This window comes from Longispora urticae, from assembly GCF_053902585.1.
This window is the reverse complement of record NZ_JAQZSH010000047.1, coordinates 1-56,124: the sequence shown is the minus strand read 5'-3', so window position 1 is coordinate 56,124 and position 56,124 is coordinate 1. Positions and strand designations below refer to the sequence as shown.

Genomic DNA, 56,124 nt, shown 5'->3' with positions numbered 1-56,124 from the left:
GCGGGGCGACCACTCGTCGTGGGGTGCCGTGGAACGTTCACCGTCACGGCACCCGACCGGGCAGGCCTGCACCTCCCGACCAGCCTGCCCGGTGTGGACAGCACAAACACAGGGACCTGGAACGGCCAGTCGGCGTTGCGGCCGCCTCCAGCAGCGGAATCGGCCGGCAGCCCGCGTCGGTCAACCCGCCGAACGTGTGCCGGGTCCCCGTACCCGTCGGCGCGCGCCCGGCCCGGTACCCCGCCAGGTTGAACGTGTAGGCCGCCTTTTCAGCCGGCACCCGGGCGGTGACATCCGCCCGGCCGTGCCAGGCCACCTGCCCGTCGGTGAGGATCACGACCCGATCGGGCCAAGGCGTTCACGCCAGGCGGGCCCAGGCGCCCACCAGGGTCGGCGGCACGAACACGGCCCCCACCTCGGCAAGCTCCGCCTCCACCCGCTCCCGCACCGTCTCCACATCCACCTCCTCCGCGCTGGCCACCCCGGTGGCCTCCAACAACGGCAGCAACGACCGCAGCACCCCGGACAGCACCAGCGGCCCGTTGACATCCCCCGCCGGGTGGTACCCCTGCACCCCCACCATCGTCGGCGCCCCCAACCCGGCCGCCGAGAACACCGACCCCAGCCGGGCCCCGATCCCCGGATCCATCCCGGCGCGTTCGATGGCCCCGCAGATCCACTCCCGGGCCCGGGCGACGAGCGCCGTCGCCGGCACCGACCGTGCGCCCGTCATGTCGAACTCGGCGGCCACCACGACTCCGCCGGGTCGCAGGGCGGCGGCGTGGTGCCGGAGCACGTCGGCCGGGGCGGGGGTGTGCACGAGCACCAGGCGGCCGACGATCGCGTCGAAGCCGTCCGGGTCGCGCCAGGTGGCGATGTCACCCTCCACGAAGGACACGTTGGTGCGGCCGGCGCTCAGCGACTCGGCCGTCCGCAGCGCGTCGGCGGACCGGTCCACGCCCACGACGGCACCGGAAAGGCCTACCAGGTCCGCCGCGAGTCGGGCGACGTCGCCGGTGCCGGTGCCCAGGTCGAGCACGCGCATGCCGGGACCGATGCCGGCCTGGCGGAGGATCAGGCTGGTCGCGGGGGCCAGCATCGCCGCCTGGTGTTCGAGTCTGGCCAGTTCGGCGTCGGCGTGGCCAAGGGCATAGGTGCCGGTCATCGGGTACCCACCTCACGTGATCGTTTCAGTTCGGAGAAGCCGGGGGTGCCGGCCAGGAGGAGTGCGCCGTCCCACAGCCTGCCGGCCGCCTCCCCGGTGGGGGCGGGCGCGATCACCGGGCCGAAGAAGGCGGGCGCGCCGGCGACGTGCAGCACCGGGGTGCCGAGGTCCGTACCGACCAGGGCGGTGACCTCCTCGTGGCTGGCGCGCAGGGTCGCGTCGAGGGTGTCGTCTGCGGCGTGGGTGGCCCAGTCTCCGGGGAGGCCCGCGGTGGCGAGGGCGGCGCGGAGCATGGGTTCGCCGAGGCCGGCGCGCTGTTCGTGGATGCGGTCGGCCATGGCCAGGTACAGCGGGCGGAGCGCGTCCTCGGCCTCGGCGACCGCGCACACCCGGGCGGGGCCCCAGCCGCGGTTGAGCAGCAGCCGGTACCTCGTGTCGAGGTCCTTCTTGCCCTGGTTGAGCATGGACAGGCTCATGGCCCGGAACCGGACGGTCACGTCCCGGACCCGTTCGACCTCCAGCAGCCAGCGGGCCGCCTGCCAGGCCCAGGGGCAGATGGGGTCGACCCAGAGGTCCACGGTGGGCGGCGCGGGGTCAGCCACGGACCGGCTCCGTTCCGGCGGGGGGCGCGACGGCCGCGCATCCGGTCGACGGCCGGTCGACCTCCGCGTGGAAGCGGCACGCGTCGCCCCCCGTGCGGGCGCAGGCCACGACCTTGTCGCGCACGGTGAGGCCCAGTGCCTCCCACCAGCCGGCGCGCATCTCCAGGCACGGGCACTCGTACCCGTCGAGGGATCTCGCGGCCCGCAGCATCTTCAGCACGAAGCTGTTGGTGAGCACCGACTCCCAGGCGTTCTCCCCGACCGGGATCTCCTCGACGGTGATCGAGCCGTCGGCCCACATCGTCTGCGGGATCCGGGCGAACTCCTCGAGGAACTGGGCCATCGACTGGTCGGTCAGCGCGATGCCGTACCGGCGCGCGCACCAGGCGGCGACCCGGCGGGACACGAAGCGCAGCGCCTCCGCGTTGATCTCGTTGGCGGCCTGCTGGCCGAAGCGCCGGGCGACGCCCTGGTACCACCGGGCGTCGTGCAGCCACCAGAACTGCTGGTAGGGGATGTCGTCAGTCCGCACTGCGCACCTTCCGGGTCCCGGGCCGGCCGAGGACCACGCTCACGTTGTGTCCGCCGAACGCGAACGAGTTGGACAGGGCGTACCCGACCGCCGCCGTGCGGGCCGCGCCCCGGACGTGGTCGAGGGCGCACCCCGGGTCGGGGTCGTCGAGGTTCGCGGTCGGCGGCAGGGTGCCGGTGCCGAGGGCCAGGGCGGTGGCGGCGGCCTCGACCGCGCCGGCCGCGCCGAGCAGGTGGCCGGTGACGCCCTTGGTGGAGCTGACCGCGGGGCCGGGGCCGGGGAACACGTCGCGGACGGCGCGGGCCTCGGCGAGGTCCCCGAGGCGGGTGCCGGTCGCGTGCGCGTTGAGGTAGCCGACCGCCCCGGCGGGCACGCCCGCGTCGGCCAGGGCCCGGCGCATGCACGCCGCCGCGCCCGCGCCGTCGGGGCGGGGCATGGTCGGGTGGTGCGCGTCGGTGGTGGCGCCCCAGCCGAGGACGTCGGCGTAGCCGGCCGCCCAGCGGGAGTCGGCGTGCGCGGCGCGTTCGAGGACGAGCATGCCCGCGCCCTCGCTGAGCACCAGCCCGTTGCGGCGCGCGTCGAACGGGCGGCTCGCCTCGGCCGGGTCGGCCCAGCCGTGCGCGAGGGTGCCCGCGTTGGCGAACCCGGCGACCGTGGTCGACGCGAACGGAGCCTCGGTGCCGCCGCAGACCACCACGTCGGCCTCGTCGGCGCGCAGCAGCCGGAGCGCCTCGCCCACCGCCTGGCCGCCGCCCGCGCAGGCCGACGAGATGGCCGTGCTGAGGCCCCGGATGCCGAACCGGATCGCGATCCGCGCGGCGGCCTGGTTCATCATCATGCCCGGCAGCAGGTACGGGCTGACCGCCACCCGGCCGCGCGCGTCGAAGCCGAGGGCCTGTTCCTCGTACGTGGCCATGCCGCCGCCCGCGCTGGACACGATCACGGCCACCCGTTCGGGGTCCACGTCGCGGCCGACGACGATGCCCGCGTCGGCGAGCGCGGATTCGGCGGCGGCCACGGCCAGCAGTACGAACCGGTCGACGGAGACCGCGCCCTTGGGCGGGAGGAGGTCGAGGGGTGCGATGGGCGGGGCGAGGCCGGCGACCTCCAGCAGGGGGCCGCCGCGGCCGTCGGGAGCGCTGAGGGCGGGCCGGCCGTCACACAGGGACTTCCAGAAACCTTCGACGGTGGTACCGAGCGGGGTGACCAGTCCGATCCCGGTGATCGTGGCGTGCAGGCTCACGACGACACCCCGAGACCCGGTGCGCCGGCTGCGGCCGAGGTACGCGCAATCCCGGAGTCGGGCCTCGCCCGGGTGGCTCCGGTGTCCGGCCGGCCGGAGGGCGTCGTGTGCTCCGCCGGGCGGAGGGCGACCTTGCGGACCTTGCCGGTGGCCCCGAGCGGGATCTGGCCGGCGGACACGACGACGACCCGGCGCACGGCCCCGGCCAGCCCCGGCTCCAGCGTGGCCCGGACCCGCGCCAGCAGGTCGCCCCCGGCCCCCTCGTCGGCGACCTGGGCGAGGATCTGGATGCCGCCGTCGGGGGTGGCGACCACCGTGCAGTCGGTCACCTCCGGGCAGCCGGCGAGGATCCGCTCCTCCGTCAGGACCGTGTAGACCCGGGTGCCGTCGGGGAGGGTGATGGCGTCGGGGACCCGGTCGAGGTGGTAGTACCAGCCGGACTCGTCGCGGTACACGACGTCGCCGGTCAGGAGCCAGCCGCCGACCCGGGACCGGTAGGTGGCCACCGAGTCGTTCCAGTAGCCGGGCGACATCGACGGGGTGCGCACGGCGAGCATGCCGGGTTCCCCGTCGGGCACGGGCGCGCCGGTCGCGTCGAGGACCGCGGCCTCCGCGTAGGGGTCGGGGCGGCCCACGCACCGGCCGTACCGGGACGTGTCCTGCCGGTGGGTGATGGAGAAGACGGAGTGACCGAGTTCGGAGGAGCCGAGGTTGTCCACGAACACGGAGCCGGCCTTCCAGACCACCCCGTCGACGCTGGGTACCTGGTGCCGGCCGGTCGCGATCAGCCGCCGGATGTGCGCCTCGTGCGCGCAGTCCCCGGTGTTCCACCACACCGCCACGGAGCCGAGGTCGCGGCCGGCCAGGTCGGCGGTGGCGAGTTCGGACCAGGTGCCGGCGAAGCCCAGGACGGTGCCGGGCGCGAACTCCTCGATCGCGTCGAGGGTCGCCGCCCCGGACTGGGTGGACAGCGCGAGGAGTTCCGTGCGGTTGCACAGCGCCAGGTTCAGGATCGTCAGGGTCGAGTTGTGCGCGGCGGGCAGGACGCTCAGCCAGCGGTCGAGGCCCTGGGCGCGCGGCGCGGTCAGCCGGTGCCGGATCGCGGCGAACAGGCTGTCGTGGGTGCCGGTGACGGCCTTGGGCACGCCCGTCGTACCCGAGGAGTGGGTGATGGCCACCGGGTCGGTGCCGTGGTGCCGGTAGGGCCCGGGGGCCTGGTCGGGTCTGCCGGCGACCGCGACCTCGCCGAGCCACGCGATGCCCAGCTCCGCGAGGGTGGGTTCCGTGGTCTCCTGCCCGGTGCGCTGGCGGGGTACCGTTCCGCCGACGTCCAGCGTTCCGTCCATCAGGAAGCGTGGACCCAGCACGGCGCGCGGGTTCAGGCGGCGGATGTAGCCGGTGGCGATCGCCGGGGCGAGGCGCGCGTTGACCAGCGCCGCGATGGCCCCGAGCCGGGCCAGCGCCAGGAACGCCAAGACGTTGTCGGCGGCCGTCGGGGCGACCACGGCCACCGGGTCGCGGGGACCGATCCCGGCCTCGTGCAGCCACTGGGCCCGGGCGGCGACCGCGCGGTCCAGTTCGCCGAGGGTGAGCAGGTGTCCGGCCGGGTACCCGTCGACCGGGGTGTCGAAGGCGAGGGCCGGTTCGTCGAGGTCCACCCCGTACCCGATGAGGGTCTCGATGGCGTTCCCGGCGCCCAGGCGGGGGTCGGCGGCGAGGCGGGCGCGGATGCTGGTCATGGGTGGCCTCCAGGCTTCACGAGCAGGGCGACGGCCCGGTCCGGGGTCCCGGGCGTGGTGGACTGCTCCACCAACACGACCAGGGCGCGGTCGGCGTCCCCGGCGGCGAACATCAGGTCCACGAGGTCCAGCGCGTCGGCCGTGGGGTCGCCGGCGGGGCTGACGCAGACCACCGGCCCGGTCAGGCCCCAGCGGGTCGCGACGTGGCCGAGGACCGCGTTGGGCACGGACTGGAAGAACAACAGGGGTGACACGTTGCCGCCGCTGTCGACGAGGTCGGCGACCTCCCGGCCGCTGACGATGTCGCCGGCCGTGGAGACCAGGACGACGGCTGTTCGCGCGCCCTCGCCGGCGGGCACGGGGGGCGGGCCGTAGTGCGCGGTGAGGCACAGCCGGGCGGCCTCGGCGACCAGCGGGCTGAACGAGGACACCACGAACCGGGCCAGGGCCGGGGGTTCGCCGGTGCCGGGCCACTCGGCGCGGGTCAGCACGGTCACGGTCACGCGGTCACCACCAGGGCGGTGTTGGCGCCGCCGAACGCGGCGTTGAGGCTGAGGGCGTGCCGGGCGTCGGTGGCGCGCGGGGTCAGGACGAGGTCGAGGTCGCAGTCGGGGCCGAGGTGTCCGGCGTTCACCGGCAGCCGGCCGGCGCGCAGGGCGGAGACGGTGACCGCGAGTTCGAGCAGGCCCGAGGCCTCCAGGACGTGGCCGTGCAGGGCCTTGGTGGAACTGACCGGGATCCGTGCGGCGTGCGGGCCGAGGGCCCGGTGCAGCGCCGCCGCTTCGGCCGCGTCGTTGTGGGGGGTACCGGTGCCGTGCGCGTTGACGTAGCCCACCGCTGCGGGGGTGAGCCCGGCCCGGTCGAGGGCGTCGGTGATCGCGCGGGCCATGCCGGTGCCGTCGGGGTGCGGCTGGCAGACGTGGTAGGCGTCGCCGGCCCGGCCCCAGCCCGAGAGCGTCGCGAGTGGACGGTCGGGGTCGGCCTCCAGCACGGCGGCCGCGATGCCGTCGCCGAGCAGCAGTCCCTTGCGTCCGGCGCTGAACGGGCGGACCACCCCGTCGGCGGCGAGCGCCCGGCCGGCGTCGAACATCGCGAAGTCGTCCTCGGTGACCAGCGAACCGGCGGCCACCACGACCCGGTCGGCCCGGCCGGTACGGATCATCGAGGCCGCGTCGATCAGCGCGGTACTCGCCGACACGCACGCCGTCGTGTACGCCCTCGGGGCCCCGGCCAGCCCGCACTTCTCGGCGAGCGCCACGGCCAGCCCGGCGCTGCTGTCCGCCGGGTTCCGACCCCAGCGGGGCAGCCGGGCCAGGCCCGGTTCGCGGTGCACGCCGAGCAGCATGGTGGTGGTGCCCCGGTCGCGCAGGCCCGCCTCCTCGCACGCCTGGTCCACGACCGCGATCAGCTCGTCCAGCAGCGAACCGGCGCCGGGCAGCTCGGCGGCCACCCCGATCCGGTACTTCCCCGCCGCGAACCTGGTGACCGGGGCGAACGCGGGCACCCCGGCGGCGAGACCGGAGGCGAGCGCGGGCAGGCCCCGGCCGAACGCGGAGGCGACGGCCAGGCCGGTGATGCCGACGGACCGGGGCCGGAGCGGGTGGCCGGACCGGATGCCGGCGGAACCGGTCCCGGTGCCGGCCGGCTCGTCAGGCATGGTTCGCCGCCCCCAGCGCGGCCGTCCCGCCGACCACCGGCCCCAGGACCGCCACCGCGTCGTCCACGGTCACGATCCGGGCCAGGTCGGCGTCGCCGAGCCGGACGGGGACGGCGAACCGGCGCTCGATCTCGTACAGCAGCCACGCCAGGTCGAGGGAGTCGATCCGCTCGTCCACGGCGTCGACGGGGCGTTCGCCGTAGCTGGCGAGCATGGCCAGGACGCAGTCGCGGTCCAGACTCACGCGACCACCTCGCTGCGCTCGCCGGCCGCATGAGGCACCCGCGCACTGGGCCTCTGCTCCGCTCGCTGACGCTCGCTCATGCCGCCTGACCGCCCGCGCGGACCAGCTCGACCCGGACGGCGACGTCGGCCAGGAACTCGCCGAAGGTCAGGTACGCCATCTTCTCCAGCTCCTCGTCGGCGAGCAGGACGCCGTACTGGTCCTGGAGGCGCAGGCCCAGCTCCGCGATGCCCAGGGACTCCAGGTCGATGCCGGCCGGGCCGAGCGGGGTGTCGTCGGCGACATCGCTGACGTCGTAGTTCATCGCCGTCATCGCGCTGAGCGAGAAGGTCCGCAGCTCGTCGATCATGGGTGACTCCTTCTGTTCGGCCCGGCCGGTCGGCCGGGTCATCGCTGTGCGGCGGCACGGAGCGCCGCCAGGTCGCGGCTCCGTTTGCCGCTGGAGGTCCGGGGCAGCGCCGGCACGACGTGCACCCGGCGGGGCCGTTTGAACCCGGCCAGCCGGACGGCCAGTTCCCGTTCGACGTCGGCGGCCGGCACCCCGGCGGCCAGGGCCACGAACGCCTCGATCCCCCGGTCGTGCACGACGACCGCCTCGGTGACCCCGGGCAGCGCGGCCACCGTGTGCTCCACCTCGGACAGGTCGACCTTGAGCCCGCCGACGGAGACCTGCGAGTCGAGCCGGCCGAGGATGGCGACCCGGCCGTTCTCGTACGTCGCGGCGTCGCGGGTGCGCAGCCAGCCGTCGGCCCACCGGTCGCCGGCCGGCCCCAGGTACGGGCTCGCGGGCGAGCGGACCAGCAGTTCGCCGTCGACCACCCGGACCTCCACGCCGGGGGCGGGCGGGCCGACCGGGGAACCGCCGGCGGTGTCCATCGCGATCACGCCCAGCTCGGTCATGCCGTAGCACCCGCCGAGCGGCACGCCGTACGCCGCCGTGAACGCCCCGGCCAGCCCGGGGCGGAGCAGCTCACCGCCCGTGACGGCGCGGACCAGGGGCAGCGGGGGCGGGGAGGCGACCCGGGCGAGGAGTTCCAGGTGGAACGGCACCGCGAACAGGGTGGTCGGCTCCGGCCCCGCGGCCAGGGTGTCGAGGATGCCGTCCACGGTCATCCGTTCCGGCACGGCGACCCGAGCGCCGACGTGCAGCCCGTGCAGCAGCGCGCCGAGCAGCCCGAACGTGTGCACGAGCGAGTTGAGGACCACGATCCGGTCGCCGCGCGCGGGCATGCCGGGGATCCGGGCGTACCGCTCCAGTTCGGTGACCAGGCTCTGCGCGGTCCGGCCGATCACCTTCGACGGCCCGGTCGAACCGGAGGACAGCTGCACGAGCGCGTGCCCGGTCTCCGCCGGCCGGCCGGGTCGGGCGGCGATCACCGGGGTGACGTCGTGGAACCCGCGCAGCGCGCCGTCGGGCTCGGCGTCGGGCGTGACGAGCAGCTGCGGCTCCAGCCGGGCGAGCGCGGCGTCGACCTCGTGCGGGGTGAGCCGGTGGTCGAGGAGCAGCACCTGCGCGCCGACCTGCCAGGCGGCGAGCAGGCACGTCACGTAGGCCACCGACGGCGGCAGCCGCAGGGCCACGGTGCCGCCCGGCCGGAGCCCGGCGACCACGAGCGCGGCGTGCCGGTCGGCCACCGCGGCGCGCAGCTCGGACCGGCGGACGGGGCCCGCGAACCACAGGCAGACCTCGTCGTCGGGGCCGTCGAGGAGGACACGGTCGACCCAGTCGGGAGTCATGGATTCTCGCCTCCAGAATAGGGAGCGCCCTGAAAGCTAATGGCCCGCCATTGGGGTCCACAAGAGAATAGAGACAGGCCGACACGTGATCCGCATCACACGAAATACATCGACGAACCTACCCATTACGGAGTGCTGTTTTACCAGCTCAGAAGCCCTATAGAACGAAGGGGAAAATATAGAGCCGCTATATGGGGGCCAGTTTTCCTTTGAGTGCACCGTACTCTCGTGACCATTCACGAATACCATTCCTGGGCCATGCGCATTTCGTCGTCGCCGTCGCCCGTACCCGCCCCAGGAGGCCCCATGCGCACCCTGCTGGTCGACAACCACGACTCGTTCACCTACAACCTCTTCCACTACCTGGCGGAGGTGAACGGCCGCGAGCCCGAGGTCGTCCGCAACGACGATCCACACTGGAGGCCGGAGCGGCTCCGCGAGTTCGACAACGTGGTCGTCTCCCCCGGCCCGGGCACCCCCCGGCGCGCCACCGACCTCGGCCTGTCCCGCGCGCTCGTCGAGCACTGCGACATCCCGCTGCTCGGCGTGTGCCTCGGCCACCAGGCCATCGCGCACCTCGCCGGCGGCTGCGTCGACCGCGCGCCCGAGCCCCGGCACGGCAGGGTGTCGGAGGTGCTGCACGACGGCACCGGCCTGTTCGCCGACCTGCCCAACCCCTTCGAGGCCGTGCGCTACCACTCCCTCGCCGTCACCGACCTCCCGGCGACACTCGCGGCGACAGCGCACACCCACGACGGGGTACTGATGGGCCTGCGGCACCGGGTCCGTCCCCAGTGGGGCGTGCAGTTCCACCCCGAGTCCATCTGCACGGAGCACGGCCACCGGCTGCTGCGGAACTTCGCGCGCCTCACCCGCGACTGGCAGCGCCGCCACGACGTCACGCCGGGCCGGGCCGCCCGGCGTGACCAGACCCGCGCCCCGCACCCCGGGAAAACCAGGACTCTGCGGGTACTCGCCGAGAGGCTCCCCACCCGCTGGAACGACGAGGTCGTGTACGACCAGCTGTTCCGGGCCGCCCCGCACTCCTACTGGCTCGACGCCAGCCGCCCCGGCGACGGCACCGGACGGTTCTCCGTCATGGGGGACGCCACCGGGCCGCTCGCCCGGGTGGTGACCGCCGACGTGTGGGACACGACGGTGACGGTGACGGGCTCTGCTGGTACCCATCAGAAGGTGGTCGGGGGTTTCTGGGACTGGATCGGGCGGGACCTCGCCGGGCTGGCCGTCGAGGTGCCGGAGCTGCCGTTCGACTTCGCGCTCGGCTGGGTCGGGTATCTCGGCTACGAGCTGAAGGCGCAGAGCGGCGGGGAGCGCGCGCACCGGTCGACCGAGCCCGACGCGGCGATGGTGTTCGCGGACCGGGCGGTGGTGTTCGACCACGTCGAGCAGGTGACGTATCTGCTGGCCCTCGCCGAAGGGGACGAGGCGTCGGCGCGGGAGTGGCTGCGGGAGACCGCGGAACGGCTGGCCGGGCTCGCCGGCTGGCACCCGGTCGACCCCGAACCGCCCACCCCGCAACTGGTGTACCCCCGGCACGACCGGGGCGAGTACCTCGACCTGATCGCCAGCTGCCAGGAGGACATCGCCGCCGGCGAGACCTACGAGGTGTGCCTCACCACCATGGTCGAGGCCCGGGTCCCCGTCGACGGGTGGCTCGGCTACCGGCTGATGCGCCGGTTCAGCCCGGCCCCGTTCGGCGCGCTCCTCGAGTTCGGCGACCTGTCCGTGCTCAGCACGTCCCCCGAACGGTTCCTCCGGATCGGCGCCGACGGCCTCCTGGAGTCCCGGCCCATCAAGGGCACCCGGCCGCGCGGCGAGTCCCCCGAGGAGGACGAGCTGCTCCGCAAGGACCTCGCCACCAGCGAGAAGGACCGCTCCGAGAACCTGATGATCGTCGACCTGGTGCGCAACGACCTCGGCTGGTGCGCCGTCGTCGGCTCGGTGCGGGTGCCGAAACTGTTCGACGTGGAGAGCTACGCCACCGTGCACCAGCTGGTCAGCACCATCGTCGCCCAGCGCCGGCCGGACGCGTCCGCGGTGGACTGTGTCCGGGCCGCGTTCCCGGGCGGGTCGATGACCGGGGCGCCGAAGGAGCGCACGATGCGGATCATCGACGCCCTCGAAGGCGGACCACGCGGGGTGTACGCGGGCGCGATCGGCTACCTGTCGCTGACCGGCGCGGCCGACCTGAGCATCGCGATCCGCACGGCCGTGGTGACCGGCGACCGGACCCGGTACGGGGTCGGCGGGGCCATCGTGGCGCTGTCGGATCCGGAGGAGGAGTTCGAGGAGACGGCCGTGAAGGCGGCGCCCCTGCTCCGACTGGTCGGCACGGAGTTCCCGGGCCGGCGCTGACCCACACCCTCCACACTGGAGCAGTACCCGAACGGTGACCGTGCGTCAACACTTTGGGGGAGGCGCACCCCCGCCCCGCCCTCCTACGGTGGAGTCGGATTCCCCGACTCCCCTGGAGGTGCCGTGACCGGCTTTGCCGTGGTCGACGTCGAGACCACCGGACTGTCCCCCGCCCGGCACGACCGGATCGCCGAGATCGCCATCGTGCACGTCGACCCGGGCGGCCGGATCGTCGACGAGTGGGACACGCTGGTCAACCCTGAACGCGACCTCGGCGCGAGTGAGATACACGGGATCCGCGCGTCCGACGTGCGGTACGCGCCCAGGTTCCGCGAACTGGCGCCCCGGATCGCCGAACTGCTCGCCGGGCGGGTGTTCGTCGCGCACAACGTGGCGTTCGACCGGGGGTTCCTGCGCGCGGAGTTCGACCGGATCGGGATCCGGATGCCGTTCGACCAGACCCCGGGACTGTGCACGATGGCGTTGGGCGGCCGGTTCCTCGCGACGTCCTCACGGTCCCTGACCAGCTGCTGCGCGGCGGCCGGCGTGCCCCTGACCGACCAGCACCGCGCGCTCGACGACGCCCGGGCCGCCGCCGGCCTGCTCCGGCACTACCTGCACGGCCGGACCCCGGTGGACTGGAACGGCCACCTCGACACCGCCCTCGCCGCCCGCTGGCCCCTGCTGCCGCACCGGTCGGCGGCGCGACCCGTCCGGCGCGGCGCGCACCGGCACGCCCCGCACTTCCTGGAGCGGATCGCCGAACGCCTGCCCCGGGTACCCGACCCGGCGGAGGCCGACGCCTACCTGGCCGTCCTCGACACCGCCCTGTACGACCGGCACGTCTCCGCGACCGAGGCCGACGCGCTGGTGTCGGTCGCCGCCGAACTCGGCCTGGACCGGGCCACCACGCTCGAACTGCACGCCCTCTACCTCCGGCAGCTCGCCCGGCAGGCGTGGGCCGACGGCGTGGTCAGCGACACCGAACGCGAGGACCTCGACCAGGTCGCGGAGGTACTCGGACTGCCGGAGTCGGCGGTCGCGGCGGCGGTGTCCGGCGCCTGACCCGGGCGCGACACCGTCGCCCGGGAGTCAGAACAGGGCCGGGGCCTGGGGCGGCGACTCGGGTGCGGCGGCCGGGCGGCGGAGGCGGACCTCCGGGGAGTGCGGATCGATCCCCGCCGCGCGCAACGCCTCCTCCAGCCCCTGGTTGGCCAGCCGGTCCGCCCGCTCGTTCTCCGGGTGCCCGGCGTGCCCCTTCACCCAGTGCCACTCGACCCGGTGCACGGTCACGGCGGTGTCAAGGAGCTGCCACAGGTCGACGTTCTTCACCGGCTGCCGGGCGCTGGTCTGCCAGCCGTTGCGCTTCCACTTGGCGACCCAGTCGGTGATGCCGTTGCGGACGTAGGTGCTGTCCGTGTACAGCCGGACCGTCATCGGCCGCTTCAGGCTGCCCAGCGCGCTGATCGGGGCCAGCAGCTCCATCCGGTTGTTGGTGGTCACCGTCGCGTCGCCGCCGCACAGCTCCTTCTCGTGCCCGCCGTACCGGAGCAGCGCGCCCCAGCCGCCCGGTCCCGGATTGGGGACGCACGCGCCGTCGGTGTAGATGTCGACCACCTGTTCCGTCACCGCCGCAGGATACCGGCCACGGAGCGACACCCCAGCTCACGGGTACCGGCCGGCGCGCGCCCCGCCGCTCGGGGGCCCTGGCGTCCCGGACCTGGGGCCGCCCTGGCGCCCGATGGTCAGGGCGTCATCGCGTCGCGGACCAGCGCCGTGTCCACGAACTGTTCGAACCGCACGATCAGCCCGCCCCGGACCACGAAATGGTGCGCCACCCGGGCCGCCAGTTCCTTGCCGGTGGCCCGGTTCCGCGCCGTGTACCGGGCGAGCACGACCACGTTCTCCCCCTCGGCCACGTACGTGTCGTCGTGCGCCGTCCAGTCGTCCCAGTCCGCGCCGAGCGCCGCCATGACGTGCGTGGTGACCCCGTCCGGGGTGCGGTAGGTGCCGGCGAGCGGGAAGCCGGCCATCTCCGTCCACTCGACGTCGGGCGCGAGGGTGGCCCGCAGCGCGTCGAGGTCCCCTGCGGCGGACGCCAGGTACTGCCGCCGCACCACGTCGGCCGGGGAGTCGGTCAGCCCCATGTCATCTCCCCGGTGGCGACCTTGGCCCCGATCTGGGCGGCGATCAGCATGCCCGCGTCGGGGTAGAGCCTCACCAGAGCGGCGGTGAGTTCCGCGCCCGACCCGGCGCGCGCCAGTTCACGATCGAACGCCTCCAGGTACCCCTTGGTGTACGCGAGGGCGGACGCGTCGGTCGGCGTACCCGGCAGGCGGTGTCCCGGGACGACCAGCTCGGGGTCGAGGGCCGCCATCTCGTCCAGGACCGCGATCCACGCCGCGCGCTGTTCGGGCTCCGCGGTGTCGGCGACCCAGACGTGCTCCTCTTGGAACACCAGCACCCCGCCGACGATCGCGCGGTGCTCGGCCTGCCACAGGTAGTGCCGGTCCGGCAGGGTCGGGTGCCCGCCACGCAACGCGAAGGTGTACCCCTCGAACTCCAGGTCCCCGGTCAGCGGGGCCAGGACGGCCAGCCGGGTCGGGCGGTTGACGCCGACCGGTTCCCAGGCGGCGAGCTTGGCCTCGTAGCTGGCGGTGATGTGCTCGATGACGGGCGGGGTGGCCACGAGCCGGGCGTCGGGGAAGGCGTCGGCGACGACCTCCAGGCCCCAGTAGTAGTCGGGGTCGCCGTGGCTGACGAACACCGTGGTCAGGGTCTTGCCGGAGTCGAGGATCGCGGCGACGAGCCGGTGGCCGTCGGCGCGGGTGAAGCCGGTGTCGATCAGCATCGCCTCGTGCTCGCCGGTGACGAGGGTGGCGGTCTTGTTCGGGCTGCCGACCGGGAAGTCCAGGTCGAACACTGTGAAGTCGAGCGGTGCCATGTCGGGTCCTTGTCTGTGGAAGGTGCGCGGCGCGGGGCGGGCGCGGAGCCGGCGGTGGTCCGGGCGCCCGGCACTTCGTCAGCGCAGGTGGCGGTCGATGGTGTCGGCGTCGGCGTGGCCGACCGCGAGGACGGTGGCCCGGTCCCCGTCGACGGCGAGCAGGGTCGGGAAGCCCTCGACGCCCAGTTCGCGGGAGCGGCGGAAGTCGGCGGCGGCGGCCGTGCGGGCGGCGGGGGCCTCGAAGGCGGCGACCAGCGCGTCGGGGTCGAGGTCGAGCCGGGCGGCGAGCACGCGGTAGGTCTGCGGGTCCGACAGGCTCAGCCCGTCGACGTAGAAGGCCCGCTGGAGGGCCTCGGCGGCGTCGACGGCCCGGTCCGGGGCGAGCGCGCGGAGTGCGGCCATGCCCCGGGCGGCGGCCTCGGAGTCCATCACGAAGGAACCGTCCTCGATGAGGCTTTCATACCCCTTTCCGAAGGGTACGCCGGTCACGTCGGCGATCTTCGCGTTCGCGCCCCCGACGTAGCCGAACTGGCGGATCGGCACCCTGCGCGCGCCGGTGAACAGGCCGCCGGAGACGACCTCGACCGGGACGCCCGGGTGCCGCCGGGTGACCTCGGCGAGGGTGGGGGTGAACCCGTACGACCAGCCGCAGTAGGCGTCGAAGACGTACACGAGCTTCATGGGGCGTGCCTTTCGGTGCTGGGCCCGCGCCGGACGACGCGGTCTACCTGACACAACAGTATCTGACGCGTCAGGCATTCCGGATCGGCGCACCGAAGATGGTGTGTGCTGGGCCACGGCCCCGGGGGCGTCCTCGCGCGCGGCGCGCCACGCGGACCGGGCCTCCGACCTGGGCGCGCGGGTCTCAGCGTAGGCGCGGGAGCGCGTCGCGCGCGGCGTAACTGAGGATCTTCAGGTCCGCCGTGAACTGGTCGCGGTGGTCGGCCGGCAACGGGTCGAGGAAGTACCGCCGGATGTTGTTTACGTGCAGCCGCGCCGCCCGGACCGTGGTCTCCTCGCCGAGCGGGGTGAGCCGCACCAGCTGCACCCGGCGGTCCCCCGGGTCGGCCGCCCGGACCACCAGCCCGGCCGCCGCCATCCGGTCCACCAGCCGGGTCGCGCCGCCCGTCGTGAGCACCTGTTCCTGGGCGACGGCCCGCATCGTGAGTCCCGGCGCGCCGGCCCGGCCGAGGATCAGCAGCACCTCGAACATCAGGTGGCTGATCCCGCACTCCTCCTCGATGGCCCGGCCGAGGATGTACTCGAGCCGGTTGGCCGCGCCCAGCAGCCGGCCGAAGCCCAGTACCCGGGCGTCGTTGGCCGCCTGCTCCGCCGTCGAGATCTCCACGTCGTCCGTCACCGCCCCATCATCCCTGCCGCCGCGCCGGCCGCGCGCACGGCCGGCCCGACGAACCGGCACCGCCCACGGGTCCCGGGGCCGACGGGTGGCCGGACCGGGGTCGGCGCGGCCGGGCCCGGAGCCGGGTGCCCGGATCCGGGCGGAAGTGTCGGACCCCGGGGATACCGTGGGGGTTCGCCGGAGGTTGGAGGTCGTCATGTCCTACGTCGTCGATCCCCGGGTGGACGCGTACATCGACGCGCTGCCCGGGTGGCAGCAGGAGCTCTGCCGGCAGGTCCGCGAGCTGGTGCACTCCGCCGACCCCGAGGTGACCGAGACCGTCAAGCGCACCGTCCAGCCCTACTTCGTGCTGGACGGCAACATCTGCGCCCTGCTCGCGGCGAAGACCCACGTCAACGTGTTCCTCTACGACGGCGGCATCGTCCCCGACCCCGAGGGCATCATCACCGCCGGCCACGACAACAAGACCGCCCGGACGGTCGCCTACCGCGAGGGCGAGCCGGTCAACGCCCCCGCGCTGCTCGCCATGTTCCGGCAGATCATCGCCGACAACCGGGCCGGCGGCTGGCGCAAACTCAAACGCGGAACCTGAACCCCGACCCTCGACGGGTGCGGGGTGCGGGGCCGGCGGGGCGCAGGAGGCGGGGGTGCGCGCGTGCCGCCGACCCCGGCCCGCGCGCCACCGGAGCCTCAGCCACGCCGCCGGGCCCCCGCACGTGGGCTTGGTACCCGGCGCGAACCTCCGCGTCGTGCGTCCCCGGGCGTCGTCACGGTTCGAGCCGGGGGAAGACCGGGTCCAGGGCGGGGAGGGTCCCGTCGACCGGGGTGCACCGTTCGCGGACCCGTGCGGCCGTGCCCGGGACGAACGGGGCCAGTTCGGTGCCGAGCACCTGGCACGCCTCGACCAGCACAGTGAGGATGCCGCCCACCGGGTGCCCGTCGCGGGCCAGTTCCCACGGCCGGGTCTGTTCCAGATACCGGTTGGCCTCCTCCACGATGGCCCACACCGCCCCGGCGGCCTGCCGGAAGTCGGCCCGCGCCAGGGCGGTATCCACCAGCCCCGGCGCGTCCCGGCACGCCCTCAGCAGCTCCGACGGATCCCCCACCTGGCCGGGCACGTCGCCCCGGACGGCCACTCCCGCTCGACGGCCGGTGTCAGCGCCGTATGCGGGAGAACGCCCGTCCCCGGGTGGCCCGGCCGGGTCCGGGGTGGCGGGGGTGAAGCCGTGCCGGCGGGCCAGGGTGGTCACCCGGTGGACGAGGTTGCCCACGCCGCCGGCCAGGTCGGCGTTGGCCCGGGCGAGGAGGCGGGCCTCGGTGAAGTCCGCGTCGCCCACCCGGGGCACCTCGCGCAGCAGCCACCACCGCAGGGCGTCCGTGCCGTGGCGGTGGGCGAGGGCGACGGGGTCCACGCCGGTACCCGTCGACTTGCTGATCTTCTGCCCGTCGACCGTCAGGTAGTCGTGCACGAGGATCTCCGTCGGCAGCGGCAGCCCGGCCGACAGCAGCAGGGCGGGCCAGTAGACGGCGTGGAAGCGCAGCACGCCCTTGCCCACGAGGTGCACCCGCCGGTCCGCGCCCGCCCACCACCGCCGGTACGCCGGGCCGCCGGTGCCGTAGTCCAGGCTCGACACGTAGTTGCCGAGCGCGTCCCACCAGACGTAGACGACCTGGCCGGGGTCGCCGGGCACCGGGATCCCCCAGCCCCGGGCCCGGTCGGTGGACCGGGACACGGACGGGTCGCGCAGTCCACTGTCGAGGAAGGCGAGCACCTCGTTGCGGCGCGCGGCCGGTTCGATCCGCAGCCGCCCGGAGACGATGGCGTCGCGGATCGGCCCGGCGTACCGGGACAGCCGGAAGAACCAGTTCTCCTCCGCGATCGGCTGGGGCGGGGCGGGATGCTCGGGGCAGGGCTCGGTGACGTAGTGCTCGCAGCCGACGCAGTACAGGCCCTCGTAGCGGGCGCGGTAGAGGTCGTGGGCGCAGGCGTGCCACAGGCGCTCCACACCCGCCCGGTGCCGGGGGTCGCGGCTCGTCCTGATGAAGTCGTCGAAGGACAGGTCCAGCGGGGTACGCAGCGCCTCGAACGCGGCGGCGTTGCGGTCGACGAACTCGCCGACCGGTACGCCCTGACGCTCCGCCGCGAGCACGTTCTTCAGGGAGTTGTCGTCGGTGCCGGTGAGGAGCCGGACGTCGTCGCCCCGGCGGCGGTGGTGCCGGGCGAGGACGTCGGCCTGCACCGCCTCCAGCGCGAAGCCGAGGTGCGGTTCGGCGTTGACGTACGGGATCGTGGTCGTGAGGAAGATCGTGGTCATCGGAAACCTCCGGGTCGACGGCCCAGGGCTCCGGACGCGGCCCTGGGGATTCCAGGGCCTCGCGCGCGCGAGTCAGCGGCCCCGGGAGCGGGGCATCATGACGGGGCGCGACAGGTTCATGCTCCCAGGTTATGCGGCCGGGCGGCCGGCGGCGACCGGGTTACCGGAGCCGCCCGCCCTCCTGGAAGAACCAGAGTTCGATCTCGTCGGGCCGCACGCCGTGCTCGTCGGCCCACCGGCCGAGCAGCGCGCAGTACCGGCCGTAGGTCGCCGCCGGCCAGCCCGCCGGGCCCAGGGAGGTCCACCCGTGCCGGTGCAGGGCCTTGGCCACCAGGCTGTCGAGGATCAGCGCGCGGTGGGTCCCGGCGCCGCCGCCCGCGAAGTACAGGAACTTGGTGAAGAACGCCGCGTTGAGGTACGGGACCGCGGGGCGCCGGCTGTCGGGCAGCAGCACCGCGTACCCGGCCGCCGGGTCGTCCGCCGCCAACTGGCCCGCCCGGCGCAGCAGCCGCACGCCGCCGTCCAGGTCGGCCGCCATGGAGGCCAGCCGTTGGCGGTTGTTCCGGACCGACATGCCGCTGCCCCAGGCCAGGGCGTGCCACAGCAGGCGCGGCGTGCCGTCGGGGCCGTCGTCCGCCGCCAGCGCGAACACGTCCTCCCGGGTGATCCACGCCCGGCCCTCGACCACGGACCGCCCCTCGCCGTCGCGCCCGCGCACCGGGCCGCCGGGCAGGCCGTGCTCGGCGAGCCCGGCGTTCCACCAGGACAGGTTCACCTTGATACCCGGCTGGGCGGAGCGCTCGGTCCGTGGCTTCCGGAGCTGGGCGAGACAGGCGGAGGGCAGGATGAGTTCGTCCACATTGGTCAGCACTCTCCGACCTTGGCAGAGCGGGACCGGCACCAGGCTCGGCCGTCCGGGCCGAACGGGGCGACGATCAGGCCGGGTCGGGGGCCGGGCGGCCGGGGCCGTTCGGCGGCACCGCGCACCGGGTCGGTCAGGTGCCCCGCACCGACCGGGCTGGCGTGGGCGTCCGGGCACAGGGACCGGGTGCGCGACGGCCGCCCGCCGGGGACGGGGACCGGGTGGTCAGGGCCGTCCGGGGTGGGCGAGGGCCGTGTGGGCCAGGTGGGCCAGGGCCGCCACGATGTCGGGAACCGTGACGCCCCGGTCGCGCTGGTAGCCGAACACCTCCGGGGCCAGCGGGGCGAGCAGGGTGTCCGCGAGCGCGTCGGGGCCCGGGACGCCCGCCGCGACGACGAGGGAGCGGACGTGGGCGCGCCAGAAGCCGTACGCGCCCGAGGCGAAGCGGGAGTGGCCGGTCTCCGCGCCGAGTACCAGATGATGGTGGTTCCTGAGCAGGTCGACCATCGCCGCGTAGAAGGCCGCGAGCCGCTCGGCGGGCGGCGCGCCGGGGCCGAGCGGGGGGTCGCCGCGCAGGAGCCGTTCCTGGAGGGCGCGTTCGTGCTCGTCGAGGAGGGCGACGGCGATGGCGGCCCGGTCGGGGTAGCGCCGGTAGAGGGTGCCGCGGCCGACGCCGGCGGCGCGGGCGATGTCCTCCATCGTGACGGCGGCCGGGCCCCGGGTGGCGAAGAGTTCCTCGGCGGCGGCGAGGACCCGGGCGCGGTTGCGGGCGGCGTCGGCGCGCTCCCGGGGCGGCGGGTCCGACACCGCGGGTGCGGGAAGGGCCGCGGATCCGGCCGCCGCAGAGCCGGGGCCCGTCGGCTGCCTCCGTGGGCTGGTCATGAGCCTCACCCTACTACAACTGGACGCCACGTCCACTTATGGCTACCGTGTTAAACGGACACGCCGTCCACTTATCCCGGGAGACTCACGATGACCCACCTGCTGCACCTCGACTCCAGCGCGCGGAGCCGGTCGTTCTCGCGCACCCTCACGGCGCTCTACGCCCAGGCCTGGCGGGCCGCCCACCCCGGCGCCGCCTACACCTACCGCGACCTCGTCGCCGGCCCCGTGCCCCCGATCGGCGAGGCGTGGACGGAGATCTGCGACCACCTGCTGACCCACCGGATCACGGACATCCCGCGGTACGCGGAGGCGGTCACCACCCCCGCCCGCCGCGCCGCGTGGGCCACCGTGGAGCCGCTGCTCGCCGAGCTGGTCGCCGCCGACGTGGTCCTGATCGGCGCGCCGATGTACAACTACTCGGTCCCGGCCGCGCTCAAGGCGTGGATCGACCAGGTGACCTTCCCCCGGATGGACCTGTCCGGGCGCGCCTTCGTGGTGGCGAGCGCGCGGGGCGGTTCCTACCAGCCGGGGACGCCGAAGGAGCCCTTCGACCACCAGGAGCGGTACCTGCGCGACTTCTTCGCCGGGCACTACGGGGTCACCGACGTCACCTTCGTGACCACGGAGCTGACCAACGCCCGCGTCGACCCGGTCCTCGACGACCTGCGGGAGCGGCAGGACGCGTCGCACCGGGCGGCGGTGGCGCGGGTGGAGGAGCTGACGGCCCGGTTCGGGGCCGGCGGCGGCGGGACGAGCCTGGGTGCGCAGGCCGGGGCCGGGGGCGGGGCGAGCCTGGGTGCGGCAGTCGGGGGTGGGGCGTGAGCTGGGTGGTGCTGGTCCTCGCCGGGCTCGTGGAGGTGGTGTGGGCGCAGAGCATCCGGCCGACGGAGAACTTCACGAGGCCGCTGCCCACGCTGGTGTGCTTCGTCCTGGGCGCCGCGTCGGTGTACCTGCTGTCCCGGGCGATGAACGGCCTGCCCGTCGGCACCGCGTACGCCGTGTTCACCGGGATCGGAGCGGTCGGCACGATCCTGCTGGGCATCGTGGTGCACCGCGACCCGGTCAGCGCGACCCGACTGGCGGCCCTGTCGCTGATCCTCGGCGGCGTGCTCCTGGCCCGGGTCACCTCGGAGGCCTGACCCGACCGGGTCGTCCGGAGCGGGCCGGTGGCGGGCGGACGCGGCGCCACGGGGGTGCCACGCCGGCTACTCCTCGTCGAGCTCGTAGACCCGTTCCTCGATCAGCTCCGACGCCCGCGCGAGCTCCTCGTCCAGGTCCAGGTAGGTGCGGTCCCGGCGCGCGGGACCGCCCAGGCCCTCGTCCAGGCCGGCCGCCACCCAGGAGAACACCCCGCGCAGCTCCCCGACCGCGTCGGCGCTCGCCACGCACAGCTCGAACGACACCGCCAGGCCGGCACGGGTGGCCACCACCCGGTCGGGGTCCTCGGGCAGCCGGCGGCCGCCGGTGAGGAAGTACGGCTCGCCGACCAGGCGCAGCCACATCAGCTCGGCGGTCGCGTTCTGGCTGGTCAGCATGCTGGCGATCGCCGCCCGGACGGCCACGGTGGGCTCGTCGCCCATCCAGCCGAGCCAGTGGTCACGGTCCGTCAGCGCCCCGAAGTCGTCGTGCATGATCGAGATCATAGCGATCCGCGAGCCGCCCGGACCAGGCCCACGAGGGCACCGTCCGGGCCTCCGACCGGCCGCGGCCCACCACCCCGGCCAGCTTCCCACCCACCGATCAGACCCGCACTTTCCGGGTACCGGCGGGCCAGGGCGACGACCGGTCATCACGACGGTCAGGGTGAACCCGCCCGCGCGGGCACTGACAGCTGTTGCTTCCGTTGCCGGCCCAGCCGCCCGCCGTCCGGGTGGCCGTTCCGTCCGAAGCCCGCCAGGCAGGGAGACGGCCACGCCCGCCAGACGCGCGGACGGCCGCACCTCCGACGCCGTCCCGCCCGGCGCGTCCGTGTCGCTGGGCGGGCGCCGGGTTCAGAACGCGCCGTCCGGGATGTCCATCAGGGAGTTGTCGGTGTCCTCCAGGACCGCGCGGCGGACGGCCAGTTCGGGGAGGACCGTGGTCGCGAAGAACCGGGCCACGGCGAGCTTGCCGGTGTAGAAGTCGGCGTCGGCGGAGGTGCCGGCCGCTCCACCGTCCGCGCCCCGGCCCGACGCCAGCGCCGCCGAGGCCACCGCCGCCTGCCGGGTCAGCAGCCACCCGATCACCAGGTCACCGACGCTGATCAGGAGCCGGGTGGTGTTCTGGCCGATCCGGTACACCTCGCTGATGTCGCCGCCGGCCTTGTCCCGCCAGCCGAGCATCGCGTCCACCATGCCCCGGACGTCGGCCAGGGCGGCGGCGAGCGCGGCCCGCTCCACGGCGAGCGTCCCACCGACGCCCACCGGGTCGGCGGCGTCCAGGCCGCGGAGGAAGTCCTCGATCTCGCCCGTGAGCACGGCGAACGCCCCGCCGCTGTCGCGCGCTATCTTGCGGAAGAAGAAGTCCTGCCCCTGGATGCCGGTCGTGCCCTCGTACAGCGAATCGATCTTCGTGTCCCGGATGTACTGCTCGATCGGGTAGTCCTGGAGGAACCCCGAGCCGCCGAGGGTCTGCAGCGACAGGGTGAGCATCTCGTAGGACCGTTCGGAGCCGACGCCCTTGACGACGGGCAGCAGCAGGTCGTTCATGCTCGCGGCCAGCTCCGGGTCCACGCCGCCCCGGTCGAGCCAGCCGGCCGTGTACAGGTAGGTGGCGCGCAGGCCCTCGGCGTACGCCTTCTGGAGCATCAGCATCCGGCGCACGTCGGGGTGCCGGTCGATGGTCACCCGGGGCGCGGACTTGTCGGCCGCGCGGGTCAGGTCGGGGCCCTGGACCCGGGACCGGGCGTAGTCGAGGGCGTTGAGGTAGCCGGTGGACAGGGCCGCGATGGCCTTCACGCCGACCTGCATCCGGGCCGACTCGATCACCTTGAACATCTGCGCGATGCCCTCGTGCACCTCGCCGAGCAGCCAGCCCACGGCCGGCTGGTCCTCGCCGAACCGCAGTTCGCAGGTCGTGGACACCCGGATGCCCATCTTCTTCTCGACGTTGGTGGCGTACACCCCGTTGCGGGCGCCGAGTTCGCCGGTGGCCGGGTCGAACCGGTACTTCGGCACCACGAACAGCGAGAGCCCCTTCGTGCCCGGCCCGGCCCCCTCGGGGCGGGCGAGGACGAAGTGCACGATGTTCTCCTCCAGGTCGTGCTCGCCGGAGGTGATGAACCGTTTGACGCCCTCGACGTGCCAGGTGCCATCGGGCTGCGGGAGGGCCCGGGTCCGGCCGGCGCCGACGTCGGAGCCCGCGTCGGGTTCGGTGAGCACCATGGTGCCGGCCCAGCCCTTCTCCAGCATCACCTCGCCCATCCGGCGCTGGGCCGGGGTGCCGAGGTTGTAGAGCAGGCCGGCGAAGGCGGGGCCGCCGCCGTACATGAAGACGGGGGCCTGGGCGCCCTGGACCATCTCGACGAGGGACCACCACAGCATCCGGGGCGCGGCCGTGCCGCCGAGCCCGACGGGCAGGTCGAGGCGCCACCATTCGGCGTCCATGTACGCGCGGTAGGAGCGGCGGAAGCCCTCGGGCATGGTGACGGAGTGGGTGGCGGGGTCGTACACGGGAGGGGTGCGGTCGGACTCCACGAAGGACTCGGCGACCGGGCCGGTGGCGAGCCGTTCGACCTCGCCGAGGATGTCGCGGACGGTGTCGGGGTCGAGGTCCGGGTACCGGCCGAGGTCCAGGTCGAACACCTCGAACAGGTTGAACCGCAGGTCACGGAGGTTGGCACGGTAGTGGCTCATCGGGGTTCCCCCAGGTCGAGGTTGAGGAGAGCTTCGAGAGTACGGAGGGTGTCCGCCGCGTGGGTGTGGTGCACGGTGGCCATGCCCAGGGCCCGGGCCGGCTTCAGGTTCCCGCCGAGGTCGTCGACGAACACGCACGCCTCCGGCGCGAGGCCGATCGCCGCCGCGCCGAGCTCGTAGATCGCCGGGTCGGGTTTGCGGACGCCGACCGTGCCGGACAGGACGACGCCGTCGAAGAGGTCCGCGAGGTCGGTGTAGCCGCCGGGGCCCCAGGAGTTGGAGACCAGACCGGTGCGGACGCCGCCGGCCCGGGCGCGGAGCACCGCCGCGCGCATGGCGTGGTCCGGGCGGATGTCGGCGGTCAGGCGGCGGAGGAGGCCGGTCGGGGGCACCCCGAGCAGTACCCCGAGAGAGGTTTCGAACTGGGGTGTGGGGAGGGTGCCGATCTCCAGGCCGGCGAGCAGGTCCCGGGCCGCCGGGTCGGCGCGGAACAGGGTGGCGACCCGGTCGGCGGGCAGCCCCTCCCTGCCGCAGAAGGCCGCGAAGGAGGCGAAGACGTCGGTGGTCAGCACCCCGCCCCAGTCGATCAGAAGACCCTTTCTCACGGGTACCGCCGCAGCTCCCGCCGGGCCAGCGACATCCGGTGCACCTCGTCGGGCCCGTCGGCCAGCCGGAGCGACCGGGCCGCCGCCCAGAGCCCGGCGAGCGGGAAGTCCTGGCTGACCCCGCCGCCGCCGTGCGCCTGGATGGCCTTGTCCAGGACCCATTCCGCCATCGTCGGGGTCACGATCTTGATGGCCTGGATCTCGGAGTGCGCGCCCTTGTTGCCGACGGTGTCCATCAGCCACGCGGTCTTGAGCACCAGGAGCCGGGCCTGTTCGATCCGGACCCGGGACTCGGCGATCCAGTCGGCGACGACCCCGTGCTGGGCGATGGGCTTCCCGAAGGTGGTGCGCTCCAGGGCCCTGCGGCACAGCAGTTCCAGGCCGCGTTCGGCCATCCCGATCAGGCGCATGCAGTGGTGAATCCGGCCCGGGCCGAGCCGGGCCTGCGCGATCGCGAACCCCTCGCCCTCCCCCACGACCAGGTTCTCCGCCGGCACCCGGACGTCGGTGAAGGCGATCTCGGCGTGCCCGCCGTGCGGCCCGTCGTCGAAGCCGAACACGTGCAGGCCGCGCCGGACGTCCACGCCGGGGGTGTCGCGGGGTACCAGGATCACGCTCTGCTGCCGGTGCCGGTCCTCCCCGCCGGTGCGGCCCATGACGACGAGGAGTTCGCAGCGCGGGTTCATGGCGCCCGAGGACCACCACTTGCGGCCGTTGACGACGTACTCGTCGCCGTCCCGGACGATGCTGGTGGCGATGTTCGTGGCGTCGGAGGAGGCGACGTCGGGTTCGGTCATGCAGATCGCGGAACGGACCTCCCCGGCCAGCAGGGGCTCCAGCCAGCGCTTCTTCTGGGCCTCGGTGCCGAACATCTCCAGCACCTCCATGTTCCCGGTGTCGGGCGCGGAGCAGTTCAGCGCCTCCGGGGCGAGGTACGGGCTGCGGCCGGTGATCTCGGCCAGCGGCGCGTACGCCTGGTTGGACAGCTGGAACAGGTTCCACAGCCCGCGCCGGCGCGCCTCGGCCTTCAGCTCCGCCATCACCGGCGGCGTGGTCCAGCGCTCGCCCGCCGCGACCTGTGCGGCGAACACCGGCTCGGCCGGGTACACGTGGGAGTCCATGAAGTCGAGCAGCTTCCCGCGCAGCTCCAGCGTCCCGGCGTCGTAGGCGAAGTCCATCAGTGTCCCCTGTCCTCGGCCAGCGCGGCGTGCCCCAGTGCGACGAGGGGCGCGACGACCTCGCCGATCCGGTCGAAGCCCCCGCCCACGGTCTGGCCGGCCGTGTACCGGTGGTGGATGCCCTCGGCGATCACCGCGAGCTTGAAGAACCCGAAGGCCGTGTACCAGTGCAGCCGCGACAGGTCCACCTTGCGCCGGGCCGCGTACCGGTCGATCAGTTCCGGGCCGCCCGGGAAGTTGGCCGTGACCGCGTCGGACACCGCGTTGGCCGGCAGGTGCGCGAGGCCGGTCCAGTAGACGAGGAAGACGCCGAGGTCCGTGAGCGGGTCGCCGAGGGTGGCCATCTCCCAGTCCAGGACGGCCGCGATCCGGTCGTCGGCGGACACCAGCACGTTGTCGAGCCGGTAGTCACCGTGCACGATCGCCGGCCGGCCGCTGTCGGGCACGTCGGCGGCGAGGGTCGCGTGCAGGTCGTCGATGCCGGGCAGGTCCCGGCCGCGCGAGGCGTCGAGCTGGGTCTTCCAGCGGCGCAGCTGCCGGACGAGGAAGCCGTCGGGGCGGCCGAAGTCCGCGAGCCCCACGGTCGCCGGGTCCACGTCGTGCAGGTCCGCGAGGGTGTCCATCAGGGCGTGGGCCACGGTGCGGGCCCTGTCCGGGTCCAGTGCCGCCGTCTGGGTCGCCGAACGGTAGACCGTGCCGTCCACATGGGACATCAGGTAGAAGGGGGCGCCGAGCACCTCCGGATCGGGGCAGTGCGCGATCGTCTCGGGTACCGGCACGGCCGTGGGGCGCAGCGCGCCGATCACCGTGTACTCGCGGCCCATGTCGTGCGCCGTCGCCAGCACGTGCCCGATGGGCGGCCGGCGCAGGACCCAGCGGTGCGCGCCGTCGGTCACCACGTAGGTCAGGTTGGACTTGCCGCCGACGACCCGCTCGGCGGTCAGGTCGGCGGTGACGAGGCCGGGGAGTTCCGCGTCGAGGTACCGGCGCAGCGCGTCGAGGTCCAGGTGCCTCACGGCGTGACCACCACCCGGCCGACCGTCTCCCCGGCGGCGAGCCGGGCGAGCCCGTGCGGCGCGCGGTCGAAGCCGACCCGCTCGCCGATCAGCGGGACGACCACGCCGGCGTCGGCGAGGGCGAGGAGTTCGCGGTGCGCGGCGAGGACGGCGGCGGGGTCGTTCCTGCGGTACAGGCCCCAGTGCAGGCCCAGCAGCGTGTAGTTCTTCACCAGCGGGTGGCTCATCGCCGGGCTCGGGATCTGGCCGCTGGCGAAGCCGACCACCACGATCCGGCCCTCGAACGCCACGCACTTCGTGGACCGCTCGAACGCCGCCCCGCCGACCGGGTCGAACACCACGTCCGCGCCCCGGCCGCCGGTGGCCTCCTTGACCACGGCCACGAAGTCCGCCTGGTGCCGGTCCACGACGAGGTCCACGCCCAGGTAGCTGGCCACCTTCGCCTTGTCCGGGCCGCCGACCACGCCGATCACGGTCGCCCCGGCGGCCTTGCCGAGCTGCACGGCCGCGCTGCCCACCCCGCCGGCCGCCGCGTGCACGAGCAGGGTCTCCCCGGGCTGGAGCTTCGCGCGGCGGTGCAGGGCGAACCACGCCGTCTGGTACCCGATCAGGAAGGCCGCCGCGCGTTCGTCGTCGAGGCCCTCGGGTGCGGGAAGCGCGTCGCCGACGTCCAGCACCGCGTACTCGGCCAGCGCTCCGGAGGTGGCGGCCGGGGTGCCCACGACCCGCTGGCCGACCACGAACCCCTCGGCGGCGGTCACCACCTCCCCGCACAGCTCGACCCCGGGGGTGAAGGGCAGGGGCGGCTTCACCTGGTACTGGCCCCGGCAGATCAGCACGTCCGGGAAGTTCAGGGCCACGCCCAGCACCCGGACCAGGAGCTGCCCGGGGCCGGCGGTGGGGCGGGCGGTGTCCACGAGCTCCATGACCTCCGTCGGCTCGCCCAGCCGGGTCACCTGCCACGCCCTCATCGGATCGTCTCCTCGTCCATGTCCAGCTGGGCCTGGTAGCGGCGCATCGCCGTCAGCCAGCGGTCGGGGTCGGCGGCCTTCGCCGCGTGGTAGCCGGCCACCTCCGGGTGCGGCAGGATCAGGAACCGGCCGTCGGCCAGCGCCTCGACCACGGTGTCCGCGACCTGCCCGGCGGTCAGCGCCGAGTCCGCCAGCATCAGCCGGCCGGCCCGGCCCGAGGCGTCCAGCATCGGGGTGCGCACCCCCTGCGGGCACAGCGCCTGCACGGTGATCCCCCGGTCGGCGTAGGTGGCCGCGAGCCACTCGGCGAACGCGAGCGCGCCGTGCTTCGTCACCGAGTACGGCGCGGAGCCGAGCATCGTCAGCAGGCCCGCCGCCGACACGGTGGCCAGGAAGTGGCCCCGGCCGCGTTCCAGCCAGCCCGGCAGCAGCGCGCGGGCCGCCCGGACGTGCGCCATGACGTTGACCTGCCAGGCGAGGTCCCAGTCGGCGTCGATGGCCTCGGGGCCGCCCGGGGTGCCGATCCCGGCGTTGGCGCAGAACAGGTCGACCGCGCCGAGGTGCCCGATCGCGGTGCCGACCAGCGCGGCGGCACCGTCCGGTGTGGACACGTCGCCGGGGACCGCCCAGCCGTCGATCTCCGCCGCGACCCGGGTGGCGGCCGCGGCGTCGAGGTCGTTGACGACGACCCGGGCGCCGGCCGCCGCGAACCGGCGGGCGAGGGCCGCGCCGATGCCCGAGCCGGCGCCGGTGATGACGACGCCCGCGCCGTCGAGAGCGGTCACGACGCCTCCCGGGTGCCGGGGACGGTCGGGGCGGCCTCGCCGGAGCCGGTCGGGGCGGGCCGGTCGGGGCTGGGTGGTTCGCCGTAGAACCGGGCCACCGACTCCGCCACGCACACCGGCCGGTCGCCGCCCTCGCGTTCCATCGTCACCCGGCACACCACCTGGGTCCCGCCGCCCGCCTCGCCGACCTCCGTCACCTCGACCCGCCCGCGCAGCCGCGCACCGACCGGCACGGGCGCGGGGAACCGGACCCTGTTCAGCCCGTAGTTCACGGCCATCCGGACCCGGTCGACCACCAGCCGGTCCAGGGTGATCACCGGCAGCAGCGACAGCACCAGGAAGCCGTGCGCGATCGTGCCGCCGAACGGGCCGTCCGCCGCCCGGGCCGGGTCGACGTGGATCCACTGGTCGTCGCCGGTGGCCTCGGCGAACCGGTCGATCCGCTCCTGGTCGACGAGGAACCACGCGCTGTACCCGAGGTCGACGGGCACGGCGGCGGTCAGCTCGTCGAGCGAGCCGAACCTGCGCGCCTCCGTGGCCTCGGCCGCGCCGGTCATCCCAGGCCGCCCGACAGGGTCAGCCCGCCGTCCACGACCACCGTCTGGCCGGTCATCCAGCCCGCGTCGGCCGAGGCGAGGAACGCGACCGCCCCGGCGACGTCCTCGGGGATGCCCAACCGCTTCAACGGGTACGTGTCCGTGACCCGCTGCTCGCGCCCCTCGTACAGGGCGGCGGCGAACACGGTCTTCACGATCGCGGGCGCGACGGCGTTGACCCGGACTCCGGGGCCGAGCTCGGCGGCGAGCTGCATGGTGAGGTGGATCAGGGCGGCCTTGCTGGCGCCGTAGATCCCGATCCCGGCGGCCGGTCGCAGTCCCGCGACGGAGGCGACGTTGACGACGGACCCGCCGTGGGCGGCGAACCAGGCCCGGTGCGCGTGCCCGACCCAGCCGAGGGCGGCGATCACGTTGACCTCGAAGACCTTGCGCACGGCGGCCGGATCGGCGTCGATCATCGGGCCGTACGTCGGATTGATCCCGGTGTTGTTGACCAGCACGTCGAGCCGCCCGAACGTGTCGAGCACCCGGGCGACGGCGTCCGCCTGGTGCTCGGGGTCGTCGGCCCGCCCCGCGACGGCCATGGCCCGCTCGGGGCCGAGCCGCTCGACGGCGGCGGCGAGCGCGTCGGGTCTGCGGGCCGTGAGGCAGACCCTGGCGCCCTCGGCGACGAGGCGTTCGGCGATGCCGAGCCCGATCCCCCGGCTCGAACCGGTGATGAGGGCGACCTGCCCGTCGAAGCGCGTCACATCGAGATCCCGCCGTCGACCGGGAGGACCGCCCCGGTGATGTACCCGGCCTCGTCCGAGGCCAGGAAGCCGACCGCCGCGCACATCTCCGTCGGGTCCGCGAACCGGCCCATCGGGATGTGCGCGGTGAGCTGCGCGCGCTTGGCGTCCGGGATGGACGCGATCATGCGGGTCTCCGCGTTCGGGGAGATGGCGTTGACGGTGACCCCGAAGTGGGCCAGTTCCTTCGCGGCCGTCTTGGTGAAGCCGATGATGCCGGCCTTGGCGGCGGCGTAGTTGGCCTGGCCGGTGTTGCCGTGCAGCCCGGTGTAGGAGGTCACGTTGACGACCCGCCCGGAGCCCTGGGCGCGGAAGTGCGGCACGCAGGCCCGGGTGAACCGGAAGGTGCCGCCGGTGTGCACGGCGAGCACGGCCTCCCAGTCCTCGTCGCTGATCTTCCACAGCACGTTGTCGCGGAGGATGCCGGCGTTGTTGACCAGGATGTCGATCCGGCCGGTGGCCCCGACGGCGGCGGCCACGACCCGCTCGACGTCGGCGGTGCGGCTCACGTCGGCGGCGATCCCGGTCGCGCCGAGCGCCCCGGCCGCCGCGGCCAACTCCTCGGCGTCGAAGTCGATCAGGAACACGGTCGCGCCGGCGTCCTGGAAGAACCTGCCGAGGGCGAGGCCGATGCCCCGGGCCGCGCCGGTGACGAGGACCGTCCGGCCGGAGAAGTCGTAGGTCAGGTTACCCATCAGGTACTTTCCTCCGTATTTCGCACACTTACCCAGTGGTAATCAAGCGCTTGCTTAGAATGCTGGTCATGTACCCCGATGTCAACGACCCGCGCACCCCGGTCGAGGGCGGCCTGGACGAGGCCGAGGCCCGCGCCCTCGACGAGAACTGGTCGGAGGTCCAGCCCCCGGCCGCCCGGCGGATCCTGATCGCCGCCGTCGAGGCGTTCGCCACCCGGGGCTACCACGCGACCACCACCCGCGATATCGCCGGCCGGGTCGACCGCTCCCCCGCCGCCGTGTACGGCTACTTCGCGTCCAAGGAGGAGCTGCTCTACCGGATCAGCCTGATCGGGCACCAGCGCACCCTGAGGACGGTCACCGAGGCGTCCGCCGGCGAGACGGACCCGGTGGCCCGGATGCGCGCGCTGGTCAGCGACTTCGCGGCCTGGCACGCCCGGCACCACACCACGGCCCGGGTGATCCAGTACGAGCTGGGGGCGCTCAGCGAGGAGCACCACGCCGAGATCGCGGCCCTGCGCCGGCAGATCGACCGGGTGGTCCGCGAGACCCTGGAGTACGGGGTGGCGCGCGGCGCGTTCGACGTCCCCGACGTGCCCGGCACCGCGCTCGCCCTGCTCAGCCTCAGTATCGACGTGGCACGCTGGTACCGGTCGAGCGGGCGGCTGGGGCCGGAGGACATCGGCGCGCTGTACGCGGACCTGGCGCTGCGGATGGTGCGGCCCCAGGCCGGTACCCAGAGCATCGCCCCCTGACATCTACCCTCCCGGGCCGTTCTCTCCTACATTGACCGACATCGGTCCATGGTGGTGTCGCGACACGCAGCGGCACCGGCCGGTGCTCCGGGCCGCGGCCACACGGCCCGACCCGGGGCAAACACTAGGGAGGCCCCTCATGAAGTTCAGCAGCCTCGCGGCCCGGGTCGCGGTCACAGTGGCCGGAGCGGCGCTCGCGGTCGCCGCCACGGCGGGTCCGGCGTCGGCAGGTCGCACGTCGGACGGTCCGCCGCAGGGCATCGTCGGCGGCAGCCAGGTCGGCACCGCCCCGTCCTGGGCGGCGGCGGTCGGCGACAGCAGCGGCATGTGGTGCAGCGGCACCCTGATCGCACCGCAGTGGGTGCTCAGCGCCGGGCACTGTTCGGGCGCGACCCGGATCCGGGTCGGCTCGAAGAACCTGAACAGCGGCGGCACGCTGGCCACGGTGTCCAAGTCGGTCAAGCACCCCAGCTACAACGGCGGCGCGTACGACTTCCGGCTCTACAAGCTCAGCGCCCCGGTCAGCCAGGCCCCGATCACCCTGGGCACGGCGTCCCCGGCCGTCGGCGCGGCGATCACGCTGTACGGCTTCGGCCAGACCTGCGCGCCCGACGGGTGCGGCGGCATGAGCTCCGTGCTCAAGACCGTCGGCACCAAGGTCACGTCCGACGCGAACTGCGGCGGGATCAGCGGTTCGGTGGAGCTGTGCTTCGACACGTCCACGACCGCCACCGACTGCTACGGCGACTCGGGCGGCCCGGCCCTCGCGGGCGGCCAGCTCGTCGGCGTCACCAGCCGCGGTGCGGACGGCCCCGGCGCGGACACCTGCGGCCGGACGAACTCGATCTACGGCGACACCACCACCGTTCTCAGCTGGATCCGGTCGACCGCCGGCCTCTAGCAGCGCGACGGCACGGCCCCCGGGAGTCCCCTCAGACCCCCGGGGGCCATGCCCGTTTTCCATAACGTTGAGTTAATAGTCTTGACCTGGCCCGGTCGCCCGGACGTACCCTGAGCAACCCGGGGGGCGTACCGGAAGGGCCGCCAGTGAACATTGACCTCAGGCACCTACAGATCCTGGTGGCTGTCGCCGACGCCGGCAGCATCCGGGGCGCGGCCACCCGGCTGCGCCTCGCCCAGCCGTCCCTGACCCGGCAGCTGCACCGGATCGAGACCGCGCTCGGCGGCCCCGTGTTCGACCGGACCCCGCACGGCGTGGTGCCCAACGCGACGGGCGCGAGAACCCTGGACCAGGCCCGACGGGTACTGGCCGACGTCGACCGGATGTGGACCGGTACCGCGGAGATCCTCAGCCAGCTCCCCTCCCGCCCGGCCCGGGTCGGCGGCGTGGTCGGCGCGTTCACCGACGCCCTGGTCCCCGCGTCCGAGGCCGTGGGCGACGCGCCCGTGACCAGCCACGGCGACCCGATGGTCAGCCGGCTCGTGGACCAGCTCGCGGCCGGGCAGCTCGACGCGGCCGTGCTGCACGAGTTCCCCGGCTTCACCCTGAAACTGCCGCCCTCGCTGGGTACCCGGCACCTGATCACCGAGCCGATCTTCGTGGGGCTCGACGAGGAGCACCCCCTCGCCCAGCGGTCCGAACTGGACCTCGCCGAGCTCGCGCCCCGGACCTGGGCGCTGCCCCGCGACGACGACGGCGGCCTGCACGCCAGCTTCCACCGGGCCTGCGCCGACGCCGGCTTCACCGCCCGGGTCCGGCACTGGACCACCGACTCGGCGGCCGTCGCGCCCCTGGTGGCGGCGGGGGCGGTGTGCGGGCTGTACCCGACGACGTACGTGCTGCCCGGGATGCGGGCCATGCCGCTGGCCGGGGCCCCGCTGCGCCGCCGGGTACTGCTGGCCTGGCGCCGGGACTCGTTCGTGCACGACCGGACCGAGGAGTTCGTCGCGCACCTGTACCGCAGCTACGCGGCCATCGTGCGCCGCCGCCCCGCGTACCGCGACTGGTGGGCCGCGCACGCCACCCACGCCTCCCCCGGACTGCCGTCGTGAACCTCGAACTCAGCCACCTGCGGCTCGTCGTGACCGTCGCCGACGCCGAGGACCTGCGCACCGCCGCGCACCGGTTGCAGATCAGCCAGCAGTGCCTGTTGCAGCGGCTGGCCCGGATCGAGGCGGCGTTCGGCGGGGCGCTGTTCGCGCACGGGGACCGGTACCTGGAGCCGACCCCGGCCGGCCGGTACGTGGTCGACTGCTCGCGGGGGATCCTGGACACGTTGGCGGACATGGGCACTCCTTGACACCCCTTCGACAATGACCACTATGGGAGACTGCCCCGGCACCGCCTGGAATGTGATCAGCGCCGCCGGCCCGTTGTCGCAGCTCGCCGGGGTGATCGCCGGTTTCGTGTTCGCCGGGGTGATCGTGCTGCTGGCCCAGCCCCGGCCCAGCACGACGGCGGCGGAGCGGCACAACGGTTCGGCCCGGTTGCGCGCGCTGGTCCCGTTCTTCGCCACGTTCGTCGCGATGGGACTCAACGCGTACGTGTTCGGGCTGCTGGCCGGCGAGGAGCCGACGGACTCCTGCCGGCGGGTGTGGACGGCCGCCGCCGTCGCGAGCGGGATGCTCGCCGTCGGCACGGTGGCCGCCGTGTGCGGGATCGTGCTGCTGATCCAGGCCTACCTGGCCCGGGAGAACCTGGGCGGCACCGACGTCCGGCAACTGGGCAACCTGGAACGGATGTTGACGGTGTGCATCCGGCTGCTGGCCGTCGTGGCCCCGGGCCTGCTGTTCCAGCGGGTGTACGAGTTCCTCCGGGTCTGGTACGACGGCGACCTGCACGGCCTCGAATGGATGTGGATCTTCGTGATCGGGGTGGTCTGCGCGACGATCGTGCTGACGGCGGTGCATCCGCCCCTGATGCGGCGGCTGGTGCACGGGCCTGCGGAGCACCGGGTGGCCTACTTCGACCGGGTGCTGTTCCTCGCGGGCGTCCTGACCGTGGTCTACTCCGTCACCGGTACCGCGCTGGTCGGCTTCTTCCTCGGCGTGGTGCCGACCGAGTGGGACTCGACGCCGTCCTTCGTGCCGTGGACCGTGGCCGCGCTGGTCACCACGATCCCGACGGCGGCGATCGGCGGCTACCTGTACGCGATCCGGGGCATCGTACGCGGGGCCGAACTGCCCCCACAGTAGAGACGCGACGTACCCCTAAGACGATCTTGATCTGGCTCGTCGCTCCTGCTCTAAGGCGAAGTGGCCCGCTGAGGGCGAATCTGGCAAGCGAAAGGCCGATGCGCTAGGGCAGCGCCCTGCAGATCGGCCTTTCGCGCAGTCCAGATTCGTCCTCAGCGGGTCTTACGGGTAGTGCCGCTCGGTGGGGCCGGTGTAGACCTGCCGCGGCCGGCCGATCTTCGTCGCCGGGTCCGAGATCATCTCGCGCCACTGGGCGATCCAGCCCGGCAGCCGGCCGAGCGCGAAGAGCACGGTGTACATCTTCGTCGGGAAGCCCATGGCCTTGTAGATCAGGCCGGTGTAGAAGTCCACGTTCGGGTAGAGCTTGCGGGACACGAAGTAGTCGTCGGCGAGGGCGATCTCCTCGAGCTGCATCGCGAGGTCGAGCAGCGGGTCCGGCTTGTCCATCCGGTCGAGCACGTCGCGGACGGCCTTCTTGACGATCACCGAGCGCGGGTCGAAGTTCTTGTAGACCCGGTGCCCGAAGCCCATCAGCTTGACGCCCGGCTCCTTGTCCTTGACCCGGCGGACGAAGTCGCGGACGTCGCCGCCGGACTCCTGGATGCCCGCGAGCATCTCCAGCACGGCCTGGTTCGCGCCGCCGTGCAGCGGGCCGGACAGGGCGTGGATGCCGGAGGAGACCGAGGCGAACAGGTTCGCGTGGCCGGAGCCGACCAGGCGCACGGTCGAGGTGGAGCAGTTCTGCTCGTGGTCGGCGTGCAGGATGAGCAGCATGTCCAGGGTGCGGGCGACGACCGGGTCGACCTCGTACGGGGTGGTGGGCACGCCGAAGGTGAGGCGGAGGAAGTTCTCCACGTAGCCCAGGGAGTTGTCCGGGTACATCAGCGGCTGGCCGATGGACTTCTTGTACGCGTACGACGCGATGGTCGGCAGCTTCGCCATCAGGCGGATCGTGGACAGCTCCACCTGCGCGGGGTCGAACGGGTCGAGGCTGTCCTGGTACCAGGTGGACAGTGCGCTCACGCCCGAGGACAGCACCGGCATCGGGTGCGCGTCGCGCGGGAAGCCGTTGAAGAAGCCGCGCATCTCCTCGTGCAGGAGGGTGTGCATGCTCAGCTTGTCGGTGAACTCGGTGAGCTGGGCCGGGGTCGGCAGCTCGCCGTAGATCAGCAGGTAGGACGTCTCGAGGAACGAGGACTTCTCGGCGAGCTCCGCGATCGGGTAGCCCCGGTAGCGCAGGATGCCGGCGTCGCCGTCGATGAACGTGATGTCCGAGGTGCAGGACGCGGTGTTCACGAAACCCGGGTCGAGGGTGACGTGGTCGGTGCTGCTGAGCAGCTTGCCGATGCCGAGGCCCGCGGGGCCGTCGGTGGCCGGGGTGACCGGCAGTTCGAGGGAACCGGACGGATGGTCCAGCTTGAAGGTCGCCCCGGTGTCTGACTGCGCGACGGAACCGTTCGCGTGGTCCAGCTTGGTGTTCGTCATCCCGCTCTCGCTCCTTCAGGTCCAGGCACAGCGTACGTCCCCTGCGGAGAGCCCCGAGTGGGAACGGTGAGGTCGGCGGTGTGGTGCAGTCAGCCAGCCTCATCATAGGTTCGACCATGCCCGGAGCAGGAGCGTTCGGGACCTGCCCGGATGGGTGCTTGGTCACAGAAAGCATCCCGCGAGCGATGTCCGGTTTGTCCGGAGGGGCCGCCTTCCGACGGCCCCTCGGCACACTACGGGAGCTGCCGGTTCAGCCGGCCGAACAGCCGCGAGGCCCGGTTGAGGGTCCCGACACTGATCTTCGGTACGAGGGTCGCCTGGTGCTTGAGCAGCGCCGATGCCGGCCGGAAGTGGTTGAACCGACCCCCGGCGAGGTCGTGCTGCGCGAAGTGCGCCCGGACCTGGTCCACGATCCGGGTCCGGACGGCCGGCAGGTCCGACACCGCGATCGGGGTGGGCAGTTCCTTCGCGTAGGCGAGGTTGACGAGGTCGAGGTAGAAGTCCGCCTCGAACAGGTCCTCGATGTCGGCGTCCGGGGTGCCGGTGAACTCGCCGATGTCGATCAGCCCGCCCTTGCCGAGCTGGCCGTTGTCCCGCAGCCGGCGGACGGCCCGGGAGTTGCGGGTCTGGGCGTCCACGATCACGGCCACGTGCAGCCGGTTCGCGCCGAGCAGTGCCGCGAACGTGGCCAGCGCCCCCGCGCCGCCAGTCGGGGCCTTCTGCCAGCGCGGGTCCAGCCCGTCCCGGCGGTGGCTGTCGAGGGTGTCGCTGAGCACGTCCAGGTAGATCAGGTCGCTCGGGCCCTCCAGCAGCAGGGTGTGCTCCCCCACGAACAGGCTGCCGGTCATCCCGATCCCCATGCCCGCGAGCAGCGGGAACGCGGTGTCGGAGTCGGCGGCGGCCAGGTCGGCGCTGACCTTGGTGCCGGCCCGGTCGTGGTCGATCACGGTCCGGACCCGGTGCAGGTGGTCCGGGGAGATCATGAACGGCGAGTGCGTGGTGTACAGCACCTGGTGGGTGGGCGCGAGGCGCTCGTCGACCAGCCGGAGCAGGTCCTCCTGGGCCCGGCCGTGCAGGGACAGGCCCGGCTCGTCGAGGAGCACGATGACGTCGCGGTCCCCGGCGTCGAGCTCGGAGAAGTACGCCAGGAAGGAGAAGAACCAGACGAACCCGCGGGACCGGTTGTCGAAGGGTACGGACGCGCGGTGCCGGCGGTTGTGCACCCGGATCTGGAGCAGCGGGCCGTCGGCGGCCGGCAGTACCTCCAGGCGGACCTCCAGCTCGTCGTTCTGCGACCAGTAGTCGAACACCTCGTCGGAGATGATGTTGCTGGCGTTCTCCAGTTCCCGGATCAGCTGCTCGTGCCGGCCGGGCTCCAGGAAGTCCTCCGGGGCCACCCCGGCCATCCGCAGCAGGCTGAGCAGCGAGCGCTCGCCGGGCTCCAGCTCGTCGGCGTCCCGGCGCAGGATCAGGTCCGGGATCGACACCTTGCCGGGCATGATGTCGTAGTCGGAGAAGTACATCAGGGTGGGCAGCCGGGGCTCGGCGTACGCGTCGGTGAGGTGGTGCTCGATACTCCCGTCCCGCCAGGCCCGGATCCGGTCGAGGACGGCCCCGGTCTCCTCCGTCTGCTCCTCGCGGGACTCCAGCAGCTCGCGGAGCGCGGCCACGGAGACCACCGGCGGCAGGCCGAGCCCGGCGACGAGGTTGCCGACGATGGTCGGTTCGTCGAAGGAGTGCGCGAAGGTCCGGGACTCGTCGCGGTACCCGATGGTGACCGTGACCTCGGCGCTGGTGAGCGCGCCGAACCCGAGTTCCTCCTCGATCTGCTTGACCTCCAGGTCGTCGTACTCGAAGGTCGCCAGGACCACGGGGATCCGGTCGGCCTGGGCCCACTGCTTGCGCTGCCGGGTGAGCCGGGCCGGGTAGTCGACGACCTCGTCGAACGGTTCGGCGGGTTCGGCCGGGTTGAGCCGGTGCAGGGCCTGCAGGACGGTGGTCTTGCCGGACTCGTTCTTGCCGACGAGGCAGGTGACGTTCGGTTCGACGGTGAACTCCTCGGAGTCCTCCACCGACCGGTAACTGGTGATACGAGCGTTGATGAGCCGCACCGAATTCTCCTGATCACGACAATTATGGACAAAGTGATGATCCCCCGGTCGGTGGTCCGCCCGGTCGCGACGCGCGGGAGCTCACCGACCCGGCACGGCCTTTGTGCGGTCGATTTCACAGGTCCGGCAACTTGGGTGATACACCAGCGCAACAGCGCCTTGACAGACTCCACTCACCTCGATCGGACACACGGGTGCCCGAGAGGCGTACGAGAAGGGGCGAACCATGGGCCGGTGGATCACACAGTGGACTCCCGAGGATCCCGCGTTCTGGGCGGCGACCGGACAGCGGACCGCCCGACGCAACCTGGTGTTCTCGATCCTGGCCGAGCACTTCGGCTTCTCGATCTGGCTGCTGTGGAGCGTCGTCGCGGTCAGCCTGCCGGCGGCCGGCTTCAGGTTCTCCGTCGACCAGCTGTTCTGGCTGGTGGCGCTGCCGAACCTGGTCGGGGCGTTCATGCGGCTGCCCTACACGGCGGCGGTCGCCCGGTTCGGCGGCCGGAACTGGACGACGGTGTCCGCCGCGCTGCTGCTCATCCCGCTCGGCCTGATGGCCTACTGCGTGAGCACCCCCGGCACGCCCTACGGGATGTTCCTGTTCGCGGCGGCGACGGCCGGCCTGGGCGGCGGCAACTTCGCCTCCAGCATGGCCAACATCTCCTACTTCTACCCGGAGGCGCGCAAGGGCTTCGCGCTCGGGCTGAACGCGGCCGGCGGCAACATCGGCGTGGCGGTCGTGCAGTTCGCGGTCCCGGCGGTCATCGTGACCGCCGCGGCACCGCACCTGGTCAACGCGCCGCTGCTCTGGCTGGTCCCCGTGCTGGTAGCCGTGGCCTGCTCCTGGCTGTTCATGGACAACCTCACCGTGGCCAGGGCGAAGATGTCCGAGCAGTTCACGGCGTTGCGGAGCCGGCACACCTGGGTGATGTCGTTCCTGTACATCGGCACGTTCGGCTCCTTCATCGGGTACTCGGCGGCACTCCCCCTGCTGATCAAGGGCCAGTTCGCGGAGGTCGCCTGGCCGTACTGGGCCGCGCTCGGCCCCCTGGTCGGCTCCGTGTCCCGCCCGGTCGGCGGCTGGCTGTCGGACAGGATCGGCGGCGCCCGGGTCACCCTCGGCGTGTTCGTCCTGATGGGCCTCGGCGTCCTCGGGGTGCTCGCCGGGCTGGCCGGGCACACGTTCGGGCTGTTCCTGGCCTCGTTCGGGCTGCTGTTCGTGGTCAGCGGGGTCGGCAACGGGTCGACGTACCGGATGATCCCGGCGATCTTCCGCACCGAGGCCGCCGAGGCCGGCCGGACCGAGCTGCAGGGCAAGCGCACCGCCGCCGCCGTGATCGGGCTCGCGTCCGCGATCGGCGCGCTCGGCGGCTTCCTGATCCCGCGCGGGTTCGCCATCTCGATCACGAACACGGGCTCGATCCGCGCCGCCCTGTACGTGTTCCTGATCGGCTACGCCGTGTGCGGGGTGGCCACCTGGTGGTTCTACCTGCGCAAGGTCCTGGTGGCCCGGGTGCCGAACCTGGCCCACGCGCGCGTGTAGGAACCTGACCCACGCCGGCGCGTAACACGAAGTGCGCGTCTCGTAGCACCCCGGAAACACGGGAGGTACCCCTCGTGAAACCCACGTCCACCACCCTGACCGACATGACGACGGCCGCGACCCACTGCCCGTACTGCGCCCTGCAGTGCGCGATGACCCTGCGCCGGGTCGAGGGCACGGTCACGGTCGAACCCCGGGACTTCCCCACCAACCGGGGCGGGCTCTGCCAGAAGGGCTGGACCTCCGCCGACCTGCTCGGGCACCCCGAGCGGCTCACGGCCCCGCTGATCCACGGCAGGCCGGTGAGCTGGGACGAGGCTCTGGACTTCGTCGCGGCCGGCATCGTGCGGGCCCAGCGGGAGCACGGCCCCGACGCGGTGGGCGTGTTCGGCGGGGGCGGGCTGACCAACGAGAAGGCGTACACGCTGGGGAAGTTCGCCCGGATAGTCCTGCGGACGTCGACGATCGACTACAACGGACGGTTCTGCATGTCCTCGGCCGCGGCCGCCGGCATGCGCGCGTTCGGCCTCGACCGGGGACTCCCCTTCCCGGTCTCCGACCTCAGCGGAGCCGACGCGGTCCTGCTGGCCGGCGGCAACCTGGCGGAGACCATGCCGCCGATCCTGCGGCACCTCGACGGGCCGGGCCTGATCGTCGTCGACCCCCGGGTCACGGCCACCGCGGCCCGGGCCGCCCTGCACCTGCAGAACACCCCGGGCACCGACCTGGCGCTCGCCAACGGGCTGCTGCACCTGGCGATCACCGAAGGCCTGCTCGACCCCGGCTACATCGCGGCCCGGACCACCGGGTTCGACCAGGTCAGGGCCACGGTGGCGAACTACTGGCCGGCCCGGGTGGAGCGGATCACCGGGGTGCCGATCGAGGACATGGTCCGGGCGGTGCGGATGCTCGGCGGCGCGCGCCGGGCGTACGTGCTCACCGCGCGGGGTGCCGAGCAGCACGCGAAGGGCACCGACACGGTGTCCGCGTTCGTCAACCTGGCCCTGGCGCTGGGGCTGCCCGGCAACCGGGGCGGCTACGGCTGCGTCACCGGGCAGGGCAACGGGCAGGGCGGCCGGGAGCACGGCCAGAAGGCCGACCAGCTGCCCGGGTACCGCAAGATCGACGACCCCGCCGCCCGCGAGCACATCGCCGGGATCTGGGGGGTGCGGGCCCAGGATCTGCCCGGCCCGGGTCCGTCCGCGTACGAGCTGCTCGACGGGCTCGGCACCAGTACCCGGGCGCTGCTGGTGTTCGGGTCCAACCCGGTGGTGTCCGCGCCCCGGGCCCGGCACGTCACGGAGCGGCTGCAGGCGCTGGAGCTGCTCGTCGTCGCCGACCTGGTGCTGTCGGAGACCGCCGCGCTCGCCGACGTCGTGCTGCCCACCGCGCAGTGGGCCGAGGAGGACGGCACCATGACGAACCTGGAGGGCCGGGTGATCCGGCGGCGCAAGCTGATGGACCCGCCCGAGGGGGTGCGCACCGACCTGGACATCCTCGCCGCGCTGGGCGACCGGCTCGGGGTCCCGGTGCTCGCCGAACCCGAGGCCGTGTTCGCCGAACTCGGCTCCGCCAGCGCGGGCGGGGCCGCCGACTACGCCGGGATCAGCTACGACCGGATCGACGCCGAGGGCGGCGTGTTCTGGCCCTGCCCCGACGCCGGGCACCCGGGCACGCCCCGGCTGTTCGAGGAGGCGTTCGCGACCCCCGACGGGCGGGCCCGGTTCGTGCCCGTCGAGCACCGGCCGCCCGCCGAGGACGTGTGCGACGAGTACCCGGTGTACCTGACGACGGGGCGGGTGCTCACCCAGTACCAGTCGGGGGCGCAGACCAGGCGGGTCGGGCGGCTGCCCGGGGAGCTGTTCGTGGAGCTGCACCCCGACCTCGCCGGCCGGCTCGGCGTCGCCGACGGGGAGCCGGTGACCGTGACCAGCCGGCGCGGGGCCGTCACCGCGCCCGCCCGGGTGTCCGAGGCGATCCGGTCGGACACCGTGTTCCTGCCGTTCCACTGGGCCGGGGTCAACGCGCTGGTCAACCCCGCGCTGGACCCGACCTCGCGGATGCCCGAGTTCAAGGTGTGCGCCGTGCGGGTGGAAAGACCATGAGGATCACCATCGTCGGGTACGGGATGGCCGGCTCCCGACTGGCCTCGCTGCTCGCCCGGGAGCACGACGTGACCGTGTACGGGGCGGAGCCGCGGCCCGCGTACAACCGGATCCTGCTGTCGGGGCTGCTCGCCGGGGCGTACCAGGAGGAGGATCTCGCTCTTCCCGGGGCGAACGTGGACCTGCGGCTCGGCGTGACCGCGACCGACGTGGACCGGGTCGCGCGCACCGTCAACGGCGAACCCTACGACGCGCTGGTGCTGGCCACGGGCTCCCGGGCGATCATCCCGCCGATCAAGGGCCTGACCAGCGACGACGGCGAACTGCAACCGAACGTGGCGGCGTTTCGCACCCTGGAGGACTGCCGGCGGATCCTCGCCGCCGCCGGATCGCACCCGGTGGTGCTCGGCGGGGGCCTGCTCGGGGTCGAGGCGGCCCGGGGCCTGGCCGTCCGGGGGCCCGTCACCCTCGTGCACGGGGCCGGACACCTGCTCGAACGGCAGCTCGACCCGACAGGCGGGGCGATGCTCGCCGACACCCTGGCCGCGATGGGCATCACGGTCCGGGTCGACGCGCAGGCCGTGGCCTACGTCGACGGTGTGCTCCGGCTCGCCGACGGCACCGAACTGCCCGCCGACCCCCTCGTCGTGTCCTGCGGGGTGCGGGCCGACACCACCCTCGCCGAGTCGATCGGGCTGGCCGTCGGCCGGGGCGTCCTCGTCGACGACGAGCTGCGGGCCAGCGACCCGGACATCTACGCGCTCGGCGACTGCGCCGAACACCGCAACACCGTGTACGGGCTGGTCGCGCCCGCGTGGGAACAGGCGGCCGTACTCGCGGCGGTGCTGGGCGGGGCGGCGGCCGGTGGGCCTTCCGGGGCCGGGGCGGCGCGGTACACCGGTTCCCGGCTCGTCACCCGGCTCAAGGCCGCCGGCATCGACCTCGCCGCCATGGGCCACCTCGACGGCGAGGAGATCCTCAGCTTCGCCGACCCGGCCCGGGGCACCTACGCCCGGCTGGCCATCACCGACGGTCGGCTGCGCGGCGCGATCCTGCTCGGCGACAACCCCACCGTCGGCACCATCACCCAGCTCTTCGACCGCCGCACCCCCGTCCCGGCCGACCGGCGTTCGCTGCTGCTCGGACGGTCCACGGGGGCCGCCGTGCCCGCCGAGACCCCCGCCCTGATGCCCGACGCCGCCGTGGTCTGCCGGTGCAACACCGTGACCAAGGGCGAGATCGTCCGGTGCGGCGGCCGGACCGTGGCCCAGATCGCGGACCGCACCAACGCGACCACCGGCTGCGGCGGCTGCGCCGGGGCGGTCCGCGGCATCGCCGACTGGCTTTCCACAGTGGACCCCGTGATGGAGGAGGTGTGACCATGAGACTCGTCGTGATCGGCAACGGCATGGTGGGACAGCGGTTCGTGGAGGCCCTCGCGGCCCGCGACGTGGACCGCGGCTGGTCGGTGACCGTGCTCGCCGAGGAGAACCGGCGCGCCTACGACCGGGTCCGGCTGTCCGCGTACTTCGAGGGCGTCACCGCCGAGGAGCTGACCCTGGCCCCGCCGGGCGTGCCGACCGGTACGGAGTTCCTGCTCGGCGAGCCAGCCGTGGCCGTGGACCTCGCGGCACGGGTGGTGCGGACCGCGCACGAGGCGTACCCGTACGACGCCCTGGTCCTGGCCACCGGCTCGCGGGCCTTCGTGCCCCCGGTGGCCAACGCCGACGCGCCGCACTGCTTCGTGTACCGCACCCTCGACGACCTCGACGCGATCCGGGCCCACGCGACGGGAAAGCGCACCGGCGTGGTCGTCGGCGGCGGCCTGCTCGGGCTGGAGGCCGCCAACGCCCTCCGGCTGCTCGGGCTGGACGTGCGGATCGTCGAGCACGCCCCGCACCTGATGCCGTTGCAGGTCGACGTGGCCGGGGGCGCGCTGCTCCGCCGCCGGGTGCGGGCCCTCGACATCGCCGTCGACTGCGGCGAGGGGGTCAGCGACGTCGCCGACCTCGACGCGGACATCGTGGTGTTCGCCGCCGGCATCCGGGCCCGCGACGAGCTGGCCCGCGCGTCCGGGCTCGCGGTCGGGCCGCGCGGCGGGGTGCTGGTGGACTCCTCGTGCCTGGCTTCCGCGCCGGACGTGTGGGCGATCGGCGAGTGCGCCGCCGTCGACGGGACCACCTACGGCCTCGTGGCCCCCGGCTACGCGATGGCCGAGGTCGTCGCGGACCGGCTCACCGGCGGCACCTCGACCCTGGACACCCCGGACCTGTCCACGAAACTCAAGCTGCTCGGCGTGGACGTCGCCAGCTTCGGGGCGCTGACGGGGCCCCTCGACGTGGTCTACAACGACCCGGCCACCGGCGTGTACGCGAAACTCGTGCTCTCCGACGACGCGCAGACCCTGCTGGGCGGGATCCTGGTCGGCGACGCGTCGGCGTACCCCACCCTGCGGGCCAGCGTCGGCGGCCCGCTGCCCGGCACCCTCGCCGACCTGATGGCGTCCGGGGCCGCGCCGGTCGGGCTGCCCGACTCCGCACAGGTGTGCTCGTGCCACGCGGTGACCAAGGGTTCCTTCCTCGACGCCGTGGCCGGGGGCTGTACCGACATCGCGGCCATCAAGGAGTGCACCAAGGCGGGTACCGGCTGCGGGTCGTGCGTGCCGCTGCTCACGTCGCTGCTCGCCGAGGCGGGCATCGCCCAGTCCACGGCCCTGTGCGAGCACTTCGCCTACTCCCGGCAGGAGCTGTTCGACATCGTCCGGGTCCGGGGCATCCGGACCTTCTCCGAGCTGGTGGAGGCCGTCGGCGCCGGCCGGGGCTGCGACCTGTGCAAACCCGCCGTCGCCTCGATCCTCGCGTCCCTGGGCGGCGGGCACATCCTCGACGGGGAACAGGCCGCGCTCCAGGACACCAACGACCACTTCCTCGCCAACCTCCAGAAGGACGGCACCTACTCCGTGGTACCCCGGGTGCCGGCCGGCGAGATCACCCCCGGAAAACTCATCGTGATCGGCGAGGTGGCCCGCGACTTCGGCCTCTACACGAAGATCACCGGCGGGCAGCGGGTCGACCTGTTCGGCGCGCGGGTCGAGCAGCTGCCCGCGATCTGGCGGCGGCTCGTGGACGCCGGGTTCGAGTCCGGGCACGCGTACGGCAAGGCGCTGCGCACCGTGAAGTCCTGTGTGGGCGACACGTGGTGCCGATACGGGGTGCAGGACTCCGTCGGGCTCGCCGTCGCCCTGGAACTGCGGTACCGCGGCCTGCGCGCCCCGCACAAGATCAAGGCGGCGGTGTCCGGCTGCGCCCGCGAGTGCGCCGAGGCCCGGGGCAAGGACTTCGGGATCATCGCCACCGAGAACGGGTGGAACCTCTACGTCGGCGGCAACGGCGGCTTCACGCCCCGGCACGCGGACCTGCTGCTCAGCGACCTGTCGACCGCCGACCTGATCCGGTACGTCGACCGGTTCCTGATGTTCTACGTCCGCACCGCCGACCGGCTGCAGCGCACGTCCGTCTGGGTCCAGAACCTCGGACTCGACTACCTCCGCGAGGTGATCGTCGACGACACCCTGGGACTCGCGGCGGACCTCGACGCGGCCATGGCACAACACGTCGACGGGTACGTGGACGAGTGGCGCGCCGTCCTCGACGACCCGGTGAAGCTCCGGCGCTTCGTGTCCTTCGTCAACGCGCCGGACACGCCCGACCCCACGATCTCGTTCACCGTCGAACGCGGTCAACCCGTCCCCCTCCTCAGCATCGGGACGCGACCGTGACCCGCCCATTCGCCGTGACCCGTCAAGAGGTGCGACCGTGACCTGGACCGCGATCTGCCAACTCGACCACCTGCTGCCCGAACGGGGGGCCGCCGCGCTGCTCGGCGACACCCAGGTGGCCGTGTTCCGCCTGCACGACGACCAGCTGTACGCCATCGGCAACGGGGACCCGCTCAGCGGCGCGCAGGTGCTGTCCCGGGGCATCGTCGGTACCCGGGGGGAGGTGCCCGTGGTGCTGTCCCCCATGCACAAGCAGGCGTTCGACCTGCGGACCGGGGCCTGCCTCGACGTGCCCGGGGTGGAGGTGCCGGTGTATCCGGCGCGGCTCCGGGACGGGCTGATCGAGGTGGCGGTCCCATGAGTGGGGGGCCGCGCGGGGTGCCCGGGCACGGGGCGGCGCGGTGACCGCGCCGCTGGAGGGCTTCACCGTCGCGGTCACGGCCGACCGCCGCCGGGGCGAGCTGGCCACGTTGCTGGAACGGCGGGGCGCGCGGGTGGTCAGCGCGCCCGCGATCACGCTCCTGCCGCTCGCCGACGACGCCGCCCTGCACGAAGCCACCGCCGCCTGCGTCGCCGACCCGCCCGACCTCGTGGTGTGCACCACCGGGATCGGGTTCCGGGGCTGGCTGGAGGCCGCCGAGGGCTGGGGCCTGCCGCTGCTCCCGGTCCTCGGCAAGGCCCGGCTGATCGCCCGGGGACCCAAGGCCCGGGGCGCGATCCGCGCGGCCGGTCTCGTCGACTGGTGGCACGCCGAGTCGGAGTGCTGCGAGGAGGTGCAGGAGTACCTGCTCGCCCAGGGGGTGGCGGGCCTGCGGATCGCGGTGCAGCTGCACGGCGAGCCGCAGGAGGCGTTCGTGGCCGCGCTGCGGGCCGCGGGGGCCGAGGTCGTGCTCGTTCCCGTGTACCGGTGGGAGCTCCCCGAGGACGTCGGTCCCGTGCGCCGCCTGGTCGACATGGTGCTCGCCGGGCAGGTGGACGCGGTGACGTTCACGAGCGCGCCGGCGGTGTCGGGGCTGCTCCAGGTGGCGGGGGCGGACGCGCCGGGGGTGCTGGCGGCGTTCGGCGGGCGCACCGGCAGCGAGGGGGGACCGGGCTCGGGTGACTCCGGGTGGCCGGCCGTGCTGGCGGCGTGTGTCGGGCCCGTCACCGCCGGACTGTTGCACGCGGCGGGCGCCCCGACCCTGCTGCCCGACCGCGCCCGGCTCGGTTCGCTGGTCCGGGCCGTGACCGACGAACTCCCCCGGCGGGCCCGGCGGCTCACCGTCGGCGGCGGCACCCTCGAACTGCGCGGGCACGCCGTCCTGCTCGACGGCCACCCGCACCCGCTCGCCCCGGCCCCGATGTCCGTCCTGCGGGTGCTCGCCGAACACCCCGGCCGGGTGGTGTCGCGCACCGAACTCCTCGCGGCCCTGCCCCGGGGGATGGACGGGCACGCGGTGGAGATGGCGGTCGCCCGGCTGCGTGGGAGCCTGGGCTCGGCCCGGTACGTCCAGACGGTGATCAAGCGCGGGTACCGGCTGCGGGTGGAGTGACCGGTCTGGCGCGGGCGGAGGAGGCCCGGATACCTCCTGCGGGGGATGCCGGTTCGTTCCCGGTGACGAGGAATCCGGGCGCGCGGCCGTGGGAATCTCAGGGGGTCAGCGGCGGATCGTCTTCGGGGAGCGCACCATGCTGGAGTTCATCGGCGTGATCATCATGATCCAGGGCTTCGGGTCCGCGATCGCCTACTCCGGGTTCGACAACGAGCGGTTCGGCTTCCTGTTGCGCTGGGCGACCGAGTACCAACCGTGGATCGGGATTCTCGTGGGGTTGGTCGGTCTCGCCGTCCTGATCGTCGGGGACCGGCGGCGCAGGGCCAGGGCCGGCTAGAACTCCACCACCGAACGCAGCACCTCGCCCCGCGACATCCGCGCGAACGCCTCCTCCACCCCGTCCAGCGCGATCCGCTCCGAGACGAACGCGCCCAGGTCGAGCCTGCCCTGGAGGTACAGCCCGATCAGGGTGGGGAAGTCGCGGGACGGCAGGCAGTCGCCGTACCAGGAGGACTTCAGGGCGCCGCCCCGGCCGAAGACGTCGAGCAGCGGCAGGTCGATCCGCATGTCCGGGGTGGGGACGCCGACGAGGACGACGGTGCCGGCGAGGTCGCGGGCGTAGAAGGCCTGGGTGTACGTCTCCGGGCGGCCGACCGCGTCGATCACCACGTCCGCGCCGAAGCCGCCGGTCAGCGCGCGGATCGCCTCGACCACGTCGCCGTCGCCGGACAGCACGGTGTGGGTGGCGCCGAGCTGGCGGGCCCAGTCGAGTTTGCGCGGGTCGACGTCCACGCCGATCACGGTGGCCGCGCCGGCCAGCCGCGCGCCCGCGATGGCCGCGTTGCCGACCCCGCCGCAGCCGATCACGGCGACCGAGTCGCCCCGCGACACCGCGCCGGTGTGCAGGGCCGCGCCGAGCCCGGCCATGACGCCGCAGCCCAGCAGCCCGGCGACGGCGGGTTCGGCGGCCGGGTCGACCTTCGTGCACTGGCCGGCCGCGACCAGGGTCTTGTCGGCGAACGCGCCGATCCCGAGGGCCGGGGACAGCGGGGTGCCGTCGGCGAGGGTCATCCTCTGGACCGCGTTGTGGGTGGCGAAACAGTACTGCGGGCGGCCGCGCAGGCACGCCCGGCAGGAGCCGCACACCGCGCGCCAGTTGAGGACCACGTAGTCGCCGGGCGCGACGGAGGTGACGTCCGGCCCGACCGCCTCGACCACCCCGGCGGCCTCGTGGCCGAGCAGGAACGGGAACTCGTCGTTGATCCCGCCCTCGCGGTAGTGCAGGTCGGTGTGGCAGACCCCGCAGGCCCGCACGGCGACCAGCGCCTCGCCGGGGCCCGGGTCGGGCACCAGGATCGTCTCCAGGCTCACCGGGGCGTGCACGGAACGGGCGACGACTCCACGGACCTCGTGCACGGCTGCTCCTCGGGTCACGGGGCGAACGGCAACGGTTCCGATCGTACGGTTTCCGGGCCGCGCGCGGCGAGCAGCAGCGTGCACAACTCGCCGGCCGCCTCGGGGTGGTCCTCCAGGAGCGCGACGAGCCGGACCTGCCAGGTGAACTCCACGGCCTTGCCGAGCTGGGGCCGCAGCGCGTCGTCGACCCGGGCGAGGCTGGCCGCCTCCGCGTCGAACCGCTCTATCTCCCGGCCGACCTGGGACTCCTCCCCCTGGGCCAGCAGCCGGGCGAAGCTCGCCCTGACCGCCTCCCACGCGGGGGTGTCCCGCGCACCGACGAGTTCCGCGCCACCAGCCGTTGCCAAACCGACGATCCACTCAGCGACCATCCGCCTAGTCTGGCGTTCTCGTGACCCGAAGTGCGCACTGCTTTCACAGTCCGCCACCATGGACTAATCGGATGAATCACCCGTAATCCACAGTAGTACGGTGGCGTTCTCGCGGGGGTCGGGGGCGAACTCGCGCCGGTCGCGCAGCTCGTCGAGGAACTCGCTCTGCGGGTCGGACAGCTCCCGGGCGGTCGGGCCGCGCGGCAGCAGCCCGTCGGCGAGCGCCTCGGCACCGCCCGCCAGGATCAGGCCCCGCAGATCCGCCGGGGCCACCCCGCCGGCCTCGACGGCGAGCGGCCGGACCGCTATCGCGAACCGGACCGCCGCGTCGGGGTCGTCCGCCGCCAGCGCCAGGATCCGGTCCACGGCCCGGGAGGTGATCTCCTTGTAGAACCGCGCCGTGTACGCGTCCGGCTCGTGCGGCGAGCCCTGGAACCAGTACGCGTCGACCAGCGCGAGCCGGTACGCCTCCGCGGCCGGGTCCAGCTCGCCGCGCGCCCAGAGCACGTCGGCGCGGACCCGGTGCAGGTTCGCGGCGAGTTCGTGGTCCCACTCGTCGTCGGTCTCGGCCAGTTCGAGCACGGCGCGGGCCGCCCGGTCGACGCCGGCCAGGGCACCGTCGAGCTGTCCGCGTTCGAGGTCGAGGTCGGCGCGCTCGAACAGCAGCCACTGGGTGACCCAGTGGTCCTCCAGCGCGGTGAAGGCGGCGAGCGCCTTGTCGTAGTACCTGGAAGCGCCCTGGTCCGAGGGGTCGGCGAACCGGCGGGTGTGCGCCAGGAAGATGTCGAGCAGGCCCCGGGCCCGCGCGACGGCCACCGCGTCCTCCTCGGGCACCCGGAACCTGGTCCCCGGGGCCAGGCCGCAGATGTCCTGCACCTGGAGCAGCTTGCGCCGGACCGCGTCCCACGGCTGCGACGGCAGGCTCTTGTCGTGCCCGTGCGGGTAGTGGTCGATGAGGAACACCAGCGCGTCGGACAGCCGCTGGCCGGCGACCTTGGGCGAGCCGCCCCGGGCGTTCCAGGTCGGGCGGGTCCCCCACGCGCCGAGGAACTTCTCCCAGTCGTCGATCAGCTGCCGGTTGAACGGGAACGGGTGGTAGCAGCCCCACCACCAGAAGGCCTCCAGGAACACCACGGTGAACCGGATGAACGTCAGGCGCGGGTCCGGGGTGGTCTGCCCGGTGTGGTGCAGCCACGCCTGCTTGTACTCCTGCCAGTGCGGGTTCTCGTAGCAGTGCCAGGTGCCGTACTCGCCCCGGTCGTCCTCCCAGTTCTGCAGCCTGTCGTAGCAGTGCCGGGCGGCCAGGTCGTGCAGGTGCAGCCAACGGTCGGGGTTCTCGGTGCGCAGCCGGTCGGTCAGCGAGATCCGGATGAACTCGTGCAGCCGGAACCACTCGCTGGGCTCCCCCACCTCGTCGGGCACGTTCCAGGCGAGCCGCAGCCCGGTGAGGCCGTGCAGGACCCGGCCGGCCTCCTCGGTGTCGGCCAGCCCGAGCAGGTCCACCAGCATCGGCGCGTCGAACCGGCCGGCGACCGCCGCGCTCTCCACGGCCGGGGCGAGGGTGGAGCGGCGCTCGCCGCGCAGGACCCCCAGGATCAGGTCGACCATGCCGCCCCAGCGGTCGCCCTCGCGCTCGGGCAGCCGGGCGAACTCGCGGCGCAGTTCGGCGGCGGACATCCGGGCCGGTCGGCCGTCGGCGACCCGGGCCGCGCCCTGCTCCAGGAGGTAGCGGCCGGCCAGGTCGACACCACCGGGATGGCCGTGGGTGAAGGAGTAGACGATCCCGGGGATGTCGCCGTCGGCCTGCTCGGGGCCGACCTGTTCCAGCAGGTACTCCTCGACCTCGGCCGGCCCGAACGGCGCCAGCGGCTCCCGGTGCACGTGCGCGGAGTCGCTGACCAGCGCGTGGCCGGTCGGGGTGCGGGCCAGCACGGTCAGCGTGTTCGGCAGGGCCAGGGCCGTCTTGAGCAGCCAACGGCCGATCTCGTCGTCCACCACCCGCTCGAAGGAGTCGATCGCCAGCAGCACCGGGCGGTCACCGGTCGCGGCCCGCCACGCCCCGACCAGCGCCTCGTCGAACTCCGCCTGCAGCGCCAGCACCCGGGCGACGTCCTCGACGACCCGGAGCTGGATGTTCTCCACCGTGGTGTTCGCGCCGAGGGTGACCGAGTTGCCGGACACCTCCTCCAGCCGGGCCCGGAGCTGGCTGTGCAGCCGCACCACGTCGCGCAGCTCCCTGGCCGACCGGCCGAACGCCTCCAGCAGCCCCCGGGCCACCTTCCCGGAGAAGACCAGGGTCTCGACGAGTACGGCCAGGCCGGCGTCCGGGCCGGTGCCGTGCCGTTCGTCGAACCCGAGGCCGGTCAGGTCGTCGGCCAGGTCCTTGTAGAACACGAGCGCGTCGGCGCCCCGGGCCCCGGCGACCAGCTCCTTGAGGAAGAAGGTCTTGCCGATGCCGTGCATGCCGACGACGTCGAGCACCGAGCCGTACGGCGCCCGGTTGAGCAGGGCCAGGGCGCGGCCGGTCTCCGCGCGGCGGCCGATGAACCGGGCCGCCGGGTGCGCCCCGGCCGTCCCGTCGGTCACCGGGGCTCCCCGCGCCGCTCGGACCCCCCGCGCGACTCCGGCTCGTCGCCGGCCGTCATCGTCAGGTCCTTCATCTGGAGCCCGTCGCCGGCCACGAACTCGTTGCTGCCGGGCGCGGACAGCCGCGCGTTGCCCACCCGCGCGTCGTTGCCCAGCCGGGCGGTGTTGTCCCGGCGGCGCTCCCGCGCGGCGGCCACCCGGGCGGCCACCACGATCCGGGCCAGGCACAGCACGAGCACCAGCCCGGCGACCGCGAGGAGCGCGATCCGGGCGTCGCCGGGGGTCGCCAACCCGAGCGCGCCGAGGATCACCAGACCGGCGAGACCGAGCAGCAGCGGTTTGTCCCCCGCCAACCCCTTGGCCACCTGCCGGAGCACCCCACCGAAGAGTCCCTGCTGCTCAACCACAGTGCCCCCTGTCGCATGTAGACACTCAGCGTAGGCGAAACCGGGGGCTCCGAACTGTACACTGAGCGACATGCGTATCACGGAACTGCTCACTCCGGGGCCGCAGCTCGACGCGCTGTACGAGGAGGTCCTCGTGCCGTCCTTCCCCGCCGCCGAACTCAGCTCCCGGGCCGGGATCACCGCCCTCGTGGGCTCCGGCCGGGGCCCGGTGTGGATCGCCACCGACGACGCCGGCACCGTGCTCGGCGGGGCCGTCGGCGACTGGGAGCCCGGTCCCCGGGTGCTGCTGCTGTCCTGGCTGGCCGTGCGGCCCGGACACCGGGGCGGGCGGGTCGGCGGGCCGCTGCTGGACGCGGCGCTGGCGGCGTGGCGCGCGGAGTACGAGCCGTGCCTGATCCTCGCCGAGGTGGAGGACCCGACCCTGCACACCGGCAACGAACAGCACGGGTACGCCGACGCGCGGCTCCGGTTCTACCAGCGGCGCGGTGCCCGGGCCCTCGACGTGCCGTACTTCCAGCCCGCGCTGGGGCCCGAGGGGGAACGGGTGCCCGGGCTGCTGCTGCTCGTGCTGCACGCCGACCCGGAGTTCGCCGGGGCCGAGCCGGACACCATCAACGCGGACGTGCTGCGGGACTACATCGAGATCTACCAGCGGGAGTGCGAGGGCGACGTGCAGTCCGACGACCAGGCGATGGAACTGTGGCGGGCGTTGGACCGGCCGGGCGGGGTGCGGCTGCACTGACCACCCGACCGGTCACTGTGGCTCAGCGGCGGCGCAGGCCCGGGTCCGTGATCGACGGCGGCTCGTACCCGGCGTCGGCGGGGTTGAGGTTCACGCCGGGCGGGACGATCTCGTCGATCCGGTCGAGGATGTCCGCCGACAGCACCACCTTCGAGGCCCCGAGCTGCGACTCCAGGTGTTCGAGGGTGCGCGGCCCGATGATCGCGGACGTGACCGCCGGGTGCGCGAGCACGAACCCGATCGCCAGGTGGATCAGCGACAGGCCGGCCTCGTCGGCGAGCGCGGCCAGCTTCGTGACCGCCTCGATCTTCGGCGCGTTGGCGGGCAGCGTCGCGTCGTAGCGGGCCGGGAAGCGCTCTGACCGGCGGGACGCGCCCGTCAGGTACGAGCCGGACAGCCAGCCGCCCGCCAGCGGGCTCCACGGCAGGATGCCCAGGCCGTAGCGCTGCGCCACCGGGAGCACCTCGCGTTCGATGCCCCGGGCGAGGATCGAGTACGGCGGCTGCTCGGACACGACCCGCTCCCGGCCGCGCCGCTCGGCGGTCCACTGGCCCTCGACGATCTGGGCGGCCGAGAACGTGGACGTGCCGATGTAGCGGATCTTGCCCTGGTGCACGAGGTCGCTCAGCGCGCCCAGGGTCTCGTCGAAGTCGACCGTGGGGTCGGGGCGGTGCACCTGGTACAAGTCGATGTGGTCGGTCTGGAGGCGCCGCAGGCTGTTCTCGACCTCGCGGATGATCCACCGCCGGGAGTTGCCCCGGTGGTTGGGGTCGTCCCCGATCTGGCCGTGGAACTTGGTCGCCAGGAACACCTCGTCGCGCCGCCCGTCGAGCAGCGCCTTGCCGACGATCGTCTCGGACTCGCCCTGCGAGTAGACGTCGGCGGTGTCGATCACGTTGATGCCCTCGTCGAGGGCGCGGTGGATGATCCGGATCCCGTCGGCGTGGTCGGGGTTGCCGAGCGGCCCGAAGTTCATCGCCCCCAGAGTGAGCGGGCTGAGCCGGACGCCGGTGCGGCCGAGAACGCGGTAGTCGGTCACTGTCTCTCCTAGGCCGGGATGAGGTTGCGGTTGGCGGGACGGGCCAGGCCGTAGTTGTCCCGCAGGGTCGTGCCGGTGTACTCGGTGCGGAACAGGCCCCTGCGCTGCAGGATCGGCACCACCTCGTCGACGAACACGGTCAGCCCGGACGGCAGCACCGGCGGCATGATGTTGAACCCGTCGGCCGCGCCGTGCGTGAACCAGTGCTCGATCGCGTCGGCGACCTGCTCGGGGGTGCCGGCGAACGTGCGGTGCCCCCGACCTCCGCCGAGCCTGCCGATCAACTGTCGCACGGTGAGCCGCTCGCGACGAGCCAGAGTCACGATCAGCGTGTACCGACTCTTCGCCCCCTCGATCTCGTCCTCGGCCGGCAGGTCGGCGGGCAGTTCCTGGTCCAGGTCGAGATCCTCCGGGGCGATCCGGAGCGTCTGGGCGAGCTGGTTGCGGGCGAACTCGGGCCGGATCAGCCGGTCGAGCTCCGCCTCCAGGGCCAGCGCCTCGGCCTCCGTGGAGCCGATCGCCGGCACGATCCCGGGCAGGATCTTGATCGTGTCGGGGTCGCGGCCGGCCGCCGCGGTGCGCGCCTTGAGGTCCGCGTAGAAGGCCTGGGCGTCCTCCAGGGTCTGCTGCGCCGTGAACACGGCCTCGGCGTACCGGGCGGCGAGGTCCTTGCCGTCCTCCGACGAGCCGGCCTGCACGAGCAGCGGGTAGCCCTGCGGGCTGCGGGGCACGTTCAGGGGGCCGGCGACCCGGAAGTGCTCCCCCACGTGCTCCGGCGGGAACAGCCGGTCGTCGGCGCCCCACACCCCCGACTCCTTGTCGCCGAGCGGCGCGTCGTCGGCCCACGAGTCCCACAGCTTCAGGGACACGTCGATGAACTCGGCCGCCCGGGCGTACCGGTCCGCGTGCGCCGGCAGCGCGTCCAGGTTGAAGTTGCGGGCCGCCTCCACCCCGGCGGTGGTGACGATGTTCCAGCCGGCCCGCCCGCCCGACACGTGGTCCACGGACGCGAACCGCCGGGCCAGGTTGTACGGCTCGTTGTACGTCGTCGAGGCCGTCGCGATCAGCCCGATGTGGGCGGTGACCGCGGCCAGGGCCGTGAGCAGCACCGTCGGCTCCAACTGGCCGGCCGGGCGGCGGCCGATGCTGCTCCACAGGACCGGCCCGTCGGCGAGGAACAGCGAGTCGAGCTTGCCGCGCTCGGCGACCCGGGCCAGCTCCTGGTAGTGCGCGAGGCTGATGTTGGCGAACGGGTCGGACTCCGGCAGCCGCCAGGACGCCTCGTGGTGCCCCGTACTCATCAGAAAGGCGTTGAGGTGTAGCTGTTTGCGGGTCATTCGCGCACTCCGAGTTCGGTCAGCAGGTCGGCGCGCAGCTCGGCGAATCCGGGGCTGGCGCGGTGCCGGGGGGATTCCAGGTCCACCCGGCGGTCGAGGGCCAGGCGGCCCTCCGTGGACAGGACGAGCACCCGGTCGGCGAGCAGGACCGCCTCGTCGACGTCGTGGGTGACGAGGAAGACGGCCGGCCGGTACCGGTCGCACAGCCGGCGCAGCAGCGCGTGCATCCGGATCCGGGTCAGCGCGTCCAGGGCGCCGAACGGCTCGTCGAGCAGCAGCAGTTCGGGCTCGCGGACCAGGGCCCGGGCCAGGGCCGCGCGTTGGGCCTCGCCGCCGGACAGCGTGATCGGCCAGGCGCGGGCGTGGTCGGCGAGCCCGACCTCCTCCAGGGCCGGGAGTCCCCGCGACGCGTCCCGCAGGCCCAGGGTCACGTTGTCGATCACGCGTTTCCAGGGCAGCAGGCGGTGCTCCTGGAAGACCACGGACCGCTTTTCGGGTACCCGCAGGCTGCCCTCGTAGCCGGAGTCCAGCCCGGCCATGGCGCGCAGCAGGGTGGACTTGCCGGAGCCGGAGCGGCCGAGCAGGGCCACGAACTCGCCCGGGGCGATCTCCAGGTCGATGCCGGCGAGCACCTCGCGGCCGTCGAAGGAGCGGCGGACGTTCTGGGCGACGACGGAGCTGGTGGTGGTCGCGCCGGCGGCCCTCGTGCCGGCCGGTTGCGGCCGGTCGGTGACGGCGGTCATCAGGCCCCCTCGAATCCGTGCCGCCAACTCAGCAGGCGGCGTTCCAGGAACCGGACCAGCACGTCGGCGAACAGGCCCAACGCGCCGTAGATGAGCAGGCCGAGCACGATGATGTCGGTGCGGTACCAGCTCTGGGCCTGGTTCATCAGGTACCCGATGCCGCTCGTCGCGTTCAGCTGCTCCGCGATGATCATGATCAGCCAGCTGCTGGTCAACGCGAACCGCAGCCCGACCAGGAAGCCCGGCACCGCCCCCGGCAGGATCACGTGCCGGATCAGCCCGAGCCGGCCCAGCCCGAACGTCTGCCCCGACTCGACGTGCTTGTTGTCCACGCCCCGGATCGCCGCGTACGTGTTGATGTAGACCGGGAACATCGTCCCGTAGGCGACCAGGGCCACCTTCGGCACCTCGCCCACCCCGAACCAGATGATCACCAGCGGCAGGAGACCGAGGGTGGGCAGCGCGCGCAGGATCTGCAGGCTGGAGTCGACCAGGTCCTCCCCGTACCGGAACAGGCCCGCCAGCACCGCGAACACCACCCCGGAGGTGATGCCCAGCGCCAGGCCCTGGGCCACCCGGCTCAGCGAGGCCAGCAGGTGGGTCCCCAGCTCGCCGGTCGAGGCCAGCTCCCAGCCGGCGGCCAGCACGGCGCTCGGCGGGGCCAGGGTGCGGCCGTCGCCGAGCAGTTGCCAGGCCAGCAGGAGCAGGAGGGGGCCGCCGACCCGGCGGACCGGGCGGGGCAGCCGCCATCCGTTCCGGCTCGGGCGGGACGCGTCGATCAGGGTGGGCGGTGAGGTCGCCCGGGGAGTGTCGAGAGTGGTGGTCACAGGGGGCCTCCGGGAGGTGGGGACGGCGGGCCGGCGCGGACCTGGCCGGGCGGCCGGCGCGCGGACCGGGTCGTGGTCGTGGGGGGCGGCGGCCCGGTCGGGCCG

At 73.5% G+C, this 56,124-nt stretch carries 56 protein-coding genes; 18 read left to right on the top strand and 38 right to left on the bottom strand.

Annotation, left to right across the window (positions count from 1 at the left end):
- Positions 1-358: 358 nt before the first annotated feature.
- The 10 genes from PT931_RS32605 to PT931_RS32560 form a co-directional block, all read right to left on the bottom strand.
- A complete protein-coding gene (locus PT931_RS32605; protein WP_456249561.1) occupies positions 359-1,165 on the bottom strand; it encodes a class I SAM-dependent methyltransferase in 807 nt (268 codons plus the stop codon).
- Positions 1,162-1,767, bottom strand: coding sequence for a mycothiol-dependent nitroreductase Rv2466c family protein (locus PT931_RS32600; protein ID WP_456249560.1), 606 nt, complete (start codon positions 1,765-1,767; stop codon positions 1,162-1,164). The genes PT931_RS32605 and PT931_RS32600 overlap by 4 nt, the downstream gene beginning before the upstream one ends.
- A complete protein-coding gene (locus PT931_RS32595; protein WP_456249559.1) occupies positions 1,760-2,299 on the bottom strand; it encodes a hypothetical protein in 540 nt (179 codons plus the stop codon). Before PT931_RS32595 ends, PT931_RS32600 begins: the two co-directional genes overlap by 8 nt.
- Entirely contained in the window at positions 2,289-3,536 is a 1,248-nt protein-coding gene (locus PT931_RS32590) for a beta-ketoacyl-[acyl-carrier-protein] synthase family protein (protein ID WP_456249564.1), read from the bottom strand. The genes PT931_RS32595 and PT931_RS32590 overlap by 11 nt, the downstream gene beginning before the upstream one ends.
- Positions 3,537-3,538: 2 nt before the next feature.
- Entirely contained in the window at positions 3,539-5,281 is a 1,743-nt protein-coding gene (locus PT931_RS32585) for a class I adenylate-forming enzyme family protein (protein WP_456249558.1), read from the bottom strand.
- On the bottom strand, positions 5,278-5,784 hold the full coding sequence (locus PT931_RS32580; RefSeq protein WP_456249557.1) for a beta-ketoacyl synthase chain length factor: 507 nt from the start codon (positions 5,782-5,784) through the stop codon (positions 5,278-5,280). Before PT931_RS32580 ends, PT931_RS32585 begins: the two co-directional genes overlap by 4 nt.
- Positions 5,781-6,938 carry a beta-ketoacyl-[acyl-carrier-protein] synthase family protein gene (locus tag PT931_RS32575; protein ID WP_456249556.1) on the bottom strand — a complete coding sequence of 386 codons (1,158 nt, stop codon included), beginning with the start codon at positions 6,936-6,938 and terminating at the stop codon, positions 5,781-5,783. Before PT931_RS32575 ends, PT931_RS32580 begins: the two co-directional genes overlap by 4 nt.
- Positions 6,931-7,182, bottom strand: coding sequence for an acyl carrier protein (locus PT931_RS32570; RefSeq protein WP_456249555.1), 252 nt, complete (start codon positions 7,180-7,182; stop codon positions 6,931-6,933). The genes PT931_RS32575 and PT931_RS32570 overlap by 8 nt, the downstream gene beginning before the upstream one ends.
- Before the next feature lie 76 nt (positions 7,183-7,258).
- Positions 7,259-7,531 carry an acyl carrier protein gene (locus PT931_RS32565; protein WP_363727109.1) on the bottom strand — a complete coding sequence of 91 codons (273 nt, stop codon included), beginning with the start codon at positions 7,529-7,531 and terminating at the stop codon, positions 7,259-7,261.
- A gap of 38 nt (positions 7,532-7,569) precedes the next feature.
- Complete coding sequence (locus PT931_RS32560; RefSeq protein ID WP_456249554.1) at positions 7,570-8,919, bottom strand: class I adenylate-forming enzyme family protein; 1,350 nt, start codon at positions 8,917-8,919, stop codon at positions 7,570-7,572.
- A 306-nt stretch (positions 8,920-9,225) separates the two neighbouring features.
- Here PT931_RS32560 and pabB point away from each other — a divergent pair, with 306 nt between their 5' ends.
- On the top strand, positions 9,226-11,295 hold the full coding sequence (gene pabB, locus PT931_RS32555) for an aminodeoxychorismate synthase component I (RefSeq protein WP_456249553.1): 2,070 nt from the start codon (positions 9,226-9,228) through the stop codon (positions 11,293-11,295).
- Positions 11,296-11,418: 123 nt separating this feature from the next.
- Positions 11,419-12,360 carry a 3'-5' exonuclease gene (locus tag PT931_RS32550; RefSeq protein ID WP_456249552.1) on the top strand — a complete coding sequence of 314 codons (942 nt, stop codon included), beginning with the start codon at positions 11,419-11,421 and terminating at the stop codon, positions 12,358-12,360.
- Positions 12,361-12,387: 27 nt separating this feature from the next.
- Here the strand turns inward: PT931_RS32550 and rnhA are convergent, their stop codons facing one another.
- From rnhA to PT931_RS32525, 5 genes are all read right to left on the bottom strand, one after another.
- The gene (gene rnhA, locus PT931_RS32545; protein ID WP_456249551.1) at positions 12,388-12,924 is read right to left on the bottom strand and encodes a ribonuclease HI; all 537 of its coding nucleotides are present in this window, start codon (positions 12,922-12,924) and stop codon (positions 12,388-12,390) included.
- Positions 12,925-13,040: 116 nt separating this feature from the next.
- A complete protein-coding gene (locus tag PT931_RS32540) occupies positions 13,041-13,442 on the bottom strand; it encodes a nuclear transport factor 2 family protein (RefSeq protein WP_456249550.1) in 402 nt (133 codons plus the stop codon).
- A complete protein-coding gene (locus PT931_RS32535; RefSeq protein ID WP_456249549.1) occupies positions 13,433-14,239 on the bottom strand; it encodes an MBL fold metallo-hydrolase in 807 nt (268 codons plus the stop codon). Before PT931_RS32535 ends, PT931_RS32540 begins: the two co-directional genes overlap by 10 nt.
- 78 nt (positions 14,240-14,317) lie before the next feature.
- Positions 14,318-14,920, bottom strand: coding sequence for a DsbA family protein (locus tag PT931_RS32530; protein WP_456249548.1), 603 nt, complete (start codon positions 14,918-14,920; stop codon positions 14,318-14,320).
- Between the two features lie 184 nt (positions 14,921-15,104).
- A complete protein-coding gene (locus PT931_RS32525) occupies positions 15,105-15,599 on the bottom strand; it encodes a MarR family winged helix-turn-helix transcriptional regulator (RefSeq protein WP_456249547.1) in 495 nt (164 codons plus the stop codon).
- A gap of 196 nt (positions 15,600-15,795) precedes the next feature.
- On the opposite strand from PT931_RS32525, the gene PT931_RS32520 reads away from it, so the two are divergent.
- Entirely contained in the window at positions 15,796-16,191 is a 396-nt protein-coding gene (locus tag PT931_RS32520; protein WP_456249546.1) for a DUF1801 domain-containing protein, read from the top strand.
- Between the two features lie 175 nt (positions 16,192-16,366).
- Here PT931_RS32520 and PT931_RS32515 read toward each other — a convergent pair whose 3' ends face one another.
- The 3 genes from PT931_RS32515 to PT931_RS32505 all read right to left on the bottom strand — a co-directional run bounded on the left by PT931_RS32515 (position 16,367) and on the right by PT931_RS32505 (position 19,658).
- Positions 16,367-17,914 (bottom strand): methionine--tRNA ligase, encoded by a 1,548-nt coding sequence (locus PT931_RS32515; protein ID WP_456249545.1) that lies wholly within the window; start codon positions 17,912-17,914, stop codon positions 16,367-16,369.
- 160 nt (positions 17,915-18,074) lie between these two features.
- Positions 18,075-18,785: an 8-oxoguanine DNA glycosylase OGG fold protein gene (locus tag PT931_RS32510; RefSeq protein WP_456249544.1), complete on the bottom strand. Its 711-nt coding sequence runs from the start codon at positions 18,783-18,785 to the stop codon at positions 18,075-18,077.
- A gap of 216 nt (positions 18,786-19,001) precedes the next feature.
- Positions 19,002-19,658, bottom strand: coding sequence for a TetR/AcrR family transcriptional regulator (locus tag PT931_RS32505; protein WP_456249543.1), 657 nt, complete (start codon positions 19,656-19,658; stop codon positions 19,002-19,004).
- A gap of 90 nt (positions 19,659-19,748) precedes the next feature.
- Between PT931_RS32505 and PT931_RS32500 the strand changes: the two genes are divergently transcribed.
- Entirely contained in the window at positions 19,749-20,483 is a 735-nt protein-coding gene (locus PT931_RS32500; RefSeq protein WP_456249542.1) for an FMN-dependent NADH-azoreductase, read from the top strand.
- The gene (locus PT931_RS32495) at positions 20,480-20,800 is read left to right on the top strand and encodes a DMT family transporter (RefSeq protein WP_456249541.1); all 321 of its coding nucleotides are present in this window, start codon (positions 20,480-20,482) and stop codon (positions 20,798-20,800) included. The genes PT931_RS32500 and PT931_RS32495 overlap by 4 nt, the downstream gene beginning before the upstream one ends.
- A gap of 66 nt (positions 20,801-20,866) precedes the next feature.
- On the opposite strand, the gene PT931_RS32490 is transcribed toward PT931_RS32495, so the two are convergent.
- The 10 genes from PT931_RS32490 to PT931_RS32445 form a co-directional block, all read right to left on the bottom strand.
- Positions 20,867-21,292, bottom strand: a complete 426-nt coding sequence (locus PT931_RS32490; protein WP_456249540.1) for a hypothetical protein — start codon at positions 21,290-21,292, stop codon at positions 20,867-20,869.
- A 360-nt stretch (positions 21,293-21,652) separates the two neighbouring features.
- Entirely contained in the window at positions 21,653-23,494 is a 1,842-nt protein-coding gene (locus PT931_RS32485) for an acyl-CoA dehydrogenase (protein WP_456249539.1), read from the bottom strand.
- On the bottom strand, positions 23,491-24,099 hold the full coding sequence (locus PT931_RS32480; RefSeq protein WP_456249538.1) for an HAD family hydrolase: 609 nt from the start codon (positions 24,097-24,099) through the stop codon (positions 23,491-23,493). The genes PT931_RS32485 and PT931_RS32480 overlap by 4 nt, the downstream gene beginning before the upstream one ends.
- Complete coding sequence (locus tag PT931_RS32475) at positions 24,096-25,277, bottom strand: acyl-CoA dehydrogenase family protein (RefSeq protein WP_456249537.1); 1,182 nt, start codon at positions 25,275-25,277, stop codon at positions 24,096-24,098. The genes PT931_RS32480 and PT931_RS32475 overlap by 4 nt, the downstream gene beginning before the upstream one ends.
- A complete protein-coding gene (locus tag PT931_RS32470; RefSeq protein WP_456249536.1) occupies positions 25,277-26,293 on the bottom strand; it encodes a phosphotransferase family protein in 1,017 nt (338 codons plus the stop codon). The genes PT931_RS32475 and PT931_RS32470 overlap by 1 nt, the downstream gene beginning before the upstream one ends.
- Positions 26,290-27,264 carry an NADPH:quinone oxidoreductase family protein gene (locus tag PT931_RS32465; protein ID WP_456249535.1) on the bottom strand — a complete coding sequence of 325 codons (975 nt, stop codon included), beginning with the start codon at positions 27,262-27,264 and terminating at the stop codon, positions 26,290-26,292. Before PT931_RS32465 ends, PT931_RS32470 begins: the two co-directional genes overlap by 4 nt.
- Positions 27,261-28,049 (bottom strand): SDR family NAD(P)-dependent oxidoreductase, encoded by a 789-nt coding sequence (locus PT931_RS32460; RefSeq protein ID WP_456249534.1) that lies wholly within the window; start codon positions 28,047-28,049, stop codon positions 27,261-27,263. Before PT931_RS32460 ends, PT931_RS32465 begins: the two co-directional genes overlap by 4 nt.
- On the bottom strand, positions 28,046-28,606 hold the full coding sequence (locus PT931_RS32455; RefSeq protein WP_456249533.1) for a MaoC family dehydratase: 561 nt from the start codon (positions 28,604-28,606) through the stop codon (positions 28,046-28,048). Before PT931_RS32455 ends, PT931_RS32460 begins: the two co-directional genes overlap by 4 nt.
- Positions 28,603-29,355 carry an SDR family oxidoreductase gene (locus tag PT931_RS32450; RefSeq protein ID WP_456249532.1) on the bottom strand — a complete coding sequence of 251 codons (753 nt, stop codon included), beginning with the start codon at positions 29,353-29,355 and terminating at the stop codon, positions 28,603-28,605. Before PT931_RS32450 ends, PT931_RS32455 begins: the two co-directional genes overlap by 4 nt.
- On the bottom strand, positions 29,352-30,089 hold the full coding sequence (locus tag PT931_RS32445) for an SDR family oxidoreductase (protein WP_456249531.1): 738 nt from the start codon (positions 30,087-30,089) through the stop codon (positions 29,352-29,354). Before PT931_RS32445 ends, PT931_RS32450 begins: the two co-directional genes overlap by 4 nt.
- A gap of 68 nt (positions 30,090-30,157) precedes the next feature.
- On the opposite strand from PT931_RS32445, the gene PT931_RS32440 reads away from it, so the two are divergent.
- The 5 genes from PT931_RS32440 to PT931_RS32420 all read left to right on the top strand — a co-directional run bounded on the left by PT931_RS32440 (position 30,158) and on the right by PT931_RS32420 (position 34,000).
- A complete protein-coding gene (locus PT931_RS32440; protein WP_456249530.1) occupies positions 30,158-30,844 on the top strand; it encodes a TetR/AcrR family transcriptional regulator in 687 nt (228 codons plus the stop codon).
- A 139-nt stretch (positions 30,845-30,983) separates the two neighbouring features.
- Complete coding sequence (locus PT931_RS32435) at positions 30,984-31,745, top strand: S1 family peptidase (RefSeq protein WP_456249529.1); 762 nt, start codon at positions 30,984-30,986, stop codon at positions 31,743-31,745.
- Between the two features lie 146 nt (positions 31,746-31,891).
- Positions 31,892-32,857, top strand: coding sequence for a LysR family transcriptional regulator (locus PT931_RS32430; protein WP_456249528.1), 966 nt, complete (start codon positions 31,892-31,894; stop codon positions 32,855-32,857).
- Positions 32,854-33,105, top strand: a complete 252-nt coding sequence (locus tag PT931_RS32425; protein WP_456249527.1) for a helix-turn-helix domain-containing protein — start codon at positions 32,854-32,856, stop codon at positions 33,103-33,105. The genes PT931_RS32430 and PT931_RS32425 overlap by 4 nt, the downstream gene beginning before the upstream one ends.
- Before the next feature lie 22 nt (positions 33,106-33,127).
- Positions 33,128-34,000 (top strand): hypothetical protein, encoded by an 873-nt coding sequence (locus tag PT931_RS32420; RefSeq protein WP_456249526.1) that lies wholly within the window; start codon positions 33,128-33,130, stop codon positions 33,998-34,000.
- Positions 34,001-34,162: 162 nt separating this feature from the next.
- Here PT931_RS32420 and PT931_RS32415 read toward each other — a convergent pair whose 3' ends face one another.
- A complete protein-coding gene (locus PT931_RS32415) occupies positions 34,163-35,485 on the bottom strand; it encodes a citrate synthase (protein ID WP_456249525.1) in 1,323 nt (440 codons plus the stop codon).
- Positions 35,486-35,718: 233 nt separating this feature from the next.
- Entirely contained in the window at positions 35,719-37,596 is a 1,878-nt protein-coding gene (locus PT931_RS32410) for an ATP-dependent nuclease (protein WP_456249524.1), read from the bottom strand.
- A 226-nt stretch (positions 37,597-37,822) separates the two neighbouring features.
- On the opposite strand from PT931_RS32410, the gene PT931_RS32405 reads away from it, so the two are divergent.
- The 7 genes from PT931_RS32405 to PT931_RS32375 all read left to right on the top strand — a co-directional run bounded on the left by PT931_RS32405 (position 37,823) and on the right by PT931_RS32375 (position 46,888).
- The gene (locus PT931_RS32405; RefSeq protein ID WP_456249523.1) at positions 37,823-39,136 is read left to right on the top strand and encodes an MFS transporter; all 1,314 of its coding nucleotides are present in this window, start codon (positions 37,823-37,825) and stop codon (positions 39,134-39,136) included.
- 104 nt (positions 39,137-39,240) lie between these two features.
- On the top strand, positions 39,241-41,241 hold the full coding sequence (locus PT931_RS32400) for a molybdopterin oxidoreductase family protein (RefSeq protein WP_456249563.1): 2,001 nt from the start codon (positions 39,241-39,243) through the stop codon (positions 41,239-41,241).
- The gene (locus tag PT931_RS32395; RefSeq protein ID WP_456249522.1) at positions 41,238-42,620 is read left to right on the top strand and encodes an FAD-dependent oxidoreductase; all 1,383 of its coding nucleotides are present in this window, start codon (positions 41,238-41,240) and stop codon (positions 42,618-42,620) included. Before PT931_RS32400 ends, PT931_RS32395 begins: the two co-directional genes overlap by 4 nt.
- 2 nt (positions 42,621-42,622) lie before the next feature.
- Positions 42,623-45,019, top strand: coding sequence for a nitrite reductase large subunit NirB (gene nirB / locus PT931_RS32390; RefSeq protein WP_456249521.1), 2,397 nt, complete (start codon positions 42,623-42,625; stop codon positions 45,017-45,019).
- A 37-nt stretch (positions 45,020-45,056) separates the two neighbouring features.
- A complete protein-coding gene (nirD, locus tag PT931_RS32385; protein WP_456249520.1) occupies positions 45,057-45,380 on the top strand; it encodes a nitrite reductase small subunit NirD in 324 nt (107 codons plus the stop codon).
- A gap of 40 nt (positions 45,381-45,420) precedes the next feature.
- Positions 45,421-46,551 (top strand): uroporphyrinogen-III synthase, encoded by a 1,131-nt coding sequence (locus tag PT931_RS32380; RefSeq protein ID WP_456249519.1) that lies wholly within the window; start codon positions 45,421-45,423, stop codon positions 46,549-46,551.
- A 136-nt stretch (positions 46,552-46,687) separates the two neighbouring features.
- The gene (locus PT931_RS32375) at positions 46,688-46,888 is read left to right on the top strand and encodes a hypothetical protein (protein WP_456249518.1); all 201 of its coding nucleotides are present in this window, start codon (positions 46,688-46,690) and stop codon (positions 46,886-46,888) included.
- Here PT931_RS32375 and PT931_RS32370 read toward each other — a convergent pair.
- The 4 genes from PT931_RS32370 to PT931_RS32355 form a co-directional block, all read right to left on the bottom strand.
- Positions 46,885-47,967, bottom strand: coding sequence for an S-(hydroxymethyl)mycothiol dehydrogenase (locus PT931_RS32370; RefSeq protein ID WP_456249517.1), 1,083 nt, complete (start codon positions 47,965-47,967; stop codon positions 46,885-46,887). The genes PT931_RS32375 and PT931_RS32370 overlap by 4 nt on opposite strands.
- Before the next feature lie 14 nt (positions 47,968-47,981).
- Positions 47,982-48,338, bottom strand: coding sequence for a hypothetical protein (locus PT931_RS32365; protein ID WP_456249516.1), 357 nt, complete (start codon positions 48,336-48,338; stop codon positions 47,982-47,984).
- Positions 48,339-48,401: 63 nt separating this feature from the next.
- Positions 48,402-50,924: a hypothetical protein gene (locus PT931_RS32360; protein WP_456249515.1), complete on the bottom strand. Its 2,523-nt coding sequence runs from the start codon at positions 50,922-50,924 to the stop codon at positions 48,402-48,404.
- Entirely contained in the window at positions 50,921-51,331 is a 411-nt protein-coding gene (locus tag PT931_RS32355; RefSeq protein ID WP_456249514.1) for a hypothetical protein, read from the bottom strand. Before PT931_RS32355 ends, PT931_RS32360 begins: the two co-directional genes overlap by 4 nt.
- 70 nt (positions 51,332-51,401) lie before the next feature.
- Here PT931_RS32355 and PT931_RS32350 point away from each other — a divergent pair, with 70 nt between their 5' ends.
- A complete protein-coding gene (locus PT931_RS32350; RefSeq protein ID WP_456249513.1) occupies positions 51,402-52,073 on the top strand; it encodes a GNAT family N-acetyltransferase in 672 nt (223 codons plus the stop codon).
- 22 nt (positions 52,074-52,095) lie between these two features.
- On the opposite strand, the gene PT931_RS32345 is transcribed toward PT931_RS32350, so the two are convergent.
- The 4 genes from PT931_RS32345 to PT931_RS32330 are packed head-to-tail and all read right to left on the bottom strand — an operon-like array spanning position 52,096 to position 56,019.
- Positions 52,096-53,112, bottom strand: coding sequence for an aldo/keto reductase (locus PT931_RS32345; protein WP_456249512.1), 1,017 nt, complete (start codon positions 53,110-53,112; stop codon positions 52,096-52,098).
- An 8-nt stretch (positions 53,113-53,120) separates the two neighbouring features.
- A complete protein-coding gene (locus PT931_RS32340) occupies positions 53,121-54,449 on the bottom strand; it encodes an LLM class flavin-dependent oxidoreductase (RefSeq protein WP_456249511.1) in 1,329 nt (442 codons plus the stop codon).
- Positions 54,446-55,192, bottom strand: coding sequence for an ABC transporter ATP-binding protein (locus PT931_RS32335; RefSeq protein ID WP_456249510.1), 747 nt, complete (start codon positions 55,190-55,192; stop codon positions 54,446-54,448). Before PT931_RS32335 ends, PT931_RS32340 begins: the two co-directional genes overlap by 4 nt.
- On the bottom strand, positions 55,192-56,019 hold the full coding sequence (locus PT931_RS32330) for an ABC transporter permease (RefSeq protein ID WP_456249562.1): 828 nt from the start codon (positions 56,017-56,019) through the stop codon (positions 55,192-55,194). The genes PT931_RS32335 and PT931_RS32330 overlap by 1 nt, the downstream gene beginning before the upstream one ends.
- Between the last annotated feature and the right edge of the window lie 105 nt (positions 56,020-56,124).

What these genes read in the sequence shown, in the direction of transcription:
- PT931_RS32605 (WP_456249561.1), bottom strand. Translation starts at nt 1,165, where the DNA reads ATGACCGGCACCTATGCCCTTGGCCACGCCGACGCCGAACTGGCCAGA.
- PT931_RS32585 (WP_456249558.1), bottom strand. Translation starts at nt 5,281, where the DNA reads ATGACCAGCATCCGCGCCCGCCTCGCCGCCGACCCCCGCCTGGGCGCC.
- PT931_RS32575 (WP_456249556.1), bottom strand. Translation starts at nt 6,938, where the DNA reads ATGCCTGACGAGCCGGCCGGCACCGGGACCGGTTCCGCCGGCATCCGG.
- PT931_RS32565 (WP_363727109.1), bottom strand. Translation starts at nt 7,531, where the DNA reads ATGATCGACGAGCTGCGGACCTTCTCGCTCAGCGCGATGACGGCGATG.
- PT931_RS32560 (WP_456249554.1), bottom strand. Translation starts at nt 8,919, where the DNA reads ATGACTCCCGACTGGGTCGACCGTGTCCTCCTCGACGGCCCCGACGAC.
- pabB (WP_456249553.1), top strand. Translation starts at nt 9,226, where the DNA reads ATGCGCACCCTGCTGGTCGACAACCACGACTCGTTCACCTACAACCTC.
- PT931_RS32540 (WP_456249550.1), bottom strand. Translation starts at nt 13,442, where the DNA reads ATGGGGCTGACCGACTCCCCGGCCGACGTGGTGCGGCGGCAGTACCTG.
- PT931_RS32535 (WP_456249549.1), bottom strand. Translation starts at nt 14,239, where the DNA reads ATGGCACCGCTCGACTTCACAGTGTTCGACCTGGACTTCCCGGTCGGC.
- PT931_RS32530 (WP_456249548.1), bottom strand. Translation starts at nt 14,920, where the DNA reads ATGAAGCTCGTGTACGTCTTCGACGCCTACTGCGGCTGGTCGTACGGG.
- PT931_RS32520 (WP_456249546.1), top strand. Translation starts at nt 15,796, where the DNA reads ATGTCCTACGTCGTCGATCCCCGGGTGGACGCGTACATCGACGCGCTG.
- PT931_RS32515 (WP_456249545.1), bottom strand. Translation starts at nt 17,914, where the DNA reads ATGACCACGATCTTCCTCACGACCACGATCCCGTACGTCAACGCCGAA.
- PT931_RS32505 (WP_456249543.1), bottom strand. Translation starts at nt 19,658, where the DNA reads ATGACCAGCCCACGGAGGCAGCCGACGGGCCCCGGCTCTGCGGCGGCC.
- PT931_RS32500 (WP_456249542.1), top strand. Translation starts at nt 19,749, where the DNA reads ATGACCCACCTGCTGCACCTCGACTCCAGCGCGCGGAGCCGGTCGTTC.
- PT931_RS32490 (WP_456249540.1), bottom strand. Translation starts at nt 21,292, where the DNA reads ATGCACGACGACTTCGGGGCGCTGACGGACCGTGACCACTGGCTCGGC.
- PT931_RS32485 (WP_456249539.1), bottom strand. Translation starts at nt 23,494, where the DNA reads ATGAGCCACTACCGTGCCAACCTCCGTGACCTGCGGTTCAACCTGTTC.
- PT931_RS32475 (WP_456249537.1), bottom strand. Translation starts at nt 25,277, where the DNA reads ATGGACTTCGCCTACGACGCCGGGACGCTGGAGCTGCGCGGGAAGCTG.
- PT931_RS32465 (WP_456249535.1), bottom strand. Translation starts at nt 27,264, where the DNA reads ATGAGGGCGTGGCAGGTGACCCGGCTGGGCGAGCCGACGGAGGTCATG.
- PT931_RS32455 (WP_456249533.1), bottom strand. Translation starts at nt 28,606, where the DNA reads ATGACCGGCGCGGCCGAGGCCACGGAGGCGCGCAGGTTCGGCTCGCTC.
- PT931_RS32445 (WP_456249531.1), bottom strand. Translation starts at nt 30,089, where the DNA reads ATGGGTAACCTGACCTACGACTTCTCCGGCCGGACGGTCCTCGTCACC.
- PT931_RS32440 (WP_456249530.1), top strand. Translation starts at nt 30,158, where the DNA reads ATGTACCCCGATGTCAACGACCCGCGCACCCCGGTCGAGGGCGGCCTG.
- PT931_RS32435 (WP_456249529.1), top strand. Translation starts at nt 30,984, where the DNA reads ATGAAGTTCAGCAGCCTCGCGGCCCGGGTCGCGGTCACAGTGGCCGGA.
- PT931_RS32420 (WP_456249526.1), top strand. Translation starts at nt 33,128, where the DNA reads ATGGGAGACTGCCCCGGCACCGCCTGGAATGTGATCAGCGCCGCCGGC.
- PT931_RS32415 (WP_456249525.1), bottom strand. Translation starts at nt 35,485, where the DNA reads ATGACGAACACCAAGCTGGACCACGCGAACGGTTCCGTCGCGCAGTCA.
- PT931_RS32405 (WP_456249523.1), top strand. Translation starts at nt 37,823, where the DNA reads ATGGGCCGGTGGATCACACAGTGGACTCCCGAGGATCCCGCGTTCTGG.
- PT931_RS32400 (WP_456249563.1), top strand. Translation starts at nt 39,241, where the DNA reads ATGACGACGGCCGCGACCCACTGCCCGTACTGCGCCCTGCAGTGCGCG.
- PT931_RS32395 (WP_456249522.1), top strand. Translation starts at nt 41,238, where the DNA reads ATGAGGATCACCATCGTCGGGTACGGGATGGCCGGCTCCCGACTGGCC.
- nirB (WP_456249521.1), top strand. Translation starts at nt 42,623, where the DNA reads ATGAGACTCGTCGTGATCGGCAACGGCATGGTGGGACAGCGGTTCGTG.
- PT931_RS32375 (WP_456249518.1), top strand. Translation starts at nt 46,688, where the DNA reads ATGCTGGAGTTCATCGGCGTGATCATCATGATCCAGGGCTTCGGGTCC.
- PT931_RS32365 (WP_456249516.1), bottom strand. Translation starts at nt 48,338, where the DNA reads ATGGTCGCTGAGTGGATCGTCGGTTTGGCAACGGCTGGTGGCGCGGAA.
- PT931_RS32350 (WP_456249513.1), top strand. Translation starts at nt 51,402, where the DNA reads ATGCGTATCACGGAACTGCTCACTCCGGGGCCGCAGCTCGACGCGCTG.
- PT931_RS32340 (WP_456249511.1), bottom strand. Translation starts at nt 54,449, where the DNA reads ATGACCCGCAAACAGCTACACCTCAACGCCTTTCTGATGAGTACGGGG.
- PT931_RS32335 (WP_456249510.1), bottom strand. Translation starts at nt 55,192, where the DNA reads ATGACCGCCGTCACCGACCGGCCGCAACCGGCCGGCACGAGGGCCGCC.